This is a genomic window from Streptomyces sp. NPDC039609, from assembly GCF_055596705.1.
Window position 1 is genome coordinate 583,085 of sequence record NZ_JBVIUJ010000003.1, and the last position, 56,554, is coordinate 639,638.

The following is a 56,554-nucleotide window of genomic DNA, read 5'->3' on the forward strand; positions in this document are numbered from 1 at the left end:
TTGGACTTTTGCGCCCGCCCGCACCACGCGCCCCCGCGCCGCAGGACGCCCTGACCACGAGCCGGGGCCGCAGCTGCACCTGGTGCAGCGGGGAGGCGTCGCCGTCGGTGAGCCGTCGCAGCAGGATCTGCGCGGCGAGCCTGCCGACCTGGAACTTGGGCGGTGAGACGGCTGTCAGCGGGGTCTCCGCGACGTCCGCGAACTCGTTGTCGTAGCTGATCAGGGCGAGGTCCTCGGGGACGCGCAGCCCCGCGCGGCGTGCGGCGGCGAGCACGAGCGCGGCCTCGCGGTCACCGAAGCAGAGCCCGGCGGTGACCCCCGCTCCCCGCAGTTCGGCGACGGCGCGATCGGCCCGTTCGGGGCTCCAGCGGTCCCCCGCGTCCCGTACGCGCAGCGGCTCGTGGAGGCCGAGGTCGGCGACGGCCCGGTCGAAACCGGACTCGATGGGCTCGGTGGTCGGTGCGTCGGTGCGGACGAGGAGCGCGACCCGTTCGTGGCCGAGGGCCCGCAGATGGCGTACGGCGTCGTAGGCGCCGCCCTCGTGGTCGGTGCAGACGTGTTCGGTGGGGTCGCCCGGACCGTACGCGGCGAGTCGGCGCTCGACGAGGACCGCCGGGACGGGCAGCGCGAGGAGTTCGTCGGCGCGCCGGCCCGGGTCGGTGGCGGTGTGCAGAGAGGGGACGAGCAGCAGCCCGTGGACGCCGGAGGAGAGCAGCCGCCGGACGGCGGCGTCCTCCTCGTCGGGGTCGTAGTGCGAGCAGGCGAGGACGAGCCGGGCGCCGGCAGCGGCGAGTTCCCGCTCGATGCCCTGGAGGACGCGGGGGTAGTAGAAGGTGGTGTCGGGGACGAGCACCCCCACGACCCTGCGGTCGGCGGCGGTCGCCCCCTCACCGTCCGGTCGTTGTGCGGCGAAGGTCCCCGCGCCCTGGCGGCGTTCGACGAGGCCGAGCGCGACGAGGTCCTCGTAGGCGCGGCGGACCGTGGTCAGTGAGAGGCCGGTCTCCGTGGCCAGGGCCCGCTCGGTGGGGAGCTTGGAGCCGGGTGGCCAGGTGCCGTCGAGGATGCCGCGGCGCAGCTCGGCCATCAGGGCGCGGAACTTCAGCTCCCGTCCGGACGCCGGCACGTCGTTCCCCGCCATCCCGGCCTCCCGCGTGCTCACCTCGATTGCTGCCCGATTGCGCGGCGAATCCTATCCCCGGCGCATCGGATCCCGCCCGGGCCGTTCAGACCTCTCCGCGGGCGAGCGCGAGCAGCCGGTCCAGGACACGGGGGCCGCCGGCCCGGACGCCGTCGTGCTCGAACTCGTCCGTGACCCAGGTCCGCAGGCCCCGGATCGCGCGGGCGGTCTCCAGGGAGTGCGCGGTGTCCACGTACAGGTCGTCGTGGTAGACGGCGGCGGCGACGGGCACCTCGTTGGCGGCGAGGCGGGCAGGGTCGTAGAGGGGCGCCCAGTCCTTCCGTTCGGCGAGCAGCTCGGCTGTCTCGCGCAGCGGGCGCAGGGCGGGGTCGGTCTCGAAGTGCCAGGGATGGACGGTCTCGCCCGTGAACATGAGCGGTGCGTCGCCGGCCAGGGTCCTCTCCGGGTCGAACTCCGGGAACTCGGCGCGGACGCGTTCGGCGGCCCAGGCGGTGGGGCCCTGCCCCTGGGCGTAGATGGCTTCGTGGAGCAGGGCGTAGAGCGGGTGTCCGGCGTACGAGAGGGCGGCCTGGACGTTCTCCAGGAAGGCGTCCGAGAGCGCGGGCCCGGCGGGTGTGGGGACGAAGGCGTCCTCCAGCAGGAAGTGGAGCTGGTGGGTGCCCTCCCCGCTGCCGAGAAGGATCCCGAGGGACTGGAACGCGGCCGGGGTGAGCCGTCCGCCGGACGGGAGGGTGACCTCGTGCGCGTGCAGGTGGGCGGCGATCTCGCGGGCGCGGTCGACGTCCTGGGGGTAGCGGGCGTAGTGGGCCTCGACCTTGCGGCGGATACGGGGGTAGGCGGCCCGGTAGACCTCGTCGGCGGTGGCGTGCAGGGACGGCAGCCCGCCGGTGATCAGGACCGTCCGCAGGCCCTCGGGGGCCGTGGACAGGTAGTGGGTGGCGCAGAAGCCGCCGAAGCTCTGGCCGAGCACGGTCCAGCGGGCTCCGCCGGTGAGCCGCTTCCGGATCAGTTCGCAGTCCTGGACGATCGAGTCGGCCCGGAAGTGTGCGAGATGGTCGGCCTGCTGCCGCGGGGTGCCGCGCAGGGGCAGGGTCTGGCGGTTGGCGGGGGTGGAGTTGCCGGTGCCGCGCTGGTCGAGCAGGAGGACGCGGAACTCCTGGACGGCCCGTCCGAGCCAGGCCTGGCGGCCGATGAAGCGGCGGGCGCCGAAGCCGGGCCCGCCCTCCAGGTACACCAGCCACGGCAGGTCGTCCCCGGACTTGTCGCTCGCGACGGCCTCACGGCCGTAGACCTCGATCTGTTCGCCTTCGGGATCCGCGTGGTCGAGCGGCACGGTGAAGCGACGGTCGGTGAGGACGAGGCCGGGCTGGCGGTAGCTGGTCAATGCTGCTCCTGTTCGATACGCCCCCGCCCGCCCAGTGGATCACAGGGTGCGGGCGGGGGCGTATCGAGGTGGGTCAGGAGGTCGGGAAGTCGTCGGCCGTCCTGATGCGGTCGCGGATCCAGACACCGGCCGGCTTGAGGGAGCCCGTGCCGGCCCACGGCCCGTTGTCGGCGCAGGTGCCGACGTTGAAGACGGCTCCGCTGCGGTTGTCGTCGGAGAAGTTCCAGTTGACCCAGCTGATCTTCCTGGCGGCCATGAGGTCGAGGAACCGCTGGGTCATCGCGAAGTCGTTGGCGCCCTCACCCGCGTAGTTCTGGGTGCCGAACTCGGTGACGAAGACGGGCAGCTTGTCGGCGGCGCGGGAGAGGGTGTTCAGGTACTCGTCGCGGTGCGAGTACGCGTAGAAGTGGAAGGTGTACATGATGTTGGCGGCGTTCACCGGGTTCGCGACGATCTCGGACTCGTCGGCGCCCTCGGACACGCCGAGCGAGGACCACGCGCGCGTACCGACGAGGATCGGGGTCTCGGCGTCCTTGGCACGGATGACGGGGATCAGCTGTTCGGCGTAGCTCTTGATCCGGGACCAGGCGACGCCGCTGGGCTCGTTGGCGATCTCGTAGAGCAGGTTGGTCTTGGCGCCGTGGCGCTGGGCGATCTCGGTGAAGAAGGTCTTGGCCCGGGCGAGGTTGTAGTGCGGGTCGCCGGGGTCGAGCATGTGCCAGTCGACGATCACGTACATGCCGCGCGCGGTGGCCTGTTCGATGAGCGAGTGGGCCAGATCGGTGTACTTGCGCGGGTCGGTCTCGTACCCGTCCTCCTGGACGTAGGTGGAGACGCGCAGGACGTCGGCGTTCCAGTCCTTGGCGAGCGCGTCGAGCGAGCCGCCGGTCAGACACTGGCTGTACCACTGCGTGCCGTGGCTGGACATGCCGCGCAGCTGAATGGGCTTGCCGTACTGGTTGCAGAGCTTGGTGCCGCAGACCTTCAGCTGACCGTTGATCGCGGCCGGGGTGTCGGCGACGGGCGCAGCGGTGTCGACCTTGAGGTGGTCGACGTTGGGGCCGCCGTTCGCGGTGGTGGCGGTGGCGCGGATCGTGTTGGCGCCCGCCCTGAGGTCGGCGGTGACGGTGGTGGTGGTCCACGTGGTCCAGGCGCCGGTGCCCGCGAAGGCCTTGCCGGAGGCCGCGATCGCGCCGTTGACGGAGATGTCCATGGGGCGGTTGGTGGTGGTGCCGTTGGCGTACCGCAGGGTGAGGGTCGCGGTGCCGGCCTGGGCGGCGCTGACGTTCCACTGGACGTAACCGCCTGCGGCGTTGTCGTAGTTGACGAACCCCGAGCCCGTGAAGCCGGTGTGGTTGGACTCGACCGCGCCGCTGGAGAGCGTGGCGCTCTCGGCCTCATGGGTGACGGGGGCGCCCACCGCCGTCGACGGTGCGGCGGCGAGGCCGAGGAGCAGGGCGGTCACAGCGGTGCCGGCGGCACCCAGTGAGCGCAGATGGAGACGTGCCGATCGTGCCGATGTCATGGGGGTCTCCCGGAACGATGGATTGGAAGGAAAGTTTCCTAACGGATGAATAGCAGTCCGATGGAGCGCCTCGCAAGGGTCATGACAAGAGACGGAGTTCAGCGGGCTGTCGGAACCCCGGACGGTCCCGGCCCCCGTGCGCACCGCCCCCGACGCTCCTAGCGTGGATCCGTGATCCGGTTCGAGCAGGTCAGCAAGGTGTACGCGGACGGCACCACGGCCGTCGACGGCCTGTCGTTCGACGTCGCCGAGGGCGAACTGGTCACCCTGGTCGGGCCGTCCGGTTGCGGCAAGACGAGCACGATGATGACGGTCAACCGGCTCATCGAGCCGACGTCGGGCCGCATCCTGGTCGACGGGGAGGACATCGCGAAGGTCGATCCGGTCGAGCTGCGCAGGAGCATCGGTTACGTGATCCAGCAGGTCGGGCTCTTTCCGCACCGGACGGTCCTCGACAACACCGCGACCGTGCCCTCGTTGATCGGCTGGAGGAAGGCCCGGGCCCGCGCCCGCGCCGCCGAACTCCTCGATCTGGTCGGCCTCGACCCCAAGGTCTACGGCGGCCGCTACCCTGCCCAGCTCTCCGGCGGACAGCGCCAGCGCGTCGGCGTGGCCCGCGCGCTCGCCGCCGACCCGCCGGTGCTCCTGATGGACGAACCCTTCGGGGCGGTCGACCCGGTCGTCCGCGGGCACCTCCAGAACGAGTTCCTGAACCTCCAGGCCACCGTGCGCAAGACCGTCCTCCTGGTCACCCACGACATCGAGGAGGCCGTCGGGATGGGCGACCGGATCGCCGTGTACGGGGAGGGCCGCATCGAGCAGTTCGACACGCCGGCGGCGGTGCTCGGCACCCCCGCCACGCCGTACGTCGCCCAGTTCGTCGGCGCCGACCGGGGCCTCAAGCGTCTCTCGGTCACCGAGATCGAGCCGGACGACCTGGAACAGCCTCCGGTCGCCCGCCTGGACGAGCCGGCCGCCGACGCGGCGGCACGGCTGGGTGGCCGCCGACACCCTCGACCTCGCCGGCCAGGAGGGCACGGTGGGCGGCCTGGCCCGCCGTATGGATGCCTGGGTGTCGGTGGGCGCCCCGCTGAAACAGGCGTTCAGTGAGATGCTCCAGCACGACGCGGGCTGGGTGGCGGTCCTCGACGGCCCGCGATTCCTCGGCGTCCTCACCCCCGCCAAACTGCACGAGGCTCTGCGGCGCTCGGTGGACGCCGAGGCTCGGGGAGTCGGGCGGGGGGAGGTCGAGTTCGGCTCGGTGGCGGACGCCTGAGGGGGTGGATCACCCACGCGGCGGTCAACCCGCCAGGCGCGCGGTCCAGCGGCGGGAGGCGTCGGAGTCGCAGGTGAACTGGACGAGCGGCACGTTGTTGTCGGTGGAGCGCCCACCGGCCACCGTCATGCACTTGCCCGTCTGCACATTGACGATCTGGTAGGTCCGGCCGCTCCAGTTGGTCACCCTCCATCGGCGCGAGGGGTCGCTGTCACAACTGAACTGGACCAGCTCGACGTTGTTGTCGGTGGAGCGCCCGCCCGCGACCGTCGCGCACTTGCCCGTCTGCACATTGACGATCTGGTGGGACGAGCCGTCCCAGTTGGCGATTCTCCAGCGGCGCGAAGGGTCGGTGTCGCAATCGAACTGGACCAGCTGGACGTTGTTGTCGGTGGAGCGCCCACCGGCGACCGTCGCGCACTTGCCCGTCTGCCCGTTGACGAGGTGGAACTGGAGGGTTCCCGATATCCGGGCCTCCGAGCTGTTCCGCGTGGTGGGCTGCGCGCCCGCGGGAGCGGGCAGCAGCAGGACGCCCCCGAGTACGGAGACGGTCGCGGCCGACAGCAGACGACGCGCCTGGGTGTTCTTCCTCATGGAGTGCTCCTCTTGCGTGGTGCGAAGGGCTCGATCGCAAGGTGGGAGATGAAGGGGAGAAGAACGGCCGCCTTCCCACTATCGATGCCCACGACCCACCCCGCAACCGACGCTCCGGAGCCGTTCCTAGCTCGCGGGAATGAGCTTCCGCTGCTGGAGATACGTCCTCGCGACGTCCTCCGGGAGGCGGCGCCAGCTGTCGACCTGCTCGTTCATGTTCGCGAGATCGGCCGTGGTCAGGGCCGTGTTGAGGCGGTCGAGGGCGCTCGTCACTCCCTCGCTGCCGGCCCGGGAGTGGTTGACGACCGGGACGATGTGGTCGGCGTTCTGCAGGTGGGCGACGGAGATCGCGACGATCTCCAGATGCTGGACGACGGCGTCGCCGAGGATCTCGCTCCGGGAGGACAGATAGGCGCCGCAGATCCACTCGTTGCGCGCGAGGCAGTCGTCCGGAGGCGCGGTCATCCCCCCATTGCAAGCGGCGGCCCGGCGGGGCACACGCCGGGCCGGGCCGTTCGGGCCATCTCCTTCACAGCCGGAACAGCATTCCCGCCGGAGCACCCCCTGGACCACTTCCTTCACATCATCGGATCGTCGGTCCGGTGTGTCGTTGCCTGATGCCCAGTGGGCACGCATCGAGCCGTTGCTGCCGGACCGGACGCCGAAGCGGGGTGGGCGGTGGCGCGATCACCGGCAGGTGATCGACGCGATCGCGTTCAAGTACCGCACCGGCACGCCGTGGATCCGTACAGGCTTCGGCTTCTACGCGATGGGCGTACTCTCTGCGGGCCAGCGCCGGCGGTCGGGAATCAGCCTGCGCAGGATCCACAAGCCGGCGCGCAGCTTCCAGTCGCCGGGGGTGCGGATTTCGGAGATGAGCGCGGCGGTGCTCCTGCCGATCGACCGCGACGCTTCCTCGGTCGAATCCGGGTCCAGGAGTCTGTCGCAGTTGAACCAGGCCAAGCCCCGTGCGACCCGGATCCCGTAATTGGTCAACAGTTCGTCACTACGGGTGAAGAGCCTGTCCAAAGAGCTGAGCCCACGAATGTACCTGGACGAAAGGTCGTCCTGGACCCCGTCGATACAGGACGCCAGCACGTCGTTCATGCGGTGGAAGTCCGCGATGTGGTTGCGGTCGCCCGTGGACGCCGCCATGCGCCGCAATGTCTCCGGCAAGTCGTACGACATGTGCGCCATCATGGAAAAGAGCACGTCTTCCAGCATGTACGAGCGCCGGACACTCGAAGCGGCGAAGACATCTCGCCATGGTTGAGGGATGGAGTCCGGCAGATCACCGGGCTGAACTTCGTCCGCGGAGCCACCGGATCGTCCCGCCAGCCATTCGTCGATGCTGTCCATCGCGCTGAAGTAGGCCGATGCGAGCGTCTCACACAGTTCGGCGACCCACGGCGGGTCGTTGAACTCGGGGGTACCTGAATCCAAGCCTGTGGCGAGCGTCGTCGTGAGGCGGTAGTAGGTGTAGGCGAACGCGGCCCGGTGATCGTGTGTGGTGTCGTACTGCCTGACCCGGTCGGCAAGCAATCCCGCGACCAGTGTGACCTTTTCGGCGGGGAGCATGAACTCGGCGGTCATTGGGAGTGTGTTCCTGCCGCCCGCTAAGCCGGCACGCTGACCAGGCGGGTTTCCTCGGTCACCCTGCCCCAGTCGCACAGCAATTCCGCGAAGAGGCTCTGGCGGTCGGCTGCGACCTGATAGTTCGCGATCCAATCGGCTCCGAGCAACGGCATGCGGTAGGTCGCGGCCATCCCTTCGTCGCGAATTTCCGCGGAGTAGGTGAAGGTCCGCGTGAGCAGGCCCGGCACAGGGCCTAGCCTTTCGTCCCCGTTCACCACCACTCCGGTTCCGTTGCTGTCCAGCACGTACTGCTCTTCCAAGAGGTACAGGGTCATGCCGAACTTGGAGATCCTGACCACATTGTCGGCCCGACCGAACTCGCCTTCGTCCGGCTTCGCCACGATCGTCGAGCTCTGCTGTGGCGCACCGGTGATCCGCTCGAGGATGTGCATGGCGGTCACGAGCAGCTTGTTCGTCAACCCGATGCGGCTGCGCATGAGACGACGCCAGGAGGTGACACGGAAGGTGGCTTTTCCCTGCCAGGTTCCGGTCCCGATGTCGAAGTAGTAGACGTGATTGGGCGCGTTCGTGCGGTGTCGAGTGATGCCCTCGGGCTCCATAGTCACGTTGCGTAGCATATCATCACGCCCTGTGAGCAGGAGCTCTAGCCGGGGTACCTCTCGTGGAGATCGTCGGGCCAGGGCTCGTGCTCCTGGCTCAGGGCCCGTTCGCTGCGCTCCTTGAGCCGTTCTCCCTGCTCCCGCAGGCGGGCGGCCTCCTCGGCGTCGGTGCTGCGCCGTGCCCGCTGCAGCAGGTTCTCCGCCTTGTCGCGCTGGTACTGGGCATGGGCGTGGGCGGCCTCGCCCTCACGTCCGCCGCTCTCGTGTGCGGTCATGATGCGCCTCCTCGGGCGGCGGCTTCCCTCACCCGCGCGGGGAGAAACGCGGACGCCCGAACGCGTACGGCGACGGCCCGGCCGCGCTCTCGGGGCCGGGCCGTCGCCGTACGGCTGACTACTCCTGGAGGACGGAGAGCACGTTGCCCGCCGGGTCGGTGAACCAGGCGATCGCGGCCGGACCCTCGGATCCCGGGCCCCTGACGACGCCCTTGGCGTCGTGCTCGAACGCCGTGTACCGCTCCAGGCTCACGCCCCGCTTCGTCAGCTCGTCGACCGCCACGTCGATGTCGTCGACGGGGAAGTTCAGGATCGTGAAGGACGCGGGCGTGTGGTTGTCCTTGGGGTAGACGAAGACGTTCGCGCCGCTCCCCAGCTTGATGGTCAGCATCCGCATGTCGCCCTGCCCGCTCTCCTCGACCGGGAGGCCGAGGGTCTCGCCGTAGAACCGGCGGGCCTTGCCGAGATCGTCGACCGAGAAGCCGCTGAACGCCTTCGTCTGTCCGAACATGCCGTTGTCTCCTTCGTGTGGACCCCTGGGGATTCCGAGGGCACACCAAGCGGACCACCTTCCGGACGCCCGCCACGCGGGCTGACGTCCGGATGGTGGTCGCGCGTCACTCTCAGGGAGCGATCGGGAGCCGGCGCTTGTGGTCGGTGAACTCGTAGCGGCGGACGATGGAGGCGAAGGCGGCCTCCGCGACCGGCTTGCCCTCCAGGAAGTCGTCGATGTCGTCATAGGTGACCCCGAGCGCGTCCTCGTCGGGCTTGCCCGGGTCGAGGGTCTCCAGGTCTGCCGTGGGCGTCTTCCACACCAGCTCGGAGGGGGCCCCGAGCGCCTCGGCGACGGCGCGCACACGACGCTTGGTCAGACCGGTCAGCGGGACGACGTCGGCCGCGCCGTCGCCGTACTTGGTGAAGAAGCCCGAGACGGCCTCCGCCGCGTGGTCGGTGCCGACGACGAGGCCGTCGTGGGCGCCCGCGACGGCGTACTGCGCGATCATCCGCTGGCGGGCCTTGATGTTGCCCTGGACGAAGTCCTGGTGGTGGGCGTCCCGGAAGGTCACGCCACCGGCCAGGGCGGCGTCGAGGGCGGCGTCGCTCGACGGCTTGACGTCCACGGTCAGGACCCGGTCGGCGGCGATGAAGCCCAGCGCGAGCTGGGCGTCCTTCTCGTCGGCCTGGACGCCGTAGGGCAGGCGCATGGCGTAGAAGGTGGCGTCGTGTCCGGCGGCACGGGCCCGCTCGACGGCCAGCTGGCAGAGCCGGCCCGCGGTCGTGGAGTCGACACCGCCGCTGATCCCGAGCACCAGGGCGCGCAGCCCCGTGGAGGTGAGGCGCTCGGCGAGGAAGGCCACCCGGCGTTCGATCTCGGCGAGCGGGTCGAACGTCGGGGAGACCTCGAGTTCCCGGGCGATCTTCTGCTGCGTGGCGGTGGACGCCGCGTCGGTCACGGAGTGCTCCTCGGGGTGGTGCGACGGTACGGGGGCGGGCACTGATCCGGTACGCCGTTCGGGCGGCGGGTCACGAGCCGAGGTCGACTCTATGCGGCACGCCGGGGGGAAAGTGCGCGGGCCCGGCCCACCGGGCCGGCGCAGCACCACCCCGCCGTGCTCGACCCCTCGGGCGCGGCGCGCCCCTCGGGCGCGGCGCGCCCCTCGGGCGCGGCGCGCCCTTCGGGCTGCCCGGCAGTCGCGGACGAACGCGCGAAGCTCTCCGCCGCCCGCGCCGGCGGCCCCGGCACGACGCCGGCCCCGTTCGTCACGGATTCCGTCCCGGACTCTTTACGCGCGTGTCATGCACGGGTAACTTGCGCTCTCGCAAGCGCTTGCTGCAAGTTGCTGACTTCCCTTTCAGAGAGGGGCGGCAGCGCTCCCGTTCCGGTCCGAGGCGCTTCGGAGTGAGCGGGGTCCATCGACCGCCGCGACCTTCCCGTCGCGGCCCTGCTCCGGAGAAGTGACGTATGCGACGCACTCCCTTCCGGCGGTTCGGACGCGCCCCGGCGGCAGCCGCGGCCGCCGCCTGCCTGCTCGGGCTGCTCACCGCCGCGCCCCCGGCCGACCCGGCCACCGTGCCCACGGCCCCCGTCGCGGCGGCGGACCACACGGCGACGGTCTTCTACTACACGAAGACGAAGAACTGGTCGGCCCACAACCTCCACTACGCGCCCGACGGCGGCGCCTGGACCACCGTCCCCGGCGTCGCGATGGAAGCGGCCTGTACGGACTGGGTGAAGAAGACCGTCGCCCTGGGCTCCGCCGAAGGACTCCAGGCCACCTTCAACAACGGCACCGGCACCTGGGACAACAACGGCGGCCGGAACTACGACCTGGGAACCGGCACCATCACGGTGAAGGACGGCGTGGTCGCCCACTCCGACCCGTGCGCCGACGACCCGGGCGATCCCGGCAACCAGGCCACCGTCTACTACTCCACGGCCGCCCTCGGCTGGACCACCGCCAACCTGCACTACGCCCCGGCCGGCGGAGCCTGGACCACCGCCCCGGGCATCGGCATGGAGGCCGCCTGCACCGGCTGGTGGAAGCGGACCGTGGACCTGGGCGCGGCCACCGCCATGAGCGCCGTCTTCAACAACGGCAACGGAATCTGGGACAACAACAACGGCGCGAACTACGCGCTGTCCGCCGGTACGACGACCGTCGAGGACAAGGTCGTCTCAGGCAACGCCGCCGACCCGTGTGCCGCCGAGGTCCCCGACACCGAGGCGCCCAGCGTGCCCGCCGGGGTCGAGGCGAGCGCCGACGGCACCTCCGTCGTCCTCACCTGGGAACCCGCCACCGACGACACGGGGGTGACGGGCTATCAGGTGACCCGTACCGGCGGCACCCGCGGCACGACGGTCACCGACGTGGGCTCCACCGTCCTCTCCGACGCGAATCTGGAGGAGAACACCGCCTACACCTACACGGTCAGGGCCCGCGACGCGGCAGGCAACACCTCCGCTGCCTCCGCGCCCGCCGGGGCGACCACCGGCACGGCACCCCCGGCCCCCGACCCGGGGCGCCCGCTCGGATCCGACCCGCGCAAGGACCCGATCTACTTCGTCCTGACCGCCCGCTTCAACGACGGGGACGCCTCGAACAACCGGGGCGGCAGCCAGCACACGAAGTCCGGGAACGCGGCCAACGACGACCCCATGTTCCGGGGCGACTTCAAGGGCCTGGTGAACAAGCTCGACTACATCAAGGGGCTCGGCTTCTCCGCCGTGTGGATCACCCCCGTGGTGCTCAACCGGTCCGACTACGACTACCACGGGTACCACGGCTACGACTTCTACAAGGTGGACGCCCGGCTGGAGTCGGCCGGCGCCTCGTACCAGGACCTGATCAACGCCGCCCACGCCAAGGGCATGAAGATCTACCAGGACGTCGTCTACAACCACTCCTCCCGCTGGGGCGCCAAGGGTCTGTTCACCCCGAAGGTGTACGGCGTCCGCGACAGCCAGTGGAGCTGGCACTACGACGAGCCCAACTCCTCCTTCGAGTACGACGGACTCTCCGTCGAGCCCAAGTCCGGGAAGTCGTACTACAACGGCGATCTGTGGTCGACGGCCGAGCCGACGGGCAACACGTGCGTCAACTGGGGCACCCCGACTCCGTACACCTCCCCCGAGGGCTACCGGATCTACAACTGCCAGTGGCCGAACCCCACGTCGGGCATGTTCCCGAAGTCGCTCTACCACAACTGCTGGATCGGCAACTGGGAGGGCGAGGACTCCCGTTCCTGCTGGCTGCACGACGACCTCGCCGACTTCAACACCGAGTCCACGGCCGTGCAGAACTATCTGATCGGCGCCTACGACAAGTACATCGACATGGGGGTCGACGGCTTCCGCGTCGACACGGCCGTCCACATCCCGCGCACCACCTGGAACCGGCGATTCCTGCCCGCCATCCAGGAGCGTGTCACGCAGAGGTTCGGGGCGGAGGCCGCGCGGAACTTCTTCGTCTTCGGTGAGGTCGCGGCCTTCGTCAACGACAAGTGGAACCGCGGTTCGGTCAACCACTCCGCCCAGTTCTACACCTGGAAGGAGCGCAAGGAGTACGCGCTCGACGACGCGGCCGCAGCCCTGGAGATGTACGACTACGAGCAGCAGCAGGGCACGGCGAACCAGCCGACGTCGAACAACGCCTTCCTGAACGGCAACAGCTACCACGCGCCGGACCACAGCAGGTTCTCCGGGATGAACGTCATCGACATGCGGATGCACATGAACTTCGGTGACGCCCAGAACGCCTTCGGCAACGGCAAGGACTCCGACGACAGCTACAACGACGCCACGTACAACGTCGTCTACGTCGACAGCCACGACTACGGCCCCAACAAGAGCAGCGAACGCTACGCCGGCGGCACCGACGCCTGGGCGGAGAACATGTCGCTGATGTGGACCTTCCGCGGCATCCCGACGCTGTACTACGGCTCCGAGATCGAGTTCCAGAAGGGCAAGAAGATCGACTGCGGGCCCACCTGCCCGCTGGCGACCACGGGCCGCGCCTACTTCGGCGACCATCTCTCCGGGGAGGTGAAGGCGTCCGGCTTCTCCACCGTCGAGTCGGCGAGCGGCGCGGTCGCCCAGACCCTGGCCCAGCCGCTGGCCCAGCACGTCCAGCGGCTCAACCAGATCCGCCGGGCGGTCCCGGCCCTGCAGATGGGCCAGTACTCCACCGAGGGCATCAGCGGCTCGATGGCGTTCAAGCGCCGCTACACCAGCGGCACGACCGACAGCTTCGCGCTGGTCACGGTCACCGGCGGGGCCGGCTTCACGGGCATCCCGAACGGCACCTACACGGACGCCGTCACCGGCGACCAGCGGGTCGTCACCAACGGCACCCTGAACGTCACGGCTCCGGGGAAGGGCAACCTGCGGGTGTACGTCCTGAACGGGCCCGGTCGGATCGGTGCCGCGGGGCCGTATCTGAAGTAGCGGCGCCCCTGGTGGGGTCGGGATGCGGGCGGGCCGCGGCGACAGTGCGCCGCGGCCCGCTCCGTCATCACCGGCCGGCGGCCCTTGCGCCGGGCGGCGGGGACCACAGGGTGCCCGCGGCGACCCGCAGCAGCCTGAGGACGACGGCCGGGGGCGCGTCGATGCGGTAGCGGCGGCCCAGCCGGGACCACTGGTCCAGTACGGCGAGGAGGCCCGAGTCGCAGAAGGTGACCCGCGAGGCGTCCAGGATCAGATCCGTACAGCCGTCCGCGGCGGCGGAGGCGAGTATCGCCCGCAGCGGCGCGGCGCTGTAGTGGTCGAGCTCTCCGGTCAGCCGGACCAGCAGGGTCGCGGGGCCGACATGGACGCAGGAGTGGACGACTATGCCGCCGGGCGGGGTGTCCGCACCCCGGTCACGCCTGGGGGGCCGGTGCGTCTCGGTCATTATCGGTGCGGTGCTCGCGGTACTCACCTACCCATCAACGGTCCTTCGGCCCGCTCGGGGGTACGCGGCACGCCGCCCGGTCACCCCACCGGGCAGCAGTGATCCACTTCCGGGGGACACGGCCGGGTCATTCGACGGCTTCGACCGTGACCGCGATGGTGTGCCACCCGCTCGCCCCGTCGGGCATCGGGTCGGTGCGGCGCTCGGTCTGGGTGACGCCGGCGCCGTCGGTGGCCCGGACGGCGAGGTCGTGCCGGCCGGGGGTGGCCCGCCACGGGTACACCCACTGGCGCCAGGTGTCCCGGCTGTCCTCCGCTGCGAGCCGCGCGTCCTGCCAGGGACCGTCGTCGATGCGTACCTGGACGCGCTCGATGCCCCGGTGCTGGGCCCAGGCCACCCCGGCGATCATCACCGTGCCCTCGTCGAGGCGGGCGAGGGAGCGGGGGGTGTCGATCCTCGACTGGGTCTTGACCGGCGCCTCGGGCGCCCAGCCCCCGCGCACCCAGTACGCGTCGTAGGCGTCGAAGGTGGTGAGCTCGATGTCCACGATCCACTTGCAGGCGGAGACGTAGCCGTAGAGGCCCGGGACGAGCATCCGGACGGGGAAGCCGTGGTCGAAGGGCAGGGGCTCGCCGTTCATCCCGAAGGCGAGAAGCGCGTCGCGGCCGTCCATCACCTCCTCGACCGGGGTGCCGATCGTCATGCCGTCGACGGAGCGGGCGACGATCTGGTCGGCCGGACCGCCCTCTGACGGCGGTCGGACACCCGCCTCACGGAGCAGGTCGGCGAGCTGGACGCCCAGCCAGCGGGCGTTTCCGACGAGGGGTCCGCCGATCTCGTTGGAGACGCAGGCGAGGGTGATGTCGCGCTCGATCACGGTGCGGCGGAGGAGATCCTGCAAGGTGAGGGTGCGTTCCCCGTCGACGCCCAGGCCGTGGATCCGCAGCCGCCAGCTGTCGGCGTCGACCGTGGGGACGACGAGCGCGGTGTCGATCCGGTAGAAGTCCTCGTTCGGGGTGATGAAGGGTCCGATGCCGGGGACGTCGAGTTGTGCCCCGCGCGGGACGGCCGGTGCGGCGGACGCCGGCCGGGGGAGCCGGAGCGCGGTACGGGAGGCCACGGCGTCCTCGTGGCGGGCGCCGCCCAGCGCCCGGGCGAGCGCCGCCGCACCCGTCGCGGCGACGACCGTGGCGGCGGCCGTCAGGAGGAAGCTCCGGCGGCTCGCGCGGGCGGCCCGTTCCGGTGCGGCCGAGGGCCGTCGGGCGAGCAGGCGGCCGATCAGTACGTACAGCAGGGCCGCGCCGGCCACCGCGCCGATGAGCGAAGGGAGCATGTCGGCCACGGAGTCGGAGTCCGGGCGGCCCGCGGCGGCGAGTGCGCCGACGAGGCCGAGGAGGAGCACGCCCGCCACCCCGACCGGCCGGTTCCGCAGCGCCAGCAGCCCGATGGCCGCGGCCAGCAGCGCGAGGATCGCGAGGATTCCCGTCAGGAGCACGGCCTTGTCGCTCGTGCCGAAACTCCGGATCGCCCATTCCTTGACCGCGGCCGGGGTGAGGTCGATGACCGCTGCCCCGACGGCCGTGACGGGGCCCGCCTCCGGGCGGACCCATGCGGCGACGACTTCGGCGACGGCGAGCGAGACGTACCCGGCGACGAGCCCTCCGAGCGCGCCGAGGAGGCGGTCGGTGCGGGTGAGCTCGCGCGGGGACTCTGAGAGGGTCATGCTTCTCATTCGGCATCGAGGCGGCGCAGGATGGGGTGTTTTCACCTGGACGGCGGACGGCGCCGGGACAGTGTCTCAGTCCAGTGCTCGTGCGCGCCGGAAGCGGGCCAGTCCCTCGGGCAGTCCGATCAAGGGGTCGGGATAGTCGTACCGGGCTCGTTCCGGGCCGGCCAGCTTCCACGGCTCGTGGACCGCGCGGGCCTCGAGTCCCTCGAGTTCCGGCACCCATCGCCGTACGTACGCCCCCTCGGGGTCGTACCGCTTGCCCTGGGTGACGGGATTGAGCACCCGGTTGGGGCGGGTGTCGGTGCCCGTGCCGGCCACCCACTGCCAGTTGAGCTGATTGTCGGCGATGTCGCCGTCGACCAGGAGGTCCAGGAAGTGCCTGGCGCCGGCACGCCAGTCGACGTACAGCGTCTTGGTCAGGAAGGAGGCGGTGAGCAGCCGCCCCCGGTTGTGCATCCAGCCCTCGTGGGCGAGTTGCCGCATGGCCGCGTCCACGACCGGATACCCGGTACGGCCCTCCTTCCACGCCCGGAGGTCGGCCTCGGCCTCCTTCCCTCGCCGCCATGCGTCGTCCCGCGGGCGGTAGTCGTCCATGGCGACGCCGGGGCGCGCGGCGAGGACCTGGTGGTGGAAGTCGCGCCAGCAGAGCTGCCGCACGAAGGCTTCGGCGCCCGTCCCGCCCCGGGACCGGGCCCGGTGGACCGCCTCGGCCGCCGAGACCGTACCGAAGTGGAGGTGCGGCGAGAGGCGGGAGGTGGCGTCACCGGCGAGGTCGTCGTGCCGAGTCCCGTACGCGTCGGCGTGCCGGCCGAGAAAGGCGGTGAGCCGTGTGCGGCCCTCCTTCTCGCCGCCGCTCGCCAGCCCCGGTGACACGGACGGAACGGAATCACGGGTGGGGCAGTCCTCGGAGCGGATCCCCGGAGGGACATGGATCGTACGCGGCGCCGCGAGCGGTTCCCGGAGCCGCTCGCGCGACCATCGCCTGAAGTAGGGGGTGAAGACGGCGTAGTGATCCGACCCGGCAGGTGTCACGGCTCCGGCGGGCAGCGCGGTGACCACACCGTCGTGGACGTGGAGGCGCCGCCCGTCCGACTCGAGGGCGCGGCGCAGCCGGTCCTCACGGCGGCGGGCGAAGGCGGTGCATCCGGCCGCCAGATGCACCTCGTCGGCGTCGGCCTCGCGGACGACGGCACAGACCTCGGCGACGGGGTCGCCCGAGCGCACGACGAGCCGGCCGCCGCGATCGCGCAGCGCGGCGTCGAGAGCGGTGAGGCAGTCGCCGAGGAAGGCGAGCCGGTTCGGCGCCGCGAAGCCGACGCGGTCCACTGCCGGATCCCGTACGAAGAGGGGGACGATCTCGTTTCCCCGATCCAGCGCGGCACGCAGCGGCGGATGGTCGTGGACTCGGAGGTCCGAGGTGAAGAGGACGACCGAGACGCTCATGGCGCCGCTCCCGGCGCCGGGGTGGGGGACGACTCCGCCTTCTGGGCGATGTTGCGGGCCATGCCGCCGAAGACCACGGCGTGGAACGGCGAGACGCCCCACCAGTAGGCATGGCCGGCCAGACCGTGCGGGTGGAACATCGCCCGCTGGCGGTACCGGGTCCGCCCGTCCTCGTCGCTCTCGGCGTACATCTCCAGCCAGGCGAGTCCCGGAAGCCTCATCTCCGCGCGCAGCCGCAGCAGGCGGCCGCGCTCGATCTCCTCGACGCGCCAGAAGTCCAGCGAGTCGCCGACCCTCAGTCGCGTCGCGTCGCGGCGGCCCCTGCGCAGTCCGACGCCTCCGATGAGGCGGTCGAACCAGCCGCGGACGGCCCAGGCGAGAGGGAAGGAGTACCAGCCGTTCTCCCCGCCGATTCCCTCGACGACGCGCCACAGCGCCCGCGGCGAGGCGTCGACGGTCAGCTCACGCACGTCGGTGTAGAGGCTGCCGCCCGCCCAGTCGGGGTCGGTGGGCAGCGGATCGCTCGGCGCTCCGGGGAGGGAGGCGGACGACCACCGGGTGATGACCTGGGCGTCGCGGACCCGCTGGAGGGCGAGCGTGAGCGCCGTGTCGAAGGAGAGGGGGGTGCCGGGCGGGTCCGGCACCCACGCGGCGATGTCGTGCTCGTCGCAGACGACCTCGTACCTGAGCGACTCCGCGAGCGGGCGGGCGAGGGACCGGGGCACCGGAGTGACCAGACCGATCCACAGACTGGACAGACGTGGTGTCAGGACCGGCACGGGCAGGATGAGCCGCCGGGGCAGCCCGGCGACGGCGGCGTAGCGGCGCATCATGCCGAGATACGTGAGGACGTCGGGACCGCCGATGTCGAAGACGCGGCTGACCTCCTCCGGCGTCCGTGCGCTGCCGACCAGATAGCGCAGCACGTCCCGGACGGCGACGGGCTGGATACGGGTGCGCACCCAGCTCGGGGTCACCATCACGGGCAGGCGTTCGGTGAGGTAGCGGAGCATCTCGAAGGAGGCCGAGCCGGATCCGATGATGACGGCGGCGCGGAGCACCGTGGTGGGGACCCCGGATTCCATGAGGATGCGCCCGACCTCCGCGCGGGAGCGCAGATGGGGCGAGAGGTCGCGTTCGGGAACTCCGCGCGGGGTGAGTCCGCCGAGGTAGACGATGCGGCGGACACCGGCGGCGCGGGCCTGCTCGGCGAAGGTGCGGGCGGCGACGCGGTCGGTGTGTTCGAAATCGCGGCCGCCGCTCAGGGCGTGTACCAGGTAGTAGGCGACGTCGATGTCCTGGAGGGCGGGCGCCAGTGTCCCGGCGTCGGTGACGTCACCACGGACGACCTCCACCTCTCCGGCCCAGGGGTGGTCGCGGAGCTTCGCGGGGGTCCTCGCCAGGCACCGCACCCGGTGTCCGGCGGCGAGGAGTTCGGGGACGAGGCGGCCGCCGATGTAGCCACTGGCTCCGGTGACGAGGCACCGGAGCCCCGGGGGCTCGTGGCCTTGTGCGTCTGTCATGAAGTGCTCCGCTCCGCCGTCCGGGTGGTGGCATGTCCGCACCGCGTTCCCCGCGGCACGCGGTCATGGATCCTCCCGGGACCACCTTGTCACTTGGTCCTGTCGGCCGGGCCGATGTGCTCGCCCGGGGTCGCGAGTTCCTCGACCGCGTCGGCGCCGACGATCGCGCCCGTCGACTTCTTGGCGCGCCTCAGTCTGCGTTCCAGCCATCCGGCGAAGGAGGTGAGGGCGAAGTTCAGGATGACGAAGATGACGGCGACGACGGTGAAGCTGGCGATGGTGTTCGCTCCATAGTTCGCGCTCATCGGGCGTACGGATGCGAGGAGCTCGGAGAAGCCGAGCATCGCGCCGCCGAGCGCGGTGTCCTTGACGATGACGACCAGCTGGCTGACGAGTGCGGGGAGCATCGCGGTGACCGACTGGGGCAGCAGGACGTTGGTCATGGTCTGGCCCTTGCGCATCCCGATGGCCTTGGCCGCGTCGGTCTGGCCGCGGGGCAGGGAGAGGATGCCGGCCCGGACCACCTCGGCGAGGACCGAGGCGTTGTAGAGGACGAGTCCGGTGACCACCGCGTACATCGGGCGGCTCTCCGGGCTGATGTCGGTGAACTCGGCGTAGGCGGCGTTGGCGAAGAGCATCAGGATGAGCACCGGGATGGCGCGGAAGAACTCCACGACCGTCCCGGCGGCGCCGCGGATCCAGACGTGGTCGGAGAGGCGCCCGATACCGAGGAGGGCGCCCACCGGCAGGGCGATGACCACGGCGAGCGCGGCGGCGATGACGGTGTTCTTCAGGGCGGGCAGGAGGAAGGTCGTCCATGTGCGGGAGTCCGTGAAGAACGGCGCCCACTTGTCCCATTCGAGCTGGCCCTGATCGGCGAGGGTGGCCAGGACCCACCAGATCAGGCCGGCGAGCGCGAGCAGGAACAGCAGGGTGTAGAGGAGGTTGCGCCGCTTCGCGCGCCGGCCGGGGACGTCGTAGAGGACGGTGGGATGCTCCTTCATCGCTTCACCGCCACCTTCTTGCTCACCCAGCCGAAAAGGAGCCCCATGGGGAGCGTGAGGCAGATGAAGCCGAACGCGAAGATCACCGAGATGAGGATGAGCTGTGCCTCGTTCTCGATCATCTCGCGCATCAGCAGGGCGGCTTCGCCGACACCGATGGCTGCGGCCACAGTGGTGTTCTTGGTGAGGGCGATCATTACGTTGGCCAGTGGCCCGACCACCGAGCGGAACGCCTGCGGCAGCACGATCAGGCGGAGCACCTGGGGGAAGCTGAGGCCGATGGCGCGGGCCGCCTCGACCTGACCGAGGGGGACGGTGTTGATGCCCGAGCGCACCGCCTCGCAGACGAAGGCCGACGTGTAGGCGATCAGTCCGAGGACGGCCAGCCGGAAGTTGATGGTGGTGAAGTCCTCGGCGCCCATGTTGACGCCGAGGGTCTGGAACAGGCCGAGCGAGGTGAAGACGATGATCACCGTGAGGGGGATGTTGCGGACGATGTTCACGTAGACGGTGCCGAAGCCCCGCATCAGGGGGACGGGGCTGACGCGCATGGCGGCCAGCAGCGTCCCCCAGATCAGGGAGCCGATCGCGGAGTAGACGGTGAGCTGCACCGTCACCCAGAACGCTCCCAGCAGGTCGTAGCCTTCGAGGAAGTCGAACACGGCGGCCCACTTACTTGACGACGACGCCGATCTCCGGCGCGGGCTCGTTCTGGTACTCGGCAGGGCCGAAGTTCTTCTTCACGGCCGCGTCCCAGGAACCGTCCGCGACCATCTTCTCCAGGGCGTCGTTGATCTGCTGCTTCAGTTCACTGCCCTCCGGGACACCGATTCCGTAGTTCTCGTTGCTCATCTCGAAGCCGCCGAGCTTGAACTTGCCCTCGAACTCCGGCTGCGAGGCGTAACCGGCGAGAATCGCGTCGTCCGTGGTCACCGCGTCGATCACACCGTTCTCCAGGCCGGTGAGGCACTCCGAGTAGCCGCCGTACTCCTGGAGCTGCGCGTCGGGGGCGATCTTCTCCTTGACGTTCTGCGCGGACGTGGAGCCGGTGACCGAGCAGAGCTTCTTGTTGTTCAGGTCCTCGGGCTTGGTGATGGAGTTGTCGTCCGCGCGGATCAGCACGTCCTGGTGGGCCAGGAGGTACGGACCGGCGAAGTCGACCTTCTCCTCCCGCTGGTCGTTGATCGAGTAGGAGGCCGCGATGAAGTCGACGTCACCCCGCTCGAGCAGCGTCTCGCGGTCGGCGCTCTTGGCCTCCTTCCACTCGATGTCACCGGGATCGCGGCCGAGCTGCTGGGCGATGTACGTGGCCACGTCGACGTCGAAGCCGGTGTACGTGCCGTCGGGGGTCTTGAGCCCGACGCCGGGCTGGTCGTACTTGATGCCGACGGTGATCTTGTCGCCGTCGGAGGCCGAGCTGTCTCCGCCGTTCCCGTCGCCGCCGCAGGCGGCCACGGAGAAGGAGAGGGCGAGCGCGGCGGCCGCGGCCACCCCGGCCTTGGTGAGCTTGCGAGCGTTCATGGGATCACCCCTGGGGGCTGCTGGGTACGTGGCGGCCGCTGTTCAGTGGTGCAGGATCTTCGACAGGAAGTCCTTGGCGCGGTCGCTGCGCGGGTTGCTGAAGAACTGGTCGGGTGTGGTCTCCTCCACGATCCTGCCGTCCGCCATGAACACCACGCGGTTGGCGGCGGAGCGCGCGAAGCCCATCTCGTGGGTGACGACGACCATGGTCATCCCGTCACGGGCGAGTTGCTGCATGACCTCGAGGACTTCGTTGATCATCTCGGGGTCGAGCGCGGACGTCGGCTCGTCGAAGAGCATCACCTTCGGTTCCATGGCCAGCGCCCGTGCGATCGCGACGCGCTGCTGCTGACCGCCGGAGAGCTGGGCGGGGTACTTGTCGGCCTGGTTCGCGACCCCGACGCGGTCGAGCAGCTCGCGGGCCCGCTTCTCGGCGGCCTTCTTGTCCTTCTTACGGACCTTGATCTGGCCGAGGGTGACGTTCTCGAGCACGGTCTTGTGCGCGAAGAGGTTGAAGGACTGGAAGACCATGCCGACGTCGGCGCGGAGCGCGGCGAGCTCGCGGCCCTCGGCGGGCAGCGGCTTGCCGTCGATGACGATCTCGCCGGAGTCGATGGTCTCCAGTCGGTTGATGGCGCGGCAGAGGGTCGACTTCCCACCGCCGGACGGTCCGATGACCACGACGACCTCGCCACGGCCGACGGTCATGTCGATGGACTGGAGCACATGGAGAGCACCGAAGTACTTGTCGACGTTCTTCAGTACGACGAGCTCGTCGGGCATGGCAGCCTCCTGGTCCGCCGCCCCCCAGCCTCCTCACGTTCATGCTCCGCCCTCGGCCGATGTACCGCACGCCGGAGGCCCGGCGAGAGCCGATGATGAAAATGGTTCTCATGAGGCCGAGGTCCGATCACTCCCCCGGCGCGTCCTCCTCCGCGAGGGTGCGCTGGGCGACGGCGAAGGCCGCGTTGGCGGCCGGGACACCGCAGTAGACCGCCGTCTGGAGCAGTACGGCCCCGATCTCGTCGGGCCGCAGACCGTTGCGCCGGGCCGCCCGTACATGCATGGCCAGCTCCTCCAGATGGCCGTGGGCGACGAGCGCCGTGAGGGTGACCAGGCTTCGCTCGCGCCGCGACAGGGTGGGGTCGGTCCAGATCTCGCCCCAGGCGTAGCGGGAGATGAAGTCCTGGAACCGGGCCGTGAACTCCGACTGCCGCGCCTGCGCGCGGTCCACGTGCGCGTCTCCCAGCACCTGGCGGCGGACCTCCATGCCCCGCCGTGCGCCGTCGTCCGTGAAGTGGCCGCGCAGCGCGGCGAGGACGGCCCCGGGCTGCTCGGCGGGCGCCAGATGGGAGGCGCCCGCGAGCTCGGTCAGCGCGGCGCCGGGCACCGCGTCGGCGATCTCCCGCAGATGCGCCGGTGGCGTCGCCGGGTCCTCACGGCCGGCGACGAGGAGCATGGGCGCGGTGATCGACGGCAACCGGTCCCGCAGATCGAAGGCGGCGAGCGCGTCGCAGCAGGCGGCGTACGCGTCCGGGTCGGCGTTGCGGTGGTCGTCGACCAGGGCGGGCACCGTGAAGCCGGGGGTGAACCAACGGGCGTCGGCGGTCTCGGCGAGTGCGGCCAGACCCTCGCGGCGGACGGTCGCGGCGCGCTCCTCCCACAGCGCGGAGCCGCCGAAGTGGGCGGAGGAGCAGAGCACCGCGAGGCGCTCCACCCGCTCGGGGTGGTGCGCGGCGAGATGGAGGCCGACGGCGCCGCCGAGCGAGACGCCCGCGTACGAGAAGCGCGCGACGCCGAGCGCGTCGGCAAGGGCGAGGACGAGCCCGGCCAGGTCGGCGACGGTCGATCCGGGGCCGATGAGCGAGGCCGGGGAGCCGCCGTGGCCGGGGAGGTCCCAGCGGACGACCCGGTGGGTCGCCGACAGCTCGGGGGCGACCGCGTCCCACAGGGCGGTGGAGGTGCCCAGCGAGGGACCGAGGAGCAGGACGGGTGCGGTGGACGGCCCCTCGACGCGGTGGTGGAGGCCTCCGTGGGGCGGCTGGGGGGTGGCGGTGGTCAAGGTCGCTCCAGGGCGCGGTCGGTCAGGGCTCCCGCGGAGCCCGTCGAGCAGGTCGGGTCGGCGAGCCCACCGAGATCGAGATCCTTCAACTCCGGTACTTCGCCGAGGAGTTCGACGAGTGAACGCCCCTCGGTGCGCGTTCTGACGGCGAGTTCGGTGAGGAGTTCCTGCGCACGGGCCCGGCCGAGGACCGGAGCGAGGGCGACGGACAGCCGCTCGGAGACGATCAACCCGCCGGTGAGACCGAGGTGTTGGCGCATGACGTCCGCGTGGACGCGAAGACCCGCGGCGAGATCCGCCATGTCGCGCGCTGCCCCGCCGACGAGGCGGAGCAGGTCGCGCAGCGGCTCCCACTCGGCGTGCCAGGCGCCGGCCGGGCGCTCGTCCTCCGCAGCCATCGAGGCGTACAGGGTGGCCGCGAGATGCGGGGCCCGGCGCGCGGCCGCGGCGATGAGCGTGGCCCGTACGGGGTTCGCCTTGTGCGGCATGGCGGAGGAGCCGCCGCCCGCGGCCTCCGTCACCTCCGCGATCTCGGTGCGGGAGAGGGTGAGGACGTCGACGGCGGCCTTGCCGAGCGCCCCCGCGGTGAAGGCGAGGGCTCCCGCGAGGTCGGCGACCGGGGTGCGCAGGGTGTGCCATGGCAGGACGGGGACGGCGAGTCCGGTCTCGTGGGCGTAGGCCGTGACGAGCCGTTCGGCGTCGCCGTCCGCCCCGTCGACATGGGCCGCGAAGGCTGCCAAGGTCCCGGCGGCGCCGCCGAGTTGGGCCGGCAGGGAGTCCTGCACGACGAGGAGGCGGTCCCGGGCGTCGAGGATCAGTGAGCGCCAGCCGGCCGCCTTGAGCCCGAAGGTGGTGGGCACGGCGTGCTGGGTGAGGGTCCGGCCGGGCATCGCCGTGTCCCGGTGGGCGGCGGCCTGGGCGGCCAGCGCCCGTTCCGCGCGGCCGAGGTCGCCGAGAATCACGTCGAGCGTGCGGCGAGCGACCAGCATCGCCGCGGTGTCCATGATGTCCTGGCTGGTCGCGCCCCGGTGGACGTACGCCCGCCACTCCCCCGGCACCGCGGCGGTCAGGTCGGCGACCAGCGGGATGACGGGGTTGCCGCCCGTGCGGGCGCGCAGGGCGAGGTCGCGTACGTCCAGGCGGGAGGCGTCGGCGGCGGCCGTGACCGCGTCGGAGGCCTCGGCCGGCGCCTGCCCGACGGCGGTCTGGGCACGGGTGAGGGCCGCCTCCGCGTCAAGCATCGCGCGCAGGAACGCGGTGTCGCCGGTCGCGGCCTCGGCCGGGGAGCCCGCGCTCCCCGGGGCGAGCAGACCGGCGTCGAGGAGATCGGCGCCGAGGCCTCGTACGTCATGCGGATCGGGTGTCACGTGAACTCCAGGAAGACCGTCTCGCCCTCGCCCTGAAGGCGGATGTCGAAGCGGTACGAGCGGGGCGTGCCGTTCTCGTCGGGCCGGGCCACCAGCGTCGCGCGGCGCCCGGCCGGCAGCGAGTCGAGCAGCGGGTCGGCGCCGTCCCGCAGATACGCCCGGGTGAAGAGGTGGTGCAGGAGGCCGCGGGCGAAGACGCAGACGCTGATGTACGGCAGCCCCGCGTTGCCGGGCGGCAGGGTGTGGAGGGCGTAGTGGCCGTCGGCGTCCGTGGCGACGCGGCCGAAGCCGGTGAAGTCGGTCCCGTTGCGGCCGAGGTGCCCGCCGGTCACGGGGTCGCGGCGCAGCGAGCCCGGCGCGCCGGCCGGCGAACCGTCGGGGGCTGCCTGCCAGAAGTCGAGGAGTGCGTCGGGGATCGGGGCGCCCTCGCCGTCGCGGACGTATCCGTGCAGGACGATCCGGTCGGGATGGCCGTGCGGTGCTATCCGCTCCCCTTCGGGGAACGGCAGGGCGTAGCCGTAGAACGGGCCGACGGTGTGGGAAGGGGTGGGGAGCAGTGTCATCTCGGGTCAGCGCCCTTCTTCGATCCAGGTGGCGGAGGGACCGTCGAGGACGATGTCCCAGGCGTAGCCGAGCGAGAACTCGGGCCGCGACAGCGCGTGGTCGTAGGTGGCGACGAGCCGCTCGCGGGCGGCCGCGTCGGTGACCGAGCGCAGGATCGGGTCGTGGGCGAGGAGCGGGTCGCCGGGGAAGTACATCTGCGTCACGAGGCGCTGGGTGAACGCCGTGCCGAACACGGAGAAGTGGATGTGGGCGGGGCGCCATGCGTTGGTGTGGTTGCGCCAGGGGTACGCGCCCGGCTTGACGGTCGTGAAGGTGTAGCGGCCCTCGTCGTCGGTGAGGGTGCGGCCGACCCCGGTGAAGTTCGGGTCGAGCGGGGCCGGGTGCTGGTCGCGCAGATGGGCGTAGCGGCCGGAGGCGTTGGCCTGCCACAGCTCGATGAGCTGACCGCGTACGGGGCGGCCGGCCCGGTCGAGAAGGCGTCCGGAGACGGTGATGCGTTCGCCGAGGGGCTCGCCCGCGTGCTGCCGGGTGAGGTCGTTGTCGATCTCGGTGATGTCGGTCGGGCCGAAGACGGGGCCGAAGAGCTCCACCGTCTCGGGGTCGCCGCCGTCGACGGCCACGAGCGGCTGGTGGGGGTGGCGGAGGAGGGAGCTGCGGTACGGGGCGTAGTCGCGGGCCGGGTGGCTGCGGGGCGCGGCGCCGGCGGCCAGCTCCTTGTCGTACGCGCTCTGGAACTCGTCGATCTCGGTGTCGATGTCCGTTTGGGTGAGGGCCATGGGGATTCCCGGGGTCAGTGTCGGCGGGCGGGGGTGTCGACGGCGCGGTGGACCTTGGCGGCCGTCCTGGCGAGGATGTCGGAGGGGTCGACGCCGGGTGCGGTCTCGACGAGGACCAGGCCGTCGTCGGTGACGTCGAGGACGCCGAGGTCGGTGACGATCCGGTCGACGCAGCCCCGGCCGGTCAGCGGGAGGGTGCACTCCTCGACGATCTTCGGGGCGCCGTCCTTGGCGGTGTGGGTCATCACGACGATGACGGTCCGGGCGCCGTGCACGAGGTCCATCGCCCCGCCGATTCCGGTGATGAGCTTGCCCGGCACGGCCCAGTTGGCGAGGTCGCCGCGCGCCGAGACCTGCATGGCGCCGAGGACGGCGACGTCGATGTGGCCGCCCCGGATCATCCCGAAGGAGAGCGCGGAGTCGAAGTAGGAGGCCCCGGGAAGGACGGTGACGGTCTCCTTGCCGGCGTTGATGAGATCGGGGTCGACCCCGTCCTCGGCCGGGAAGGGCCCGGTGCCGAGGATGCCGTTCTCCGACTCGAGGACCACTTCCACGCCTTCGGGGAGGTGGTTGGGGATCAGGGTCGGCAGGCCGATGCCCAGGTTGACGTACTGGCCGTCCTTCAGCTCGCGGGCGGCGCGGGCGGCCATCTGCTCGCGGGTCCAGCTCATCGCGTGGTCCTCTTCTCTATGCCCTTCTCCCGGGCCTGTTCGGGGGTCAGGGCCAGCACGCGCTGGACGAAGACGCCGGGCAGATGGACCTGGTCGGGATCGATCCCGCCCGGTTCGACCAGCTCCTCGACCTCGGCGATCGTCACCTTCCCGGCCATCGCGGCGAGGGGGTTGAAGTTCCGGGCCGACTTGTTGAAGACCAGGTTCCCGTGGCGGTCGCCGCGGGCCGCGCGGACGAGGGCGAAGTCCGTGCGGATGCCGTGCTCCAGCACGTGCTCGACCCCGTCGAACGCGCGTACCTCCTTGGGCGGCGAGGCCAGCGCGATCCCGCCGGAGCCGTCGTAGCGCCAGGGCAGGCCGCCCTCGGCGACCTGGGTGCCGACACCGGCGGGGGTGTAGAAGGCGGGGATGCCGCAGCCGCCGGCCCGCAACCGCTCCGCGAGCGTGCCCTGCGGGATCAGTTCGACCTCCAGCTCGCCGGCGAGGTACTGCCGCGCGAACTCCTTGTTCGACCCGATGTAGGAGCCCGTCACCCGGGCGATCCGTCCCGCGGAGAGCAGCACGGCGAGACCGGAGCCCATCGCGCCACAGTTGTTCGACACGACACGCAGATCGCCGACACCGGCCCCGTACACCGCGCCGATCAGTACGTTCGGCACGCCGCTGAGACCGAAGCCGCCCACGGCGAGCGACGCTCCGTCCCCGACGTCGGCCACCGCCTCGGCGGCGGTGGCCACCACCTTGTCCATCCGAGAAGCCTCCGAACTCCATCAGCAATTAGTCAGTGCACTGAGCATTCTTTTCAATGCCGCCATGCTGGCACCGGGCCCGACAACCGTCAATAGCAGCCCGGGACGGCACGAGGAAGGCACGTATTGTTCAGTACACCGACGAAATCAACCGGAGGCAGACGATGGCCGCGGTGGATCTGACCACCCATCCCGGGCACCTGGCCCGGCGGCTCCAGCAGGCCCACCACCTGCTCTGGACCACGATGGTCTCCGAGGAGATCACCTCCCCGCAGTTCGGCGTCCTGAACGCCCTGACGGCCGAGCCCGGCCTCGATCAGCGGACGGTGGGCGAGCGCGTGGGCCTCGACCGCTCCACCATCGCCGAGGTCGTCAGCCGGCTCACCCGCCGCGGGCTGCTCGACAAAGTGCGGGACCCGGAGGACGGCCGCCGCTTCCTGCTGCGACCGACCGAGGACGGGGAACGGACGCACCGCAGGCTGACGGTACGCACGGCACGGATGAACCAGGTGTTCCTCGCCCCGCTCTCCGCCGAGGAACAGGCTCAGTTCATGAGCCTGTTGCTGCGCGTGTCGGACGCGGCGGAGCGCCTGCGCGACCCGGCGGAGCCGATCGCGTCCTGAGAGGGCGGCCCTTCTGCCTCCGGGGCGATCCCGATGCCGCCGGGCGCGCCCGTACACCGGCCGATGGCGGGTGGCCCCACGCCGGTCGGGGGCAGGGCTCTGCGAGACTTCCGGCATGGCACACGATGACGCGACAGCGGTGACGATGGCCTCTCTCTTCGATCCGGATCCGGAAAGGTGGGGCCTGCGTGGCGACCCCTACGTCTGGTGGGCCCTTCGCGACCGGCTGTCCGGTACGGCCGTACCGGCGACGCTCGGCGAAGCGGTCGAACTCCTGCGAGCGACGTTCAGCGAGCTCGTGGGGGTCGACCTCGTCAGCGACCCCGCGTCGTCCGTGTACCGGGAGTCGTTCGCCCACGGCGGCATGTCCAGCGGCATGGTCTCGCTCGACACATGGCGAGAGAGCTTGATGCCTCTGCTCGCGTCGCGTGTGAGGACGCTGATCAGGTCCTCCTGATCGCAGCCGGTCCTCAACGGCACTCAGGCCTCCGACACGCGGGCGAAGCGCCCCGCCGTGCGCAGGTCGTCCTCGATCCGGGCGACCGTGGCGCGCAGCTCGGGCAGGACCTCGCCGACGCACTCGTCGACGGTGCGGCGGCTGCTGTGCATGGCCACGTTGACGGCTGCGACGACCGTGCCGGCACGGTCGCGCACCGGTAGGGCGATCGAGCGAAGGCCCTGTTCCAGCTCCTCGTCGACGAGGGCGTACCCCTGCTCCCGCACCCGCTCCAGGATCGCGGCGAGCTCCGCGCGGGAGGTGACCGTGGACGGAGTGAGGGCCTCCGGCTCGATGGACTCCAGCCACGCGGCACGAGCCTCCGGCGGCAGGTCGGCGAGCATCACCCGGCCCAGGGAGGTGGCGTGGGCGGGAAAGCGGGTGCCGACGGTGATGTGGACGCTCATGACGCGGCGGGTGGCGACCCGGGCGGTGTAGCGGACGTCGGCGCCGGCGAGCACCGCGAGGGAGGCCGAGTCGTGGACGCGGCCCGACAGTTCGGCCAGATGCGGCGCCGCGATCTGCGGGAGCGGCATGCGCGAGAGGTGAGGGAAGCCGAGGGCGAGGACACGGGGCGTGAGCCGGAACAGCCGCCCGTCGACGCTGACGTAGCCGAGGTGCTCCAGGGTGATCAGGGCGCGCCGCGCGGTCGCCCTGGCGAGCCCGGTGGCCTCGGCGACGGCGGTGAGGGGCAGCGCCGGCCGGCCCTCGCCGAAGGCGGTGAGGACGGTGAGCCCTCGGGCGAGGGACTCGATGAACCCACGGCCGAGCTCCTGCTTCGAGGCATGGGTCCAGTCGGCGAGACCGACGAGCGCGCCGGCTGCGCCGCCGGGCGCATGGGGTGCGCTCGCGCCCTGCGGCGCGGCCAGCGCGGCCAGCGCGGCCGGCGCCAGGTCGTGCGCCCCGGGCGTGGCGGGCTGCGCGCGCCCGGTCGGGAGCTGTGCGGCGGTCTCGCGCGCGTGCCGCTCCAGCAGCTGCTCCCACTCCGAGGTCGCGGCACGCAGCCGGGGCAGCATGGCCTCGCGCAGCGAGTCGGCGGTGTGACGGCTGGTGTGGCTGACGACGCTCGCCACACATGCGACGGCGCCTTCCGCGTCCCGTACGGGCAGGGCCAGGGCGACCAGGCCGGGTTCGATGAGCTGGTCGTCCATCGACCAGCCGCGCTCCGCCGCCCTCGCCGCCGATGCGGTGAACTCCTTCTCGTCCGGCCCGGTTCCGGGCGGTACGGCGGGGAAGCCGGCGCTCCGCGGGTCGGCGGCCCTGCGGGAGCGCCAGCGCTCCCACTCCGTCCCGGTCCAGTCCGCGGCGAACAGCGCCCCCGGGGCGGTACGTTCGGCGGGCAACAGGTCGCCGATACGGAAGCTGAGGGACATGGCACGCCGGCGGGTGGCCTGATGGACGAAGCGGATGCCGTCGCCGTCGGCGACCGCGAGGGAGACCGATTCGTCGAGTTCGTCGGCGAGCGCGTCGGCGTGGCGGCCGAGCAGACCGGGCAGTCCGAGCGCGGCCAGATAGGCGTTGCCGAGCTCCATCAGGCGGGGTGCGAGAAAGACGTCGCGGCCGTCGAGGCGTACGTATCCCATGCGCGCGAGCGTTCCGGTCACCCGGTCCACGGTGGAGCGGGCCAGACCGGTGGTGCGCTCCAGCTCGCTGAGGCTGAGCGCCCCGTCGGCGTCGGTGAGCCGGCGCAGTACGGCGAGGCCGCGCATCAGCGGGGCGACGGCTTCCTGCGGCACCTCCGGCTCGTGCGGCGCGTCCGGCGCCGGAGCGGTTTCGGTCGATGGCATGGACTCTCCCTGACGGATCTTGGGGACACCGTAGTGAATGACGTCGGAGGGGGCCCGGTGCGTCCACGCCGGGCGTTGACAGCCGACCGCGGCGGGCGCAGACTCGGCCCACTCTTGAGTGAAGTTTATTTCACTATACGAACACGGAGAGCTCATGCACACCACCGTCGGGATCATCGGCGGCGGCCCGTCCGGGCTGCTGCTCGCCCGTCTGCTGCACAACGCCGGTGTCGACTGCGTGGTCCTGGAATCCCGCGACCGTGCCTATGTCGAGCGGCGCCAGCGCGCCGGAATCCTCGAACAGGCCACCGTCGACGCCCTGCGCTCCGCCGGGGCCGGGGCACGGCTCGACGCCGAGGGCCTGGCCCACGACGGCATCGAGCTGCGCTTCGACGGGCGCGCCCACCGGGTCGACCTCCCGTCGCTCACCGACGGCCGCCGGGTCTGGGTCTATGCGCAGACCGAGGTCGTCAAGGACCTGATCTCCCTTCAGCTCGCCGAGGGCGGGCCGCTGCTGTTCGGCGCCGAGGTGCGGGCGGTGGAGGGCGTCGAGACGGTCCGCCCGTCGATCCGCTACACCCACGAGGGCCGCGACCAGACCCTGACGTGCGACTACGTGGTCGGCTGCGACGGCTTCCACGGGGTCGCGCGCACGGCGCTGCCCGAGTCGGAGCGCACCACGTACGAGCGGACGTATCCGTACTCCTGGCTCGGCATTCTCGCCGAAGCCCCGCCCGTGTACGACGAGTTGATCTACGCCCACTCCGAGCGCGGGTTCGCGCTGGCCAGCATGAGGTCCCCGGCCGTGAGCCGGCTCTACCTCCAGGTGCCGAACGGCACCGATCCTGCCGACTGGTCCGACCAGCGCGTCTGGGACGAGCTGGACGCCCGGTTCGCGCTCGGCGAGGAGCCCGGGTGGCGGCTGGAGCGCGGCCCGGTCATACAGAAGTCGGTGCTGCCGATGCGCAGTTCGGTGACCGAGCCGATGCGGTTCGGGCGGCTGCTGCTCGCCGGGGACGCGGCCCACATCGTTCCGCCGACCGGTGCGAAGGGGCTCAACCTCGCCGCGGCCGACGTGATCGTCCTGGCGCGCGCGCTCGCCGAACGGTACGCCACGGGCTCCACGGAGCTGCTCGACACATACTCCGACACCTGCCTGCGCCGGGTCTGGCGGGCCGAGCACTTCTCGTACTTCATGACGACGACGCTGCACACCGACCCCGGGCAGCTGCCCTTCGACACCAGGCTCCAGCTCTCCCAGCTGGAGCGGATCGCGACCTCGCCGCACGCCGCGGCGGAACTGGCGCAGAACTACGCCGGGTTGCCCCTCTGACCGCATTGTGCCTCGCGAGGGCCGGCCCGCCGGATGTTCCCGGCGGGCCGGCCCTCGCGCCCGGGTGCTGCGGCCGGGCGACCTGTCAGTCCTGGGCGGCCAGGCCGACGGCGGGAGCGGGGACCTTCGCGCCGCCGCCGCGCCCGGTCCGGCGGGCGAGCGGGACGAGGGCGATGGCGGTCGCGCCCACGAGTCCGGCCAGGGCGAAGGCGGTGAAGCCCCAGCCCTGGTTGCCGTTGGAGGCGAGCACTCCGACCAGCCAGGGGCCGACGACGGCGCCGGTGCGGCCCACCCCGGTGACCATCCCGAGGCCCGCGGCGCGCTCGCTGTCACGGTAGACGGTGTTGGTGGCCGCGTAGACCATGACCTGGGCGCTGAAGAGCCAGACGCCGGTGACGGCGACGACGACATAGGTGACGCCGAGCGGCAGTTGGGCCTTGAGCAGCAGGGCGCCCGCGGCCGTGAGGACGAACCAGACGGCGGAGACGCGGACCGCACCGAACCGGTCGGCGGTGCGTCCGGCGATCAGCATGCCGACGATGCCGCCCGCGTTGATGACCATCAGGAAGCTGACCGAGGAGCTGAGTCCGTAGCCGGAGGCGCGCATCATCTGCGGCAGCCAGGTGGAGACGCCGTAGACGAGGAGCAGCCCGCAGAACGACGCCAGCCAGAGCAGCGGCGTGGCCCAGCGCGACTCGGGGCGGAACAGCGCCCGTATCGCGTCGATCCGGCCCTTCGCACCGGCGGCCGGGGCCTCGACGGCGGTGGGGCGGGCGAGTCCGTAGCGGTCGGCGACCGCGTCGGCTCGCTCCCGCTCACCGCGGGCGAGAAGCACACCCGGCGACTCGGGCAGCAGCTTCAGGAGCAGCGGGACGGCGATCACGGCCGGCAGGACGCCCGCCCAGAAGACCCAGCGCCAGCCGGCGGCGGGCGCGAGGGTGAGACCGAGGCCCGTCGCCGCCATGCCGCCCGCGTGGTACGAGGTCATCAGGAGCCCGGTCATGAGGGCGGCCCGGCGGGGCGGGGCGAACTCGAGCACCATCGCGAGGCAGAGCGGCATCAGTCCACCGAGCCCGAGGCCCGCGACGAAGCGGCCGGCTCCGAAGAGGGTCACGTCCCCCGCCAGCGCGCAGAGGCCGGAGCCCACGGAGAAGAGCACGACGCTGGCCACGAGCATGGGCCGGCGCCCCAGCCAGTCGGTGACGTTCCCGGCGGCGAGCGCGCCGACGAGCATCCCGAAGGTGGTCCAGCTGCCGATGGTGCCGGCGGTGGCAGGGGTCAGCCCGAGGCCGTCGTCGTCGAGCATGTGCGGCATCACGGCGCCGTAGATGTTCACGTCCATGCCGTCGAAGAAGACGGCGAGCCAGCAGAGGGCGAGCACCGGGAAGACCGTGCGGAACGTGTGGGGGGCGCGGGGCGGGGAGGAGGTGGAAGTCAATGTGTGTCCCTGAATCGCGAGCGGCTCGTTCGCCTGGTGAAGATTGCTTCACTGACAGGTGGCAAGAGTGTCGGGGTGGGACGTACGGGTGTCAATGAGTTCGGGACCCGGGTTCGGGCGGCGCCGATTACGGTGGGCGCATGACCGAGTTGTGGAAGCCGACCGACGCCGGGGTCCTGCGTCTGCCGTCCGGACGTGTGGTGCGGGGGCGCGGCCTTCGGCACCCTCTTCCGCCGGGCCCCGCCCCCGAGTTCGCCGTCCATCTGCTCGGCAGGCGCCCGCCGGAGACCGACTGGGAGTCACGGTGGCTGCGCTGGCCGGACTTCCGGCTGCCGGCCGACCCCGCGGAGGCCCGGGACGTCCTCACGGAGGCGTTGTCCCGGGCCGGGCACGAGCGCGTCGAACTCGCCTGCGGGGGCGGTGTCGGCAGGACCGGGACGGCGCTCGCCTGCCTCGCCGTCCTCGACGGCATCCCGGCCGACCGGGCGGTGGAGTTCGTCCGCGGCGGGTACCACCCCCGTGCGGTCGAGACTCCCTGGCAGAAGCGGTACGTACGCCGGTTCTCCGGCCCGAACTGACGCTACGGAGCCGTCCTGACGCCTACGGAGCCGTGGGCGCCTGGGTACGCAGGGCCGAGGCGTAGATCTCGTCGGGGTCGAGCCGGCGCAGCTCCTCCGCGATCAGCTCGGCGGTCGTGCGCACCTTCAGGGCGAGGACGCGGCTGGGCTGGCCGGGGATCGACAGCATGGCGACCGGGCCCTCCGGGCGGTCGATCACGATCTCGCCGTCGGGGGTGCCGAGGCGTACGGCGGTGACCACGGGACCCTCGCTGACGACCCGTTCGACCGGTACCCGCAGCCGGTCCTCGAACCAGCGGGCCAGCAGTTCGGCGCTCGGGTTGTCGGGTTCGCTCTCCACCGCGGCCGAGACGACGGTCGCCCGTGCCTGGTCCAGTGCGGCGGCCAGCATCGAACGCCAGGGTGTGAGCCGGGTCCAGGCGAGGTCCGTGTCCCCGGGGGCGTAGGACGCCGCGCGAACCGCGAGTGCGGCGAGGGGGTCCTCGACGGCGTACGCGTCGGTGATCCGGCGCTGGGCGAGTCGGCCGAGCGGGTCGGCGGACGGGACGTCGGGGGCTCGGGCCGGCCACCAGACGACGACGGGCGCGTCCGGGAGCAGCAGGGGCAGGACCACGGAGTCGGCGCGGGCGCCGAGTTCACCGTGGAGGCGCAGCAGCACGGTCTCGCCCGAGCCCGCGTCGCTGCCGACCCGGACCTCCGCGTCCAGGCGCGTCTCGTGGCGCCCCCGGGGCGAGCGGGCGTGGCGCTTGATGACGACGAGCGTGCGTGCGGGGTGTTCGCGGGAGGCCTCGTTGGCGGCCTTCAGCGCGTCGTAGGCGTTCTCCTCGTCCGTGACGATCACGAGCGTGAGCACCATGCCGACGGCAGGTGTGCCGACGGCCCGGCGGCCCTCCACGATCGCCTTGTTGATCTTGCTGGATGTGGTGTCCGTGAGATCGATCTTCATGCCCGGCGCCCGTTCCTTCTGTCGCGTGCGATCGCTGTAACGGTAAGCGCTGCACGGGCCGGGGATCTTCCCTCGCGCCCGCGCGGGCGGGGTGTCGCTCCCCCGCGCCGCGCGCTCCGTGACGCGGGCACCGTCCGGCGCCCCCGGCCGTCGGCACGTCTCCTACAGGCTCAGTGCGTCCTCCGCGTTGTTCACCCAGGCCGTGACGGAGTTCCTGGCGGGCGAGACGTACAGGCCGGGCGTCGATGCCGTCAGGGGTGTCTGCGCCAGGTCGGACTCGGTGTTCATGGTCATCGCGATCGAGTGGACGGTCCTGCCCGTGCCGTCGTTCGTACCACCCATGAGGCCGGCGTAGGCGGACTGGCCGGGCTCGAGCCTGATCGCGTCCTCGATGCCGGGGGCCTCGCCCCGCTCGGTCGCCTGTCCGTCCAGGTCGCCGAAGGTCACGACCGGATGCCCCAGGACCTTGCACGCCTTGGCGGTCTTGTTGGTGATCTTCAGCAGGTAGCTGCTCGTCGTGGGCTCCGCCAGGTTCGCGGCGAACGTCACGTCGAAGGTGCTGCAGGGAAACACCGCGTGGTCGGGGTCGGATGACGAGCCGTCACTCCCGCCGGAGGGCTTCTTGCCGGGAGAGGTCGGCGGGGTGGTGGGCTTCGTCGGGCTCGCGGTCGGCGGGGTGGTGGGCTTCGTCGGGCTCGCGGTCGGCGGGGTGGTGGGCTTCGTCGGGCTCGCGGTCGGCTTCCCGGCTCCGCGCTCCGCGTCGTCCCCGGTGGGGCCGCAGGCCGTCAGGGCGACGGCGGACACGGTGACGGCGGCGAGGGCGAGGGCGGCTCTGCGTACGGTGCTCATGGTCTGGGTCCCCCGGTGAGTGGTGAGTGCGCTGGACTGACCACCAGAGTCCCGCCGAACGTTCACAGCTTGGTGACGGGGCCTTCCCGGGTTCACCACGGTTGTCGGCGTGTCTCGCCGCCGGCGACCGGCTCGTCCGCCGGCCCCGTCGGCGGTCGGGCCTCCGGCGGCGCTTCGCTGTCGGCCGGGGACGGCGCGGCGGGCAGGGCGGGCGGCTCGGGCTCGCGCAGGGTGCGCAGAAGCACCCAGCCGAGAGCCGGCAGGGCGATCAGGGGTGCGAGGGCGGTCTGCAGCGAGGTGGCGTCGGCAACGGCTCCGACGAACGGGGCGGCCAGGCCGCCGATGCTGACGGTCAGGCCCAGCGTGACGCCCCCGGCTGTGCCGACGCGCCGGGGCAGGTAGTCCTGACCGAGCGTCACATGCAGGGAGAACGGCACGTACAGACCGGCCGAGGCGAGCGCGACGAAGACGTGGAGGAGCGGGCCGGGGACCAGGACGACACCGGCCACGGCGAGGACGGTCAGGGCGTAGGACCACCGCACGACCGTGATGCGCCGGTGGCGGGTGGCCAGCCTGCCTCCGGCGACGGTGCCGACCGCGCCGCCGAGGTAGAGCACGAACAGGGCGGCCGTACCCGAGACTTCGCCGCCACCGGTGCGCTGGCGCGCGTACAGCGAGATGAACGTACTCAGACCGACGAAGACGATCGACCGGCACACGACCGCACCGGACAGCCGGGCGAAGGACGCCCAGTCGTCCCTGCCCGCGGCCTCGTTCGCATCGGGGGCCGCGTCGGACACCCTGGGCGCGCCCGGCGCTTCGAGCGCCCGCAGCGCCGCCGCACACAGGGCCCCGCCGGCGAGCGCGGGGACGACCAGCAGCGGAGTGGCGCCCAGCCCGCCCGTGGCGATGACGGCGGCGACCAGCATCGGGGCGGCGGCGAAGCCGAGGTTGCCGCCGAGCGAGAACCAGCCCATCGCCGTATGACTGCCGCGGCTCGCATGTCGCGCCACGCGGGCGGCCTCGGGGTGGTAGGCGGCGACGCCGACGCCGGACACGGCGACGACCGCCAGGGTGAGGGCGTACGAGCCGCTGACGCCGCTCATCGCGACACCGGCGCCGCCGAGCAGCGCGCTCACGGGAAGCAGCCACGGCATGGCCCACTTGTCGGTGAGCGCCCCGAACAGCGGCTGAACCACCGACGACAGCAACGAGGCCGCCAGTACGAGTCCGGAGGCGGCGGCGTAGGTGTACGCCCGCTCGGAGACGAAGAACGGCACCAGGGCGGCGACCGCTCCCTGGTAGACGTCCACGCAGGCGTGTCCCAGGGACATCAGCGTCAGGGGTCTGTTGCGCGGGGTGGTCCGTTTCGTCGACACCGTTCGATCGTGGCAACGCGGTCGGGTGTCGCGCTTTCGATAATCTGCCGAGTTGTGTCGAACATCCGCCAACCGGACTCCGTCCGCCATACGCCGCAGGCGCCGACCCGCGCCCAGATCCTGGCCGCCGGGGAGCGGATCGACGCGCACCGCCACGACGACCACCAGATCGTCTACGCGGGCTCGGGCGTGCTGGCCGTCACGACCGACGCCGGCACCTGGTTCGCCCCCGGTACACGCGCGATCTGGGTCCCGGCCGGAACCGTTCACGCCCACCGCGCCCACGGCCACCTGGATCTGCACCTCATCGGCCTGCCAGCCGACGACAATCCGCCCGGTCTGGACGCCCCCACCGTCCTCGCCGTCGGCCCGCTCCTGCGCGAGCTGATCCTCGCCTATACACGCACCCCCGACGACACAGGTCCCGAACGCCGCCGGCTTCTCGCCGTTCTACGGGACCAGCTACGGGCCTCGCCCCAGCAGCCCCTCCGGTTGCCGACCCCGGCCGATCCCCGGCTCGCGGCCGTCTGCGCGATCCTGCGCGACGACCCTGCCGACCCTCGGACCCTGGCCGAGCTCGGCGCCGCGACCGGAGCCGGCGAACGCACGCTCAGCCGGCTGTTCCGTGCCGAACTCGGCATGACCTTCCCTCAGTGGCGCACCCAGGCGCGCCTCTATCACGCCCTGCGCATGCTGGCCGACGACATGCCGGTCACCACCGTCGCGCATCGCTGCGGCTGGTCGTCCACCAGCGCGTTCATCGAGGTGTTCCGCCGCGCGTTCGGGTACACCCCGGGCGCGCACCGTCAGCGCAGGAAGGCCGCCGCGGTGGCGACGAACAGCTCCGGGTCGTCGACCCACGGGTAGTGGCCGGCACCGGACTGCACGACGAGTGAGGCAGCGGGGAACAGTCCCGCGTACTCGGCGGTCGAGGCGGCCGGACTGTTGAGGTCGAACTCCCCCGCGAGCAGCAGGACGGGGCCACGGAACGCGGCCAGCGCCGCACGGGTGTCCGGCGGGTCGAAGGCTCCTTCGGCGCCGAAGCCGGCGACGGCCTCCGCGTTGTCCGGTCGACTCGCCGCGTGGTGGACCCGCGCCTCTGCGTCCCAACGCCCCCAGAAGAAGGGGGCGATGGCCTCCCAGTCGCTGCCGGTGCCCTCGGTGATCGCCTCCAGCGCGGCGTACGCCGCCGGGAACCACGGCTCGTCGCCGCGCCGTCGGGCTCCCTCGCGCCGCATCTCGCCGGTGATCGCGATACCGACGGCCGCCGTGCCGGGGGTGATCAGGGCGAGCCTGCCGACGCGGTCCGGGTGGCGGGCCGCGTACCGCACCGCGAGGTTCGCGCCACCGGAGTGGCCGAGGAGATCCATCCGCGCCAGGCCGAGGTGCTCGCGCAGGGCCTCGACGTCGTCGACGAGGCGGTCGCAGCGATAGGAGGAGGCGTCCTCGGGGATCGCCGACAGGCCGGTCCCGCGCGGGTCCGGCAGGATCAGGCTGCGATGGGCGGACAGCCCGCCCAGGTCGCCGAGGTAGCGGGAGTCCGTGGGGCCTCCGGGGAGGCAGACGAGGGGGTCGCCGGCTCCCTCCGTGCGGTACGCGAGGCGGGTTCCGTCGGACGCGGCGAATTCGGACGCGGTGAATGAGGGCATGGCGGGATCCTGTCACCCATAACCTGGTTGTACAACCCGGTTATACCTCGTGGTCCCAGGGTGTATAACCGAGTCATGACAGGTGCGGAGGACACACTGACCGAGGAACAGGCCGAGCGCATGCTCGCCGCCATGAACGAGGTCATCCGTGCGGGCGAGGAGATGCGGCAGCTGCGCGCCGAGATGATCCAGCTGCTCGCGAGCCTCGGCTGGACGCAGGACCGGATCGCCCGGATCGCCGACATGAGCCAGCCGGCGGTGTCCAAACAGGTGGCGAAGTACAAGCCTGCCGACCCGCCGCCGCCCATGGAGCTCTCCCTCGACCAGTCCGACGTCCCGTGGCTCGAAGGACGTCTGTGGGGTCTCGCCGAGGAGATCTCCGCGTTCTGCGACGGCACCGCGCGCTGCGCGCGCCACGTCGAGGCGATCGCCCGCGGGAAGAAGCGCTTCACGCCCCAGAACGTCGACGCGCTTCGGCGCCTGGTCGAGGAGGACCTGATGCGGCACCGGGAGGGGCTGCCCGCCGCCTTCCGGGACGCGTACGACGTGATCGGCCGGGGTCTCGACGTGCCCACGAAGGTCACGTCGACCGGGTCACCCGCCGGGTCCCCTTCGGCACGTCGCACCCTCGCCCACCGTATCCAGCGCGACCGGCTCAGGGACGCCTCCCGGAGCTGAACCGTTGCGTCCCCCGTCCCCCGTCCCCCCGTCACCCCGCTCCGCGCGGAGCACGCAGCCACACCGTCGTGTCGGACGGCAGACGGCCCTCCCGGTCGAGCGGGGCGCTGGCGAGGAGCAGGGTCTCGTACGGCGGGAGCGTGACGGGGGTGACGGAGAGGTTGATCAGGCAGAGCAGACCGCCCGCCCGCGCGAAGGCGAGCACCCCTTCGTCGGCGGGCAGCCAGGTCAGGGGACCGTCGCCGAAGCCCTCCTCCGACCTGCGCAGAGCCAGGGCCGTCCGGTAGAGCGCGAGCATCGACTCCGGGTCGGTGCTCTGCCGGTCGACGGCGTAGCGGGCCCAGTCCTCGGGCTGGGGCAGCCATGGTCCGGCCTGCGCGCCGAAGCCGAAGTGCGGGGCGTCCGCCGCCCAGGGCAGCGGGACCCTGCAGCCGTCGCGTCCGGGGTCGGTTCCTCCGGAGCGGAAGTGCATCGGGTCCTGGATCCTCTCCGGTGGGACGTCGGCCTCGGGCAGCCCCAGTTCCTCGCCCTGGTACACGTACACCGAACCGGGCAGGGCGAGCGTCAGCAGGGCGGCCGCGCGGGCCCGGCGCGTGCCGAGGGCGAGGTCGGTGGGGGTTCCGAAGGCCTTCGTCGCGAAGTCGAAGGCGGTGTCCGTACGGCCGTACCGGGTCACCGTCCGGGTCACGTCGTGGTTGCAGAGGACCCAGGTGGCGGGGGCTCCGACGGGGGCGTGCTCGGCGAGGGTGTCGTCGATGGTGCGACGCAGCCGGGCCGGCTCCCAGGGGCAGGCGAGGAAGTTGAAGTTGAACGCGGTGTGCAGCTCGTCGGGACGCAGATAGCGGGCGAAGCGTTCGGCGTCCGGCAGCCAGACCTCGCCGACGAAGACCGCTCCGTACTCGTCGGCGACCGCCCGCCAGGAGCGGTAGATGTCGTGCAGTTCGTCCTGGTCGATGTACGGGTGCGGGTCCACGCCCTCCTCGAAGTCGGCGAGCGCGGGGTCCTTGGCGAGCAGGGCGGCGGAGTCGATGCGTACGCCGGCGACGCCGCGGGAGAACCAGAAGCGGAGCACGTCCTCGTGTTCCCGGCGCACCGCCGGGTGGGCCCAGTTCAGGTCGGGTTGCTCGGGGGTGAACAGATGGAGGTACCACTCGCCGTCGGGGACGCGGGTCCAGGTGGGACCGGAGAACTGGGAGGGCCAGTTGTTGGGCGGGAGTTCGCCGTGGGCGCCTCGGCCGGGGCGGAAGTGGAACAGTTCGCGCTCCGCGCTGCCGGGCCCGGCGTCCAGCGCGGCACGGAACCAGGCGTGCCGGTCGGAGACATGGTTGGGGACGATGTCGACGATGACCCGGATGCCGCGCTCGGAGGCCTCCGCGATCAGCTTCTCGGCCTCGGCGAGGGTGCCGAAGGCGGGGTCGACGGTGCGGTAGTCGGCGACGTCGTACCCGCCGTCGACCAGGGGTGAGACGTACCAGGGGGTGAACCACACGGCGTCGACGCCGAGTTCGGCGAGATAGGGCAGTCTCGCCCGGACACCCGCGAGGTCACCGGTCCCGTCGCCGTCGCCGTCGGCGAAGCTGCGGGGGTACACCTGGTAGATGACGGCGTCGCGCCACCAGTCGTGAGGGGCTGCCACGTGACGGTCCTTTCGGGCAGGGGGTTCTGCACCGCCGGGAGGGGGTGGGGGCTCGCGGTCAGCCCTTGAGTCCGCCGGCGGTGAGACCGCTCATGATGTTGCGCTGGAAGACCAGGAAGACGATCAGGGTCGGCAGGGAGGCGGTCGTGAGCGCGGCGATCAGGACGTTCACCGGGACGCCGTTGGAGAGCGATTGCCCTGGCCGAACCGCCCGTTGAGCCCCACACCACCCTCGGCGTTCCCGTCCCCGCCCCGGATCGTGCCGGATCCGAAGATCGCGATGTCGGAGATCTGCGTGTTGTGGTCGATGTCGAAGCCGAAGTTGCCCTCGTGCGGATGGTTGATGCCGCCCGCCTGGTGGGGCGGAGTGAGGGTGTACAGCTGTGAGTGCCACATGCCCGCGCCGCGGATGGTGACGTCGCGGATGCCCACCTGGTTGAACTCGCCCCGGTTCAGCGGGTCGTCGGTGAGGATCTTCTGTTCCTGCCGCCACTGGCCCGCAGGGATCCAGACGCAGCCGATCTCGCCCTTCTGATCGGCGGTGACGGCGCGCTGGAGGGCGTCCGTGTCGTCGATGCCGTCGTTGGGCACGGCTCCGTAGGCGGTGATCGAGGTGCAGCCGGCCGGTTGGGCCGCGGGCGGGGCCACCTGCTCCAGGTCGATCAGGTCGAGGATGTAGAAGGCCGCCGTGTCACCGGCGTCCCGCTGGAGCCGGAAGGTGGTGCCCACCGGGTACGTCCGCGGCAGCAGCGCGTGAGACTCGTCGAACAGGCGGCGGGCGTCCACCTGAGGGGAGTTGGTCAGCCCTTCGGGGCTGTCGGTGTCGCCGTACAGCCAGCTGTGCTTGGAGGAGAGCGTCAGCTTCCGCTCGAAGGAGCCGTCGACGTAGAGGCTGATGGTGGCCTCCCTGCCGCCTCCACCGGGCGCATCCGGGATCGAGTTCCGCACGACGAGGGAGTTGGCCGCGTGGGCAGAGGTGAACTCCACGTACTGGCCGGTGGAGTCGAGCCGTACCGACTGCCGACCGGAGGACTCCGAGGCGAAGTTGGTGTGACCGAAGGTGCGCTTCCGGTCGGCGGTCAGGAGGGTGCCCTGGTATCGGCCGCTCTCCGCCTCGTACTCGGTGTACGGGACGGCTGCGCCGCGCCCGACGACGATCGAGCGCGCGAAGACGTTGTTGTTCTCGTCGGTCTCGGCGACCGTGCCCGTGGCGTCGGCCGTCGCGGTCAGCGTGGCCGCCCCGTTCGTGGCCGTCCACCTGCCCGCGACGGCAACGGTGGCCGTCTGCCCCGCCGCGATCGCCCCCGTGGCGCCGTCGAGCGTGGTGCCCCCGACGGCCAGGCGCGTGACCGTGCCGGCCGCGACGCCGGTGGTACCGCGGTTCCGCACGGTCACGGTGAAGCCGACGGACGCGCCGGCCGCTGGGGCCGCCGGGTCGGCGGTGATACCCGTGACCAGCAGGTCCGGGCCCGGGCTCTGACCCACGACCAGCTCCGTCGACGCGGTCCGGCTGTTGTTGGAGTCGTCCTGCTCGACGACGGCGTCGGTCGGGTCGACGACCGCCGAGACGGTGTACGTGCCCATCGGGCGCTTACCCACGGCGACCGGGACGATCGCGGAGGCCCCGGCAGCGAGCGCGGGCACGGGGGCCGAGCCCGCCACCGCGCCTTCGAGGCTGACGTTCACCGTACTGGCGGGCGAGGGCGCGGTCCCGGCGTTGCGCACGGTGGCGTTCACCGTCACCGCGTCCGTCTCGGACGGAGCGGACGGCGACCAGGTCAGATCGGTGACGGTGAGGTCCGGGTTCGGCGCCGCGGCGCCCACGACCAGGAGTTCGGCGACCTGGCCTCCGGGGGCGCCGGTGTTGGAGAAGAAGGTGAGCCGGATGTCCGCGTGGCGGCCGGTCACCGGGATGGTGACGGTGTTCTGCCCGGCCGAGGGAGTGAAGGTGTGGTCGGCGCGCTCCTTGAGCACGGTGAAGCCGGAGGCCGACTGCTCACGCCCGAGCACCTGGAGCGACTGGGTGCGCGGGCCCCACACCTGGGCGGGGTTCAGTTTCACCACGACGGCGGTGACATCGGCGTTGGCGCCGAGCTTCACCGTCAGACTCGACGGGAACCCCGCCGACTCCCAGTAGGTGGCGACGTTGTCGTCGTTGGCGTTGGTCGCGACGTAGTTCTGCGTCGTCGAGGTCGCCTCGATGGGCTTGCCGCGCGCCAGGTTCGTACCGTCGGCAGGCGGATCGACGGGGCCCTGGCCACCTTCTCCGTACACCTCCAGTTCGGACAACTGGGCCGCGTTCCATCCGGAGTTGGTGCTCATCCGGACCCGTACGTAGCGGACCGTCGCGGCGGATACGTCGATCGTCACCGTGTTCGCCAGGTTCGGGTCGAAGGTCCTGGCGGCCGCACCGGCGAGAGCGCCGAAGGTGCCGCCGTCGTCGCTGCCGAGCACACTGAGGTTCTGGACGCGCCCCTCCCAGGTGGTGGGAAGCTTCAGCGTGACCCGGTCGACGCGGGTCGCGCCGCCCAGATCGACCTGGACCCATTGCGGGAACGAGCCCGCGGGGCCTTCCCAGTACGACTGTTGGCTGCCGTCGGTGACGTTGCCGGCGGGGTAGGCGCCGTGGGCGCCACCGGCCGTCGCGGTCCTGCCGAGAGCCAGATTGGGCCCCTCCGCCGCGCGGGCGATTGCGACGGGCAGCAGCCCGACGCACATCAGGCCCGCCATCACCGCGCCGGCGACGAGCCGGCGGACGTGGTGTTTCCCTCTCATGATGGCCTCTTGTTCCGTGATCCGGAGCTCGGACGATGACAAGAACGCTCGCCAGGTACCTGACATGTTTCTGGCGAGAAGGAAGCACCGCAGACATCAATCTTTTGAGTAACTCGGTCGATTCTTTGCGGCGCCAAGCCGACAGGTTTCTACCGGGCCATCGCTTTGTCAACGGCCATGACAACGGGCGGGGTTGTGTGGGCACCGGCTCAGGCGCAGCGGAACGGCCCGGCTGCCCGCGTGAAGCGGGGGCCGGGCCGGGGTTCTCGGGACGACCGGGATCCGGAGTCGTTACCCGACGGGCGCCTGGGCGGTCGAGCCGCGGACGACCAGCTCGGGCTCGAAGAGCAGCTCGCCCGGGTGGGTGTGGGTGCCCTGGATCTGGGCGCACAGCAGCTCGACCGCGGCCCGCCCCATCGCCTCGATGGGCTGGCGGACGGTCGAGAGGGGAGGCTCGGTGCAGTTCATGAACGCGGAGTCGTCGAAACCGACGACCGAGACGTCCGTGGGGACCACCAGCCCGCGCCGGCGGGCGGCCCGGATGGCGCCGAGCGCCAGCGGGTCGCTCGCGCACACGATCCCGGTCACCCCGCGCTCCAGGAGGCGCGCGGCGGCCGCCTGGCCGCCTTCGAGGGAGAACATCGTCCGCTCGACGAACCTCTCCGGCAGCTCCCCGCCCGCGGCCTTCGCCACGAGCCGGGCGGCCTCCAGCTTGCGGCGCGACGGCACATGGTCGCCGGGGCCGAGGACCAGGCCGATCCGCTCGTGCCCGAGCGAGGCGAGATGGCGCCAGGCCTGTTCGACGGCGACGGCGTCGTCACAGGAGACGCAGGGGAAGTCCAGTCCCTCGATCGGGGCGTTGATGAGGACGACCGGCACGTTCCGCTCGGCGAGTTGCCGGTAGTGGTCGTGCGCCGCGTCGGCCTGGGCGAAGAGTCCGCCGGCGAAGACCATCCCGGAGACCTGCTGTTGCAGCAGAAGCTCCACGTAGTCGGCCTCCGAGACACCGCCCTTGGTCTGTGTGCACAGCACCGGCGTCAGCCCCTGCTGCGCCAGCGCTCCGCCGATCGCCTCCGCGAAGGCCGGGAAGATCGGGTTCTGCAGCTCCGGCAGCACCAGACCCACCAGACGCGCCCGTTCACCCCGCAGTTGCGTGGGGCGCTCGTACCCGAGGACGTCCAGGGCCGTCAGGACGGACTGCCGAGTCGCCTCGGAGACACCGGGCTTGCCGTTGAGAACACGGCTGACCGTGGCCTCGCTGACCCCCACCTTCTTGGCCACCTGAGCAAGTCGTCGCGTCATGCGCGCAAGACTAGCGCAAGCACCGCAAGCGAATTGCGTCCTCGTCGCAAGGAGAAGTGCCGACGGATGCGATTCCGCCGATCTTGCACCGCCGCGGCACGGAAGTCGTAACCTCGCCAGGCGTGTGATCAGCGCGCGCTGCCGTACCTCCTCCGGCGAGGTGAGCCGGCCTGCGTGGACCACGGAGATCATGCGCCGGTACGACTGAGGGCGGCGGCCGGAGGAGGTGGCGCCGCGTAGAGTGGGCGCGGGCGCGGCGTGATCATGAGGAGTACGAGTGACCGCTGTGAGTCTGGAGCACGCCACCGTCCCCGCCGACACCGGCGAGGTGACCCTGCTGATAGCCCGCAGGGTGGAGCCCGGATACGAAGCCGCCTTCGAGAAGTGGGCCCAGGGCATTCTCGCCAGTGCGGCCACCTTTCCCGGCCATCTCGGCTACGGGCTCTTCCGCTCCTCCGGAGGCGACGCCCCATGGTTCCTCGTCCATCGCTTCCGTGACGCGGCGGCCTGCAGGGAGTGGCAGGAGTCACCGGAGCGGGCGGCGTGGTTCGCGGACTGCGAGGGGCACCACCACACCGAGATCGCCCGACGGCGACTGACCGGCATGGAGACGTGGTTCGCCAAGCCGGGCTCGACCAGACCCGCGCCGCCACGATGGAAGATGGCGATCAGCGCGACGCTGGCGATCTACCCGATCTCCGTCCTCGGCGGCTACTTCCTCGTACCCCACCTGACCGCGCTGCCCCTCCTCCTCAGCAGCGCGGTCATGGCGTGCGTGTTCAACGTGCTGATGACGTACGTGGCGATGCCGGCCGTGAGCCGACTCCTGCGCGGGTGGCTCGGGCGCTAGGCCTCGGGCTCCCGGCCGTCGGCCGCCACGCCGACATTGAACCGAACGTCGGACCGGAGGTCGAACCGGAAAAACGTCGGACCGGAGGTCGGCCCGGACATCCCGACGTCAGACGCCGACGCTCGGAGCGCCTTCGGGGGCCCGCAGCAGGGCTTCCGGCAGATAGCCGGACGTGACACCCAGGTCCCACCCGTGTACCTGAACGGCCAGCGCGGCCAGCGCGATCACACCGACCGGCAGTAGGCTGCGCGGGGCGGCGTCGGCCTCCACACTCTCGCGGTGCTGGACGAGACGGCCGGCCAGGGCCTCTTCGAAGGCCGGCTGGTCGTCCTCCAGGAGCACACGCAGGAGTTGCTGGTCGGGCGAGAGCACACCGACGGCGTCGAGGCGGCGCACCGCCTCGGCGCGCTCCTCGGCCTCCGGCATGCAGAGCGTCACGGACGGCCAGTCCCGGGGCAGGTGCCCGCGCGACGGGGTCAGGTAGCCGCACAGGGCGTCCATCTCCGCCAGGTCCGCCGGCTCCGATCGTGACTCCAGCCGGGAGTACGGCACGCCGTCACGGATCGCGGGCGCGTAGTCCTCCCGCAGCAGCAGTCCGATCACCCGCTCCCGTTCGCGTACGACACCGCTGACCAGGCAGAGCCCGAACGCGTCCAGCCAGGTCCGCGCGGTGGGCACCTGGTCGACCCCGTGCCCGAAGCTGAACTCGTCGCTGCTCAGGGTCTCGTTCACGAGCGGGAAGGAGATCTCCCAGTCCCCGTCGGGGAAGGCCCCGAGTTCCAGCACCCCGAACGCGCATGCCGCCGAGGTCAGCAAGGCCCTGCGTGAGGGCGCGGAGCCGAGCGCGGGTTCCTCCAGAGTACGAGCGGCGACGTGGTCGAGCAGCTCGTCGCCCATCTCCCGCAGCGCCTGCAGGGACAGTCTGTTGTAGCGCAGCCCGTGCCAATGGCCGAACGCCCGCCCGCCGATGTCCTCCAGCGCTTGGACGATCCGCTGTTCGTCGACCTCGTGACGTGTCACTTCCCGCACGGTTGTCGCCCTTCCTTGATCCGTTCGACCGGCGAACGAAACGCTATCAAGGGCGCTGCCCGCGCTCGAAGTAGGCGACGAGTTCAGGGTCGAGGGCCGGGACGTCGCGGGGTGTGCCGCCGTCGCGCAGCGACTCGGTGGCACGGACTCCCGCGGCGACGGCCATGCGGGCGGCGACCGGTGAGGTGTCGGTGCGGCCGCCCTCGCGAACGAAGCGCAGGAACTCGTCGATGAGCAGGGGGTCGGCGCCTCCGTGTCCGGCGTTGTCCTCGGCGTCCGGAACGGCGTATGCGGCGTCGGCGTCCGGACGGTAGGTCGAGCGGCGGGAGTTCCAGACCTTCACCACTCCCCCGGGCCCGTCGCCGAAGTTCTCCAGACGTCCGGCGTCGCCGATGACGGTGTAGTTGCGCCAGTAGTCGGGGGTGAAGTGACACTGCTGATAGGCCGCCAACACCCCGTTGTCGAGGCGCATGTTGACCATCGAAACGTCCTCGACGTCGATCACCGGGTTGAGGGCGCGCTGGGTGTGCGGGGGCCAGTGGCCGTCGGCCGTGTACCAGTCGTCCGCCTTGGGCTCGCCCGGCGCGCGGCGGTGCGGGTTGTCGCCGTAGACCATCAGGTCCCCGAGGGCCTGCACCTGGCGTGTCCAGCCGCCGGCGAGCCAGTGCAGGACGTCGATGTCGTGCGCGGCCTTCTGCAGCAACAGCCCGGTGGTGTTGCGTCGATCGGCGTGCCAGTCCTTGAAGTACCAGTCGCCTCCGTAGCCCACGAAGTGCCGTACCCATACGGTCTTGACCTCGCCGATCTCGCCGCGCGCGATGATGTCGCGCATCAGACGGACGACCGGCATGTGGCGCATGTTGTGGCCGACGTACAGCCGTGTTCCGGTGTCGCGGGCGGTCCGCAGGATCTCGTCGCAGCGCTCGATGGCGATGTCGAGGGGCTTCTCGACGAAGACGGGTTTGCCGGCCTTCAGGGCTTCGCAGGCGACGTCGGCGTGGGTGTGGTCGGGGGTGAGGACGAGGACCGCGTCGATGTCGGGGTCGGCGATCACCTCCCGGTGGTCGTCGGTCACCCGCGCGCCGGGGAAGGCGAGCGCCCCCTCCGTCCGCGCCGTGGCGTCGTGGTCGGCGAGCGCGGTGATTCGGGAGCCCGCGCCCGGCCGGTGGGCGGTGCGGGCGAGGGTGCCGCGCAGTCCGTAGCCGAGGACGCCGAGACGCAGATCGGAGGGGGTGGGCATGGGAGCTGCCTTCCTTTGAAGAGGCCTACGGGTGGATCAGGACATGGGCCAGGGCCACACGTCCGGTGCCGCTGAGCTTGATCCTCACGTATCGGGCCTCTCTGTCGGTGTCCAGAAGGGTGGGTCGGAGCGCCTTGCCGGTGACGTGGAGTGTCGTGGCGTCGGAGAAGTCCGCCGTGGTGGCGACCTGGACGTCGAAGTCGGCCGTGGTCATCGAGGTGTTGTTCCAGACCTCGATCTGTCCGACGTGACGGCTGTCGCCGAGGTCCACCTGCCACCATGCGCCCGGTTCGGCGAGGGTGCGGGTGTCGGTGGTGGTGTCGCCGTCCGTGGCGTGGGCCGCGGCCGCCGTGCCGTCGGTGGACGACTGGGTGGCCGTGCCCGCCCGGGCCAGGTCGGGGCGGAGCTGTTCGACCTGGCCACGTCCTCCGGCGCCCGCGGCCGCGGCGACGTGCAGCGCCTCTGCGGGCAGTCGGTCGAGCCCGGTGTGGTTGGCGGTCATGGTCGAGCCGGTGCCTGTGAGGGCGGGGGCGGCGGTGTCGGTCCAGTTGCCGGTGGCGTGGTTGTCGATGCCGTAGTCGGCCCAGTTGGAGACCCACTTGTAGCCCACGCGGGTGAGCACGTTGCGGGTGACGGTGATGTGGCTGGACTGTTCGTCGAGGTAGATGCCGTTGCCGTCGCGCTCGGTGTTGCCGTACGCGCTGCGGTTGATGTAGTTGCCGGAGATCACGGTGCCGGGCTGGGCGCCCTGGGTGTAGACGGCGCCGCCGTCGTGCTGGTCGTACGCGACACGCATGACGTTGGTGATCCGGTTGTTCGTGACGCGGTTGTCGCGCAGCACGGACGTCCGGGCTTCGGGCTGGTTCCAGCCCCAGCCGACGGAGATGCCGGAGTACGGCAGGTCGTCGAGGGTGTTGTGGTCGATGACGGTCTCGGCCTCGTACCCCGCCCAGATGCCGACGGCGTCGGTGTATTCCACTCCCGTGCGTCGGATCGTGTTGTACGACACCGTGTTGCGGGCCCCCGCGAGTTCGGCGGCCGGCATGGGTTCCGTGTCACCGATGTAGGCGGCTCCGGAGGAGAGGTCGGTGAACCGGGAGCGGGTGAGGGTGGAGTCCTGGGTGCCCTGCTCGAAGACCACGCCGGCGCCGCCGAGATGGGTGAACGCCACGTGGTCGACGACCACCTGCCGGCCGCCCCGGACGGTGAGCGCGGCGGCGGGCTTGGTGTAGTAGCGGCCCGCGTGGTCGGTGGGCCCGGTGGCACCGGTCAGGGTGAGACCCGCCTGCATCCCTGCGTACCCCTCGTCCGTGGAGGGCTGCGGATAGGCGGCGTACGCGAAGCCGATGCCCGTGACCCGGAGATCGTGCGCGCCGTCGAGGACGAGCAGGTTCTCGGTGACCGGGCTGACGGTCTCGGCGCGGCGCATGTTCTCGCCCCGGCGCGGCAGGTACGTGACGGTGCGCGCGGCCGAGTCCCAGACGAACTCGCCCGGTTGGTCGAGCAGTTCCCGGGCGTTCTCGAAGAAGGAGACCTTCGTGTAGCGGGACGAGTCGACGGTGGTCGTGTCCCAGGCCGGCCCGGTGCGGTCGGTGCCGGAGGCCGAGTTGGTCCAGCAGGGCTGTGCGAACGTCATGACGTCGCCACCGACGGAGGTGATCCGGCAGTGGTAGTTGCGCCACCGGACCCGGATGACGGCCTCCGCGTCGGTGGGGCGTGCCCAGTCGGCGATGCCGGTGGCCCGCGCGCCGGTCATCCCGGTCTTCGTGGCATCGCACACGGAGGCGGGACAGGAGTCTCCGCGCGCCCGGACGGCCCGTACACCGTCGACGAAGAGCTGACGCGGGGTGACACCGTCGGGGGCCTTGGCGGTCCAGGTGCCGTCCGCGTTCTCGGACCAGCCGGTCAGCGCCCGGCCGCCGGAGAGTACGGGGTCGGCCCCGGGGGCGGCTGTCCAGGTGACGGTGTGTCCGTCCCGTCCGGAGTCGGCCGCGCCGAGCTCCAGCGGCTTGCTCAACGTGTAGGTGCCGTCGGTCAGTTCGACGCGGACGTCGCGTCCGTGGACCGTGCGGGCGGCGTCACGGGCGCCGTCGAGGGAGCAGGGCCGGCCGGGGCTGCAGGTCGAGCCCGAGCCGTCGGGGGCGGCGTGGAGGGTGCGGGGTGCCGGCCCGGCCGCGGTGGCCGGGCCGGCCTGCGCGGCGGGGGCGGCGGAGAGGAGGGCGGCCGTCGTGGCGAGTGCGAGGACCAGGCGGGTGCCGTTCATGGTCGGCATCAGCTCCAGTCGGGGTGGCCGGGCATGGCCGGGTTGTCCAGGCCGAACAGCCACTCCTCCAGGAAGGGGCGCAGCGTGGGGTCGTGCGTGACGCGCGCCGCGTTGTCGATGAAGTCCTGGGAGTCGGCGTTGCCGTGCCGGTGCGTGATCAGCCAGGACTTCATGATCGCGTCGAACTCGTCCTGGCCGACCCGCTGGTGCAGGGCGTAGAGGACGACGGCGGCACCGTCGTAGATGTTGAATCCGCCGAGCGCGGTGGGCAGCCCGGGCGGGCCGTCGCTCTTGCGCACGGCGTCGAGCTTGCCGTACGCCGTGCGCATCTTGGCCTCCATGGAGGCGGTGCCCTGCTGGTCGGCCCAGAGGGCGGCGTAGTAGACGGCCGGCCCCTCGTTCAGCCAGGCGCTCTGCCAGGTGCGGGGCGTGACCGAGTCGCCGAACCACTGGTGGGTCAGCTCGTGGATCATGACGTTCGTGTACGTCGTCGAGGTGCTCGCGTCCTTGAACCAGCCGGGCCCGAAGAGCGAGAGGGTCTGGTTCTCCAGGGCGTCGGCGTACCCGTCTCGGACGATTTGCATCCCGTACGTGTCGAAGGGGTAGCGGACGCCGAGGGTCTGCTCCAGCCAGGCGATCTGGCCGCCGGTCTGCTCGACGATCGGCCGGTAGGTGGCGACCTGGTCGTCGGGGACGTAGTGGCGCAGTCGCACACCGTGCGGTCCGCGCCCGGTCAGCAGGGTCTGCTTCTCCACGGAGATGCCGAGGAGTTCGGAGGCCATGGGGGCGTCGAGGCGGAAGTCGAAGGTGGTCTTCCCGTCGCCGGCCGGGCGGATGCCGGTCGCCGTGCCGTTGGCGGCGGGCGTCCAGCCGTCGGGCGCGGTGAGGTGAAAGGTCCAGCTCGCCTTGTCCATGGGGGTGTCGTTGACGGGGGCGAAGGTGTCGGCGCGGGACGACTGTGCCGCGGAGGCGAAGCCGCCGTCGCTCATGGAGCGCCAGCCGGGTGCGCCGATCGGCTTGGTCTTTCCGTTGCCGTGGTAGGTCACGGCGACCTCGAAGGGGCGGTGGTCGCGAAGCCCGCCGGTCGGGGTGACGGTGAGTTCCTGGCCGCTCTTGCCGAGCGAGACGGCCCAGCCTGCGTCCTTGCCGTTCACCTTCACCTCGTCGATGGCGAGGGAGTCGACGTCGAGGTTGAACGAGGAGAGGTCCTGGGTGGCCTTCGCGCGGATCCTCATGGTGCCGGTGAAGTCGTAGGTCACCGGGGTGAAGTCGAACGACAGGTCGTAGTGCTGGACGTCGTAGCCGCCGTTGCCGAGGGTCGGGAAGAGCGGGTCGCCGACGCCGTCGGAGCCGGGCTTCGGGTCGAAGCCGTGGGCGCGGGCGGGTGTGCCGAGCAGCGGCAGGGCGATCACCGCGGCGACGGCGGCGATGCCCGCCTTCGTGAGGAGCGTACGTCTCATGGTGGTCACTTCTTCCCCTTCTGCGAAGCCTGCTCGAATTCGGCGCGGCAGGTGTCGCCGCCCGCGTCGCGCCACTTGCGCACCACGGCGTCGTACGAGGAGACCGGCTTCCGGCCCGCGACGATGTCCTTCACGCCGTCCTGGTGGATGGTGAGGAGGCTGCCGTTGCCCTTGGAGTCCCAGGTCGGCGAGGCGTACTCCTGCGTCGGGTCGTGCTGCATCATCGGGATCAGCCGGGTGTACGCGTCGTGGACGTGCCGGACGGCGTCCGCGGACGCCGCGTTGAACAGCGGCGGTACGGGCGAGGAGAGCTTGTTCCACGGCACAGCGATGTCCTGGATGCCCTGCTTGGTGAGCTTCGGGTTGCCCTTGGCGTCGCGCTCGTGGTCGACGCCCTCGACGCCGTAGTAGATGAGGGTGTACTCGACGGAGCCGAACGGCGATGCCGCGAAGTCGGCCAGGGTGAGGATCTCCTTGACCCGCTTGTCGTCGGCCTTCCTTATGTGGGTGTTCTGGAGGGCGACGTTGTCCATCCAGGCGACGGCGCTCTTGCCGAAGGGGGTCATCGGCCGCACGTCGAAGGAGGGGTCGACGGCTGCCATCGCGTCGACGTAGCCGGTGCCGGGCTGGAGGAAGGCGGGCATCCCGTCATAGACGTAGGCGGCCTTGCCGCTCTTGAACAGGTTGGTGTACTCGGCCTTCTGCGCACCGACCATCTGGACCGTGCCCGGGTGGAAGCAGCCCGCCTTGTACAGCTTGGCGGCCGTCTCCACGGCCAGCCGGTACGCGTCGGTCTCCAGCTGGTAGGTCCACTTCCCCGTGGCGGGGTCCATGGACCAGAAGTACGGGGCGCCCGCGGACTCGGCGAGCAGGGTCGTGACGCCGGCGGAGAAGGCGTACTGGTTCTCCTTGGGCCGGGTCAGCTCCTTGGCCAGTTCGACGAACCGGTCCATGTCGGTGATCTGGTCGAGGCTCGTGACACCGGCCCGCGCGAAGAGGTCGTGGCGGTAGAAGCCCGCGCCGGTGGTGCCGTAGCGGGTGATCGGGATGCCGTAGAGGCGGCCGCCGAAGATCGCCTGGCGCCAGGCCTGTTCGGGGATGGCCGCGAGGTTCGGATAGTCCTTGATCGCGTCGCCCGCGAGGTGCGGCGTCAGATCGGCGCACTTGGCGCCGAGGAAGCCGGGCAGATCGTCGACACCGCCGGTCTCCGGGTACATGAAGATGTCCGGAAGGCTGTCGCTGGCCACCATCGTGGAGAACTTCGCGGGATAGTCGTCGGCGGGCACGGCCGTGAAGTCCACCTCGGTGCCCAGCATCTCCTCGATGGCGCGCCATGCGGCGTTCTTCTCCCGGGCGGGCGGCGGCGTGGTGAAGGTCTCCGTGGTCGCCGTGATCTTCTTCGCCCCCTTGAGCGGGGTTGCCCGGGTGGCGCGCAGCGGCTTGGCCGGGTACGAGAAGTAGCCCTGCGGGACACCGGCGGCCGTGCCCGCGAGATCGGGCTTGAGACCGATGTTGCGGACCGTGGTGCGGGGGATCAGCGAGGCGCTCTTCGCCTCCGCCTTCGCCGTGGTGCCGCCGTCGCCGCAGGCGGCGAGCAGCGGGGCCGCGGCCACACCGAGGCCGACGCCCGCACCCCAGCGGAACAGGGTGCGCCGATTGATGAATGTGGAGCCGGACATCTGAGTCTCCTCAGCGAAATGGCGTACGGGACAGGAAGGTTCGAGGGGGGTGGGGAGTCTGCGGGCGACCGGTCAGCCCTTGACGGCGCCGGTGAGGACGCCCTTGGTGAAGAACCGCTGGAGGAAGGGGTAGACGAGCAGGATCGGTACGACCGCGACGACGAGCACGGCCATCTGGACCGCCTGCTGCGGAGACGCGGCCTCTCCCACGGAGCCGTCGGCGAGGCTCTGCCCCTGGAGGACGAAGGTGCGCAGCACCATCGGCAGCGGCCACTTGTCGTTGTCGCCGAGATAGAGGAGGGCGTTGAAGTACGCGTTCCAGTAGGCGACCGCGTAGAAGAGACCGACCACGGCGATGACCGCCTTGGACAGCGGCAGCACGATCCGCACGAGGATCCGGAAGTCGCCGGCGCCGTCGACCTTCGCGGCGTCGTACAGCTCCTCAGGCAGGTTCATGAAGAAGGCCCTCATGACGACGAGGTTGAAGGCGCTGACCATGGTCGGAAGGACGAGCGCGGCGAAGGTGTTGTAGAGGCCCAGCTCCTTCACCAGAAGGAAGTTGGGGATGACGCCCGCGTGGAAGAGCATGGTGAACAGGGCGGTCATGAGGACGAAGCGGGAGCCGACCACCTCCCGGCGCGAGAGGCCGTACGCCATGCCGATCGTGCAGAGCAGGCTGGCGAGCGTGCCGACGAGGGTGACGCCCAGGCTGACCAGCAGGGCGCGGGTGACGACGCCGCCGGTGAACACGGTGCGGTAGGCGTCGAGGTTGGGATGGTCGGGCCACAGGACGAGTCCGCTGGACGTGATGATGTCGCTCTGTGAGGCGAAGCTCGTGCCGATCACGCCGAGCAGCGGGTACGCGACCAGCGCCACGACGACGACGAGGACGAGGGCCTTGCCGACGAGGCCGAGTTTCGTCGGCTGCTCCATCCACGGCGGCCGGGTACCCGAGGGGCGCAGCTCGCGAGGGTCGGCCGGCTCGCCGGTGGGGACGGGTCGCGGGAGGGCGCCCTTGCGGCGCGATGTCTTCTCAGCGGTCAGCACCGCGGTACACCCCTTCGTGGCCGAGCCGGTGGGCGAACTTGTTGGCACCGACGACGAGGACGGTGCCGATCACGGCCTTGACGAGGCCGACGGCGGCGGCGGTGCCCCACTCGTTGTCCTTGATCCCGTGGAAGTAGACGTAGGTGTCGAGGACTTCACCGGCGTCGGGGCCGACCGCGTCACGCTGGAGGAGGATCTGCTCGAAGCCGACGGTCAGGATGTTGCCGAGGTTGAGGATGAGCAGCAGAACGACGACCGGGGAGAGACCGGGCAGGGTGACGTGCCAGAAGCGGCGCCAGGGGCCCGCTCCGTCCATCGCGGCCGCCTCGTACAGGCCCCGGTCGATGGAGAGCAGCGCCGCGAGGATGATGATGGTGCCCCAGCCGGCGTCCTTCCACATGACCTGGAGCGCCAGCAGCCAGGGGAACGCGTCCGGGTCGGTCATCATGTCGTAGCGCGGCAGGCCGATCGCCACGAGGAGGTCGGGCACGACGCCGGCGCCTCCCAGGATCTGCTGGAAGATCGAAACGATGATGACCCAGCCGATGAAGTGCGGCAGGTAGACGACGCTCTGGACGAAGCGGCGCAGTCTGTCGCTGACGATGCTGTTCAGGAGCATGGCCAGCGCGATCGGCACCGGGAAGAACAGGACCAGCTGGACGACGGCGATCGTCAGGGTATTGCCGGTGGCCGACCAGAAGTCGGGGTCGGTGAAGGCCGAGGTGAAGTTCGTGATGCCGACCCAGACGCTGTGCATGTAGCCCAGGTACGGCTGGTAGTCCTGGAAGGCCACGACGTAGCCGAGCAACGGTACGTAGTGGAAGACCACGAAGTACAGGAAGCCGGGCAGGCACAGAAGCAGCATCACTTTGTCGCGCTGGAGCCGCTGCCGTAGCGAGAGTCGGTGAACGGCCCGCGGCGGAGGGGACGTTGTTTCGGCCATGAGCAGTCCTGTTCGGCGGGGAGGCGCCCGATCGGGCCATGCGGGTGTAACGGGTGTCTGCCGCCGGAAGGTAGTAACCGCTTAACCCCCGCGTCAATAGGGTGCGTTGAAAAGAAGCCCTTGACGCTCCAACTCCCGCGTCCCTACGGTTCCCTCATCGCAGTACACGTTTACTATTCCGGAGGCACAGTGGGAGCCCGCACACTCCGACGGCCGCACACCGCACTGGCCATGGATCCCGCTCAACTGGACAGTGTCTTCCCGCCCGATGTGCACGCGCGCCTGCTCTCCACGGCGCGTCTGCTGCGACCGGGCCCGCTGACCGACTTCTCCTCGCCCGCCGCCCGGTCGCTGCTCGCCGAGACGGAGGTGCTGGTCACGGGCTGGGGATGCCCCGCGGTGGACGCCGACGTACTCGACGCCGCGCCTCGCCTGCGCGCGGTGATCCACGCGGCCGGCACCGTGAAGACCTTCCTCACACCGGAGGTCCATGCCCGCGGCATCGTCGTCTCGTCCGCGGCCGCGGCCAACGCCGTACCCGTCGCCGAGTTCGCCTTCGCCGCGATCGTGCTCGGAGCCAAACGCGCCTTCTCCCTGGCCGAGCTGTTCCGCACGCGCCGCACCCATCGCACCCCCGCCGACCTGCGCGGCCGCCCCTGGCTCGGCGCGCACGGCCTGACCGTCGGAGTGATCGGCGCCTCCCACACCGGCCGCCGGCTGCTCGACATGCTGCGGCTGCTCGACGCCACGGTGCGGCTCTACGACCCGTACGTCACACCCGCCGAGGCCGAGCGCCAGGGCTGGACCCTGGTCGACCTGGACACCCTCGTCGCCACCAGCGACGTGGTCTCGGTCCACGCGCCCGACACGCCGGACACCCACCACCTCCTGGACCGCCGTCGCCTCGGCCTGATGCGGCCCGGAACGCTCGTGGTCAACACCGCCCGCGGCGCGCTGATCGACACCGATGCCCTCACCGAACAGCTCGTCGCCGGCCGCCTCGACGCCGTGCTCGACGTCACCTCCCCCGAGCCCCTCCCCGAGGACCACCCCCTGTGGGATCTGCCGAACGCGTTCGTCACCCCCCACGTCGCCGGCGCCCTGGGCAACGAGGTCGGCCGCCTGGGCGCGCTTGCCGTCGACGAACTCGCCCGTTTCGCCCGGGGCGAGCCGCTGCTGCACCCCGTACGTCACGAAGACCTGGCGCGCCGCGCATGACCACCAGGAAGACGGCCGCCGAGGGGCAGCGCCGCGCCACCGTCGTGGACGTCGCCCGGCACGCCGGTGTCTCGACGGCGACGGTGTCCCGCGTCATGAACCGGAACTACCCCGTCTCGGCCGTCACGCGGGAACGGGTCGAGGCCGCCGTGCGCGAACTCGGCTACGTC

General features: G+C 71.3%; 48 protein-coding genes and 6 pseudogenes (2 of these 54 cut by a window edge). 12 read left to right on the top strand and 42 right to left on the bottom strand.

What is annotated here, in order from left to right; all coding sequences use genetic code 11:
- From ACZ561_RS11665 to ACZ561_RS11675, 3 genes are all read right to left on the bottom strand, one after another.
- Positions 1-1,138 carry the 5' portion of a GntR family transcriptional regulator gene (locus ACZ561_RS11665; RefSeq protein ID WP_470992638.1) on the bottom strand. Its footprint begins 14 nt before the window's first position, so the window shows 1,138 of its 1,152 coding nt (coding positions 1-1,138); its start codon is at positions 1,136-1,138; its stop codon lies off the left edge, out of view.
- Between the two features lie 85 nt (positions 1,139-1,223).
- Positions 1,224-2,522, bottom strand: a complete 1,299-nt coding sequence (locus ACZ561_RS11670; RefSeq protein ID WP_470992641.1) for an alpha/beta fold hydrolase — start codon at positions 2,520-2,522, stop codon at positions 1,224-1,226.
- A gap of 73 nt (positions 2,523-2,595) precedes the next feature.
- The gene (locus ACZ561_RS11675; RefSeq protein WP_470992644.1) at positions 2,596-4,047 is read right to left on the bottom strand and encodes a cellulase family glycosylhydrolase; all 1,452 of its coding nucleotides are present in this window, start codon (positions 4,045-4,047) and stop codon (positions 2,596-2,598) included.
- 171 nt (positions 4,048-4,218) lie between these two features.
- Here ACZ561_RS11675 and ACZ561_RS11680 point away from each other — a divergent pair.
- Positions 4,219-5,323, top strand: a pseudogene (locus tag ACZ561_RS11680) (ABC transporter ATP-binding protein).
- 24 nt (positions 5,324-5,347) lie between these two features.
- Here the strand turns inward: ACZ561_RS11680 and ACZ561_RS11685 are convergent.
- From ACZ561_RS11685 to ACZ561_RS11695, 3 genes and pseudogenes are all read right to left on the bottom strand, one after another.
- Entirely contained in the window at positions 5,348-5,917 is a 570-nt protein-coding gene (locus ACZ561_RS11685; RefSeq protein ID WP_470992647.1) for an RICIN domain-containing protein, read from the bottom strand.
- 126 nt (positions 5,918-6,043) lie between these two features.
- Positions 6,044-6,253, bottom strand: a pseudogene (locus tag ACZ561_RS11690) (glycine betaine ABC transporter substrate-binding protein); the annotation flags it as partial.
- A 3-nt stretch (positions 6,254-6,256) separates the two neighbouring features.
- A pseudogene (locus tag ACZ561_RS11695) lies at positions 6,257-6,382 on the bottom strand (ABC transporter permease); the annotation flags it as partial.
- A 139-nt stretch (positions 6,383-6,521) separates the two neighbouring features.
- Here ACZ561_RS11695 and ACZ561_RS11700 point away from each other — a divergent pair.
- Positions 6,522-6,659, top strand: a pseudogene (locus ACZ561_RS11700) (transposase); the annotation flags it as partial.
- A 20-nt stretch (positions 6,660-6,679) separates the two neighbouring features.
- On the opposite strand, the gene ACZ561_RS11705 reads toward ACZ561_RS11700, so the two are convergent.
- From ACZ561_RS11705 to nadE, 5 genes are all read right to left on the bottom strand, one after another.
- A complete protein-coding gene (locus ACZ561_RS11705) occupies positions 6,680-7,510 on the bottom strand; it encodes a DUF5995 family protein (RefSeq protein ID WP_470992650.1) in 831 nt (276 codons plus the stop codon).
- Positions 7,511-7,533: 23 nt separating this feature from the next.
- Positions 7,534-8,118, bottom strand: a complete 585-nt coding sequence (locus ACZ561_RS11710; RefSeq protein WP_470992653.1) for a hypothetical protein — start codon at positions 8,116-8,118, stop codon at positions 7,534-7,536.
- Positions 8,119-8,156: 38 nt separating this feature from the next.
- A complete protein-coding gene (locus tag ACZ561_RS11715) occupies positions 8,157-8,387 on the bottom strand; it encodes a DUF6381 family protein (RefSeq protein ID WP_470992656.1) in 231 nt (76 codons plus the stop codon).
- Positions 8,388-8,505: 118 nt separating this feature from the next.
- Complete coding sequence (locus ACZ561_RS11720; RefSeq protein ID WP_470992659.1) at positions 8,506-8,898, bottom strand: VOC family protein; 393 nt, start codon at positions 8,896-8,898, stop codon at positions 8,506-8,508.
- A gap of 112 nt (positions 8,899-9,010) precedes the next feature.
- Positions 9,011-9,841 (bottom strand): ammonia-dependent NAD(+) synthetase, encoded by an 831-nt coding sequence (gene nadE / locus ACZ561_RS11725; RefSeq protein ID WP_470992662.1) that lies wholly within the window; start codon positions 9,839-9,841, stop codon positions 9,011-9,013.
- 509 nt (positions 9,842-10,350) lie between these two features.
- On the opposite strand from nadE, the gene ACZ561_RS11730 reads away from it, so the two are divergent.
- A complete protein-coding gene (locus ACZ561_RS11730; protein ID WP_470992666.1) occupies positions 10,351-13,332 on the top strand; it encodes a carbohydrate binding domain-containing protein in 2,982 nt (993 codons plus the stop codon).
- Between the two features lie 67 nt (positions 13,333-13,399).
- On the opposite strand, the gene ACZ561_RS11735 is transcribed toward ACZ561_RS11730, so the two are convergent.
- The 14 genes from ACZ561_RS11735 to ACZ561_RS11800 all read right to left on the bottom strand — a co-directional run bounded on the left by ACZ561_RS11735 (position 13,400) and on the right by ACZ561_RS11800 (position 27,186).
- Complete coding sequence (locus ACZ561_RS11735) at positions 13,400-13,777, bottom strand: STAS domain-containing protein (protein WP_470992669.1); 378 nt, start codon at positions 13,775-13,777, stop codon at positions 13,400-13,402.
- A gap of 127 nt (positions 13,778-13,904) precedes the next feature.
- On the bottom strand, positions 13,905-15,500 hold the full coding sequence (locus ACZ561_RS11740) for a molybdopterin-dependent oxidoreductase (protein ID WP_470992672.1): 1,596 nt from the start codon (positions 15,498-15,500) through the stop codon (positions 13,905-13,907).
- Positions 15,501-15,575: 75 nt separating this feature from the next.
- The gene (locus tag ACZ561_RS11745; protein WP_470992675.1) at positions 15,576-16,949 is read right to left on the bottom strand and encodes a cryptochrome/photolyase family protein; all 1,374 of its coding nucleotides are present in this window, start codon (positions 16,947-16,949) and stop codon (positions 15,576-15,578) included.
- On the bottom strand, positions 16,946-18,472 hold the full coding sequence (locus ACZ561_RS11750; protein WP_470992677.1) for an SDR family oxidoreductase: 1,527 nt from the start codon (positions 18,470-18,472) through the stop codon (positions 16,946-16,948). The genes ACZ561_RS11745 and ACZ561_RS11750 overlap by 4 nt, the downstream gene beginning before the upstream one ends.
- A gap of 89 nt (positions 18,473-18,561) precedes the next feature.
- Complete coding sequence (locus ACZ561_RS11755) at positions 18,562-19,476, bottom strand: amino acid ABC transporter permease (RefSeq protein WP_470992679.1); 915 nt, start codon at positions 19,474-19,476, stop codon at positions 18,562-18,564.
- Entirely contained in the window at positions 19,473-20,138 is a 666-nt protein-coding gene (locus tag ACZ561_RS11760; RefSeq protein WP_470992682.1) for an amino acid ABC transporter permease, read from the bottom strand. Before ACZ561_RS11760 ends, ACZ561_RS11755 begins: the two co-directional genes overlap by 4 nt.
- Before the next feature lie 10 nt (positions 20,139-20,148).
- The gene (locus tag ACZ561_RS11765) at positions 20,149-20,997 is read right to left on the bottom strand and encodes a glutamate ABC transporter substrate-binding protein (RefSeq protein WP_470992685.1); all 849 of its coding nucleotides are present in this window, start codon (positions 20,995-20,997) and stop codon (positions 20,149-20,151) included.
- Between the two features lie 42 nt (positions 20,998-21,039).
- On the bottom strand, positions 21,040-21,780 hold the full coding sequence (locus ACZ561_RS11770; protein WP_470992688.1) for an amino acid ABC transporter ATP-binding protein: 741 nt from the start codon (positions 21,778-21,780) through the stop codon (positions 21,040-21,042).
- Between the two features lie 127 nt (positions 21,781-21,907).
- Positions 21,908-23,059, bottom strand: a complete 1,152-nt coding sequence (gene pcaDC, locus ACZ561_RS11775) for a bifunctional 3-oxoadipate enol-lactonase/4-carboxymuconolactone decarboxylase PcaDC (RefSeq protein ID WP_470992691.1) — start codon at positions 23,057-23,059, stop codon at positions 21,908-21,910.
- On the bottom strand, positions 23,056-24,426 hold the full coding sequence (pcaB, locus tag ACZ561_RS11780) for a 3-carboxy-cis,cis-muconate cycloisomerase (protein ID WP_470992694.1): 1,371 nt from the start codon (positions 24,424-24,426) through the stop codon (positions 23,056-23,058). Before pcaB ends, pcaDC begins: the two co-directional genes overlap by 4 nt.
- On the bottom strand, positions 24,423-24,989 hold the full coding sequence (gene pcaG, locus ACZ561_RS11785; protein ID WP_470992697.1) for a protocatechuate 3,4-dioxygenase subunit alpha: 567 nt from the start codon (positions 24,987-24,989) through the stop codon (positions 24,423-24,425). The genes pcaB and pcaG overlap by 4 nt, the downstream gene beginning before the upstream one ends.
- Before the next feature lie 6 nt (positions 24,990-24,995).
- A complete protein-coding gene (gene pcaH / locus ACZ561_RS11790) occupies positions 24,996-25,766 on the bottom strand; it encodes a protocatechuate 3,4-dioxygenase subunit beta (protein WP_470992700.1) in 771 nt (256 codons plus the stop codon).
- A 14-nt stretch (positions 25,767-25,780) separates the two neighbouring features.
- Positions 25,781-26,437 (bottom strand): CoA transferase subunit B, encoded by a 657-nt coding sequence (locus ACZ561_RS11795; RefSeq protein WP_470992703.1) that lies wholly within the window; start codon positions 26,435-26,437, stop codon positions 25,781-25,783.
- Positions 26,434-27,186 carry a CoA transferase subunit A gene (locus ACZ561_RS11800; protein ID WP_470992706.1) on the bottom strand — a complete coding sequence of 251 codons (753 nt, stop codon included), beginning with the start codon at positions 27,184-27,186 and terminating at the stop codon, positions 26,434-26,436. Before ACZ561_RS11800 ends, ACZ561_RS11795 begins: the two co-directional genes overlap by 4 nt.
- Positions 27,187-27,350: 164 nt before the next feature.
- Between ACZ561_RS11800 and ACZ561_RS11805 the strand changes: the two genes are divergently transcribed.
- Positions 27,351-27,809, top strand: a complete 459-nt coding sequence (locus ACZ561_RS11805; protein ID WP_470992709.1) for a MarR family winged helix-turn-helix transcriptional regulator — start codon at positions 27,351-27,353, stop codon at positions 27,807-27,809.
- A 115-nt stretch (positions 27,810-27,924) separates the two neighbouring features.
- Complete coding sequence (locus ACZ561_RS11810) at positions 27,925-28,266, top strand: hypothetical protein (protein WP_470992712.1); 342 nt, start codon at positions 27,925-27,927, stop codon at positions 28,264-28,266.
- Between the two features lie 23 nt (positions 28,267-28,289).
- Here ACZ561_RS11810 and ACZ561_RS11815 read toward each other — a convergent pair whose 3' ends face one another.
- Positions 28,290-30,092 (bottom strand): IclR family transcriptional regulator domain-containing protein, encoded by a 1,803-nt coding sequence (locus ACZ561_RS11815; protein WP_470992715.1) that lies wholly within the window; start codon positions 30,090-30,092, stop codon positions 28,290-28,292.
- A 154-nt stretch (positions 30,093-30,246) separates the two neighbouring features.
- On the opposite strand from ACZ561_RS11815, the gene ACZ561_RS11820 reads away from it, so the two are divergent.
- Positions 30,247-31,425 (top strand): 4-hydroxybenzoate 3-monooxygenase, encoded by a 1,179-nt coding sequence (locus ACZ561_RS11820; protein WP_470992718.1) that lies wholly within the window; start codon positions 30,247-30,249, stop codon positions 31,423-31,425.
- A gap of 85 nt (positions 31,426-31,510) precedes the next feature.
- Here the strand turns inward: ACZ561_RS11820 and ACZ561_RS11825 are convergent, their stop codons facing one another.
- Positions 31,511-32,863 (bottom strand): MFS transporter, encoded by a 1,353-nt coding sequence (locus tag ACZ561_RS11825; RefSeq protein WP_470992721.1) that lies wholly within the window; start codon positions 32,861-32,863, stop codon positions 31,511-31,513.
- A 140-nt stretch (positions 32,864-33,003) separates the two neighbouring features.
- Here ACZ561_RS11825 and ACZ561_RS11830 point away from each other — a divergent pair, with 140 nt between their 5' ends.
- A complete protein-coding gene (locus tag ACZ561_RS11830) occupies positions 33,004-33,441 on the top strand; it encodes a protein-tyrosine phosphatase family protein (protein WP_470992724.1) in 438 nt (145 codons plus the stop codon).
- Between the two features lie 22 nt (positions 33,442-33,463).
- On the opposite strand, the gene opcA is transcribed toward ACZ561_RS11830, so the two are convergent.
- The 3 genes from opcA to ACZ561_RS11845 form a co-directional block, all read right to left on the bottom strand.
- Positions 33,464-34,387, bottom strand: a complete 924-nt coding sequence (gene opcA, locus ACZ561_RS11835; RefSeq protein WP_470992727.1) for a glucose-6-phosphate dehydrogenase assembly protein OpcA — start codon at positions 34,385-34,387, stop codon at positions 33,464-33,466.
- Between the two features lie 162 nt (positions 34,388-34,549).
- Positions 34,550-35,236, bottom strand: a complete 687-nt coding sequence (locus tag ACZ561_RS11840; RefSeq protein ID WP_470992730.1) for a DUF4232 domain-containing protein — start codon at positions 35,234-35,236, stop codon at positions 34,550-34,552.
- A 92-nt stretch (positions 35,237-35,328) separates the two neighbouring features.
- On the bottom strand, positions 35,329-36,570 hold the full coding sequence (locus tag ACZ561_RS11845) for an MFS transporter (protein ID WP_470993004.1): 1,242 nt from the start codon (positions 36,568-36,570) through the stop codon (positions 35,329-35,331).
- A gap of 99 nt (positions 36,571-36,669) precedes the next feature.
- Between ACZ561_RS11845 and ACZ561_RS11850 the strand changes: the two genes are divergently transcribed.
- Positions 36,670-37,482 (top strand): AraC family transcriptional regulator, encoded by an 813-nt coding sequence (locus tag ACZ561_RS11850; protein ID WP_470992733.1) that lies wholly within the window; start codon positions 36,670-36,672, stop codon positions 37,480-37,482.
- Here ACZ561_RS11850 and ACZ561_RS11855 read toward each other — a convergent pair.
- Entirely contained in the window at positions 37,422-38,264 is an 843-nt protein-coding gene (locus tag ACZ561_RS11855; protein WP_470992736.1) for an alpha/beta fold hydrolase, read from the bottom strand. The two genes, ACZ561_RS11850 and ACZ561_RS11855, sit on opposite strands and share 61 nt — an antisense overlap.
- Positions 38,265-38,339: 75 nt before the next feature.
- Here ACZ561_RS11855 and ACZ561_RS11860 point away from each other — a divergent pair, with 75 nt between their 5' ends.
- Positions 38,340-38,942 (top strand): sigma-70 family RNA polymerase sigma factor, encoded by a 603-nt coding sequence (locus tag ACZ561_RS11860; RefSeq protein ID WP_470992739.1) that lies wholly within the window; start codon positions 38,340-38,342, stop codon positions 38,940-38,942.
- 31 nt (positions 38,943-38,973) lie between these two features.
- Here the strand turns inward: ACZ561_RS11860 and ACZ561_RS11865 are convergent, their stop codons facing one another.
- From ACZ561_RS11865 to ACZ561_RS11880, 4 genes and pseudogenes are all read right to left on the bottom strand, one after another.
- Complete coding sequence (locus ACZ561_RS11865; RefSeq protein WP_470992742.1) at positions 38,974-40,578, bottom strand: glycoside hydrolase family 13 protein; 1,605 nt, start codon at positions 40,576-40,578, stop codon at positions 38,974-38,976.
- Positions 40,579-40,636: 58 nt separating this feature from the next.
- Positions 40,637-40,771: pseudogene (locus ACZ561_RS11870) on the bottom strand (carbohydrate ABC transporter permease); the annotation flags it as partial.
- Positions 40,768-43,353: pseudogene (locus ACZ561_RS11875) on the bottom strand (CARDB domain-containing protein); the annotation flags it as partial. The pseudogenes ACZ561_RS11875 and ACZ561_RS11870, both read right to left, overlap by 4 nt.
- 291 nt (positions 43,354-43,644) lie before the next feature.
- Positions 43,645-44,655, bottom strand: a complete 1,011-nt coding sequence (locus tag ACZ561_RS11880) for a LacI family DNA-binding transcriptional regulator (protein ID WP_470992745.1) — start codon at positions 44,653-44,655, stop codon at positions 43,645-43,647.
- Between the two features lie 277 nt (positions 44,656-44,932).
- Here ACZ561_RS11880 and ACZ561_RS11885 point away from each other — a divergent pair, with 277 nt between their 5' ends.
- Complete coding sequence (locus ACZ561_RS11885) at positions 44,933-45,505, top strand: antibiotic biosynthesis monooxygenase (RefSeq protein ID WP_470992748.1); 573 nt, start codon at positions 44,933-44,935, stop codon at positions 45,503-45,505.
- Positions 45,506-45,613: 108 nt separating this feature from the next.
- On the opposite strand, the gene ACZ561_RS11890 is transcribed toward ACZ561_RS11885, so the two are convergent.
- The 7 genes from ACZ561_RS11890 to ACZ561_RS11920 all read right to left on the bottom strand — a co-directional run bounded on the left by ACZ561_RS11890 (position 45,614) and on the right by ACZ561_RS11920 (position 55,166).
- On the bottom strand, positions 45,614-46,525 hold the full coding sequence (locus tag ACZ561_RS11890) for an immunity 49 family protein (RefSeq protein WP_470992750.1): 912 nt from the start codon (positions 46,523-46,525) through the stop codon (positions 45,614-45,616).
- A 55-nt stretch (positions 46,526-46,580) separates the two neighbouring features.
- Positions 46,581-47,774, bottom strand: coding sequence for a Gfo/Idh/MocA family protein (locus ACZ561_RS11895; protein WP_470992752.1), 1,194 nt, complete (start codon positions 47,772-47,774; stop codon positions 46,581-46,583).
- A 25-nt stretch (positions 47,775-47,799) separates the two neighbouring features.
- Complete coding sequence (locus ACZ561_RS11900) at positions 47,800-50,037, bottom strand: right-handed parallel beta-helix repeat-containing protein (RefSeq protein WP_470992755.1); 2,238 nt, start codon at positions 50,035-50,037, stop codon at positions 47,800-47,802.
- 8 nt (positions 50,038-50,045) lie between these two features.
- Positions 50,046-51,497 carry a M1 family metallopeptidase gene (locus ACZ561_RS11905; RefSeq protein WP_470992758.1) on the bottom strand — a complete coding sequence of 484 codons (1,452 nt, stop codon included), beginning with the start codon at positions 51,495-51,497 and terminating at the stop codon, positions 50,046-50,048.
- Positions 51,498-51,502: 5 nt separating this feature from the next.
- Positions 51,503-53,176: an extracellular solute-binding protein gene (locus ACZ561_RS11910; RefSeq protein ID WP_470992761.1), complete on the bottom strand. Its 1,674-nt coding sequence runs from the start codon at positions 53,174-53,176 to the stop codon at positions 51,503-51,505.
- Positions 53,177-53,248: 72 nt separating this feature from the next.
- Complete coding sequence (locus ACZ561_RS11915) at positions 53,249-54,109, bottom strand: carbohydrate ABC transporter permease (protein ID WP_470993007.1); 861 nt, start codon at positions 54,107-54,109, stop codon at positions 53,249-53,251.
- 100 nt (positions 54,110-54,209) lie between these two features.
- Entirely contained in the window at positions 54,210-55,166 is a 957-nt protein-coding gene (locus ACZ561_RS11920) for an ABC transporter permease (protein ID WP_470992764.1), read from the bottom strand.
- A gap of 231 nt (positions 55,167-55,397) precedes the next feature.
- Between ACZ561_RS11920 and ACZ561_RS11925 the strand changes: the two genes are divergently transcribed.
- Both ACZ561_RS11925 and ACZ561_RS11930 read left to right on the top strand, forming a co-directional pair.
- A complete protein-coding gene (locus ACZ561_RS11925) occupies positions 55,398-56,384 on the top strand; it encodes a hydroxyacid dehydrogenase (protein ID WP_470992767.1) in 987 nt (328 codons plus the stop codon).
- On the top strand, positions 56,381-56,554 hold the beginning of the coding sequence (locus tag ACZ561_RS11930) for a LacI family DNA-binding transcriptional regulator (RefSeq protein ID WP_470992770.1). The gene runs 903 nt beyond the window's last position; only the first 174 of its 1,077 coding nucleotides appear in the window; the start codon lies at positions 56,381-56,383; its stop codon lies beyond the right edge, outside the window. Before ACZ561_RS11925 ends, ACZ561_RS11930 begins: the two co-directional genes overlap by 4 nt.

Bases quoted from the DNA above. Each gene is read 5' to 3' on its own strand.
- ACZ561_RS11795 (WP_470992703.1), bottom strand. From the start codon at position 26,437: ATGAGCTGGACCCGCGAGCAGATGGCCGCCCGCGCCGCCCGCGAGCTG.
- ACZ561_RS11860 (WP_470992739.1), top strand. From the start codon at position 38,340: ATGACAGGTGCGGAGGACACACTGACCGAGGAACAGGCCGAGCGCATG.
- ACZ561_RS11715 (WP_470992656.1), bottom strand. From the start codon at position 8,387: ATGACCGCACACGAGAGCGGCGGACGTGAGGGCGAGGCCGCCCACGCC.
- ACZ561_RS11730 (WP_470992666.1), top strand. From the start codon at position 10,351: ATGCGACGCACTCCCTTCCGGCGGTTCGGACGCGCCCCGGCGGCAGCC.
- ACZ561_RS11720 (WP_470992659.1), bottom strand. From the start codon at position 8,898: ATGTTCGGACAGACGAAGGCGTTCAGCGGCTTCTCGGTCGACGATCTC.
- ACZ561_RS11770 (WP_470992688.1), bottom strand. From the start codon at position 21,780: ATGCCCGACGAGCTCGTCGTACTGAAGAACGTCGACAAGTACTTCGGT.
- ACZ561_RS11705 (WP_470992650.1), bottom strand. From the start codon at position 7,510: ATGACCGCCGAGTTCATGCTCCCCGCCGAAAAGGTCACACTGGTCGCG.
- pcaH (WP_470992700.1), bottom strand. From the start codon at position 25,766: ATGGCCCTCACCCAAACGGACATCGACACCGAGATCGACGAGTTCCAG.
- ACZ561_RS11895 (WP_470992752.1), bottom strand. From the start codon at position 47,774: ATGCCCACCCCCTCCGATCTGCGTCTCGGCGTCCTCGGCTACGGACTG.
- ACZ561_RS11745 (WP_470992675.1), bottom strand. From the start codon at position 16,949: ATGAGCGTCTCGGTCGTCCTCTTCACCTCGGACCTCCGAGTCCACGAC.
- ACZ561_RS11845 (WP_470993004.1), bottom strand. From the start codon at position 36,570: ATGTCCCTGGGACACGCCTGCGTGGACGTCTACCAGGGAGCGGTCGCC.
- ACZ561_RS11800 (WP_470992706.1), bottom strand. From the start codon at position 27,186: ATGGACAAGGTGGTGGCCACCGCCGCCGAGGCGGTGGCCGACGTCGGG.
- ACZ561_RS11920 (WP_470992764.1), bottom strand. From the start codon at position 55,166: ATGGCCGAAACAACGTCCCCTCCGCCGCGGGCCGTTCACCGACTCTCG.
- ACZ561_RS11910 (WP_470992761.1), bottom strand. From the start codon at position 53,176: ATGTCCGGCTCCACATTCATCAATCGGCGCACCCTGTTCCGCTGGGGT.
- ACZ561_RS11840 (WP_470992730.1), bottom strand. From the start codon at position 35,236: ATGAGCACCGTACGCAGAGCCGCCCTCGCCCTCGCCGCCGTCACCGTG.
- opcA (WP_470992727.1), bottom strand. From the start codon at position 34,387: ATGAAGATCGATCTCACGGACACCACATCCAGCAAGATCAACAAGGCG.
- ACZ561_RS11810 (WP_470992712.1), top strand. From the start codon at position 27,925: ATGGCACACGATGACGCGACAGCGGTGACGATGGCCTCTCTCTTCGAT.
- ACZ561_RS11905 (WP_470992758.1), bottom strand. From the start codon at position 51,497: ATGAGACGTACGCTCCTCACGAAGGCGGGCATCGCCGCCGTCGCCGCG.
- ACZ561_RS11915 (WP_470993007.1), bottom strand. From the start codon at position 54,109: ATGGAGCAGCCGACGAAACTCGGCCTCGTCGGCAAGGCCCTCGTCCTC.
- ACZ561_RS11855 (WP_470992736.1), bottom strand. From the start codon at position 38,264: ATGCCCTCATTCACCGCGTCCGAATTCGCCGCGTCCGACGGAACCCGC.
- ACZ561_RS11735 (WP_470992669.1), bottom strand. From the start codon at position 13,777: ATGACCGAGACGCACCGGCCCCCCAGGCGTGACCGGGGTGCGGACACC.
- ACZ561_RS11765 (WP_470992685.1), bottom strand. From the start codon at position 20,997: ATGAACGCTCGCAAGCTCACCAAGGCCGGGGTGGCCGCGGCCGCCGCG.
- ACZ561_RS11815 (WP_470992715.1), bottom strand. From the start codon at position 30,092: ATGCCATCGACCGAAACCGCTCCGGCGCCGGACGCGCCGCACGAGCCG.
- ACZ561_RS11925 (WP_470992767.1), top strand. From the start codon at position 55,398: ATGGATCCCGCTCAACTGGACAGTGTCTTCCCGCCCGATGTGCACGCG.
- ACZ561_RS11740 (WP_470992672.1), bottom strand. From the start codon at position 15,500: ATGACCCTCTCAGAGTCCCCGCGCGAGCTCACCCGCACCGACCGCCTC.
- pcaG (WP_470992697.1), bottom strand. From the start codon at position 24,989: ATGACACTGCTCCCCACCCCTTCCCACACCGTCGGCCCGTTCTACGGC.
- ACZ561_RS11805 (WP_470992709.1), top strand. From the start codon at position 27,351: ATGGCCGCGGTGGATCTGACCACCCATCCCGGGCACCTGGCCCGGCGG.
- ACZ561_RS11900 (WP_470992755.1), bottom strand. From the start codon at position 50,037: ATGAACGGCACCCGCCTGGTCCTCGCACTCGCCACGACGGCCGCCCTC.
- ACZ561_RS11750 (WP_470992677.1), bottom strand. From the start codon at position 18,472: ATGACAGACGCACAAGGCCACGAGCCCCCGGGGCTCCGGTGCCTCGTC.
- ACZ561_RS11755 (WP_470992679.1), bottom strand. From the start codon at position 19,476: ATGAAGGAGCATCCCACCGTCCTCTACGACGTCCCCGGCCGGCGCGCG.
- ACZ561_RS11880 (WP_470992745.1), bottom strand. From the start codon at position 44,655: ATGACGCGACGACTTGCTCAGGTGGCCAAGAAGGTGGGGGTCAGCGAG.
- ACZ561_RS11830 (WP_470992724.1), top strand. From the start codon at position 33,004: ATGACCGAGTTGTGGAAGCCGACCGACGCCGGGGTCCTGCGTCTGCCG.
- ACZ561_RS11685 (WP_470992647.1), bottom strand. From the start codon at position 5,917: ATGAGGAAGAACACCCAGGCGCGTCGTCTGCTGTCGGCCGCGACCGTC.
- ACZ561_RS11820 (WP_470992718.1), top strand. From the start codon at position 30,247: ATGCACACCACCGTCGGGATCATCGGCGGCGGCCCGTCCGGGCTGCTG.
- ACZ561_RS11675 (WP_470992644.1), bottom strand. From the start codon at position 4,047: ATGACATCGGCACGATCGGCACGTCTCCATCTGCGCTCACTGGGTGCC.